The sequence below is a fragment of the Streptomyces sp. NPDC001204 genome (assembly GCF_053598035.1).
In genome coordinates this window covers 1-57671 of the sequence record NZ_JBSFJL010000029.1, presented here as the reverse complement: position 1 = coordinate 57671, position 57671 = coordinate 1, and the positions used below count along the sequence as shown (strand labels likewise).

The 57671-nt window shown below is 69.4% G+C and carries 46 protein-coding genes and 4 pseudogenes (1 of these 50 running past the window's edge); 30 read left to right on the top strand and 20 right to left on the bottom strand.

Annotation, left to right across the window (positions count from 1 at the left end; genetic code table 11):
• From ACWC91_RS31130 to ACWC91_RS31100, 7 genes are all read left to right on the top strand, one after another.
• Nucleotides 1–449 carry the end of an ABC transporter substrate-binding protein gene (locus ACWC91_RS31130; protein WP_376504638.1) on the top strand. It extends 739 nt beyond the left edge of the window, so only the last 449 of its 1188 coding nucleotides appear in the window; its start codon lies off the left edge, out of view; the stop codon is at nucleotides 447–449.
• Between the two features lie 57 nt (nucleotides 450–506).
• On the top strand, nucleotides 507–1391 hold the full coding sequence (locus ACWC91_RS31125) for a branched-chain amino acid ABC transporter permease (protein WP_225080091.1): 885 nt from the start codon (nucleotides 507–509) through the stop codon (nucleotides 1389–1391).
• A gap of 9 nt (nucleotides 1392–1400) precedes the next feature.
• Nucleotides 1401–2522 (top strand): branched-chain amino acid ABC transporter permease, encoded by a 1122-nt coding sequence (locus tag ACWC91_RS31120; RefSeq protein ID WP_450641202.1) that lies wholly within the window; start codon nucleotides 1401–1403, stop codon nucleotides 2520–2522.
• Entirely contained in the window at nucleotides 2519–3265 is a 747-nt protein-coding gene (locus ACWC91_RS31115) for an ABC transporter ATP-binding protein (protein ID WP_225080089.1), read from the top strand. The genes ACWC91_RS31120 and ACWC91_RS31115 overlap by 4 nt, the downstream gene beginning before the upstream one ends.
• Complete coding sequence (locus ACWC91_RS31110) at nucleotides 3249–3953, top strand: ABC transporter ATP-binding protein (RefSeq protein ID WP_225080088.1); 705 nt, start codon at nucleotides 3249–3251, stop codon at nucleotides 3951–3953. Before ACWC91_RS31115 ends, ACWC91_RS31110 begins: the two co-directional genes overlap by 17 nt.
• Nucleotides 3954–5195, top strand: a complete 1242-nt coding sequence (locus ACWC91_RS31105; protein WP_376504632.1) for an amidohydrolase family protein — start codon at nucleotides 3954–3956, stop codon at nucleotides 5193–5195.
• Nucleotides 5196–5293: 98 nt separating this feature from the next.
• Nucleotides 5294–5986 carry a FadR/GntR family transcriptional regulator gene (locus tag ACWC91_RS31100; RefSeq protein WP_225080916.1) on the top strand — a complete coding sequence of 231 codons (693 nt, stop codon included), beginning with the start codon at nucleotides 5294–5296 and terminating at the stop codon, nucleotides 5984–5986.
• Between the two features lie 113 nt (nucleotides 5987–6099).
• Here ACWC91_RS31100 and ACWC91_RS31095 read toward each other — a convergent pair whose 3' ends face one another.
• The gene (locus tag ACWC91_RS31095) at nucleotides 6100–6834 is read right to left on the bottom strand and encodes a gamma-glutamyl-gamma-aminobutyrate hydrolase family protein (RefSeq protein ID WP_376504630.1); all 735 of its coding nucleotides are present in this window, start codon (nucleotides 6832–6834) and stop codon (nucleotides 6100–6102) included.
• Between the two features lie 135 nt (nucleotides 6835–6969).
• The gene (locus tag ACWC91_RS31090) at nucleotides 6970–7713 is read right to left on the bottom strand and encodes a FadR/GntR family transcriptional regulator (RefSeq protein WP_225080918.1); all 744 of its coding nucleotides are present in this window, start codon (nucleotides 7711–7713) and stop codon (nucleotides 6970–6972) included.
• Nucleotides 7714–7788: 75 nt separating this feature from the next.
• On the opposite strand from ACWC91_RS31090, the gene ACWC91_RS31085 reads away from it, so the two are divergent.
• From ACWC91_RS31085 to ACWC91_RS31075, 3 genes are read left to right on the top strand one after another with little or no spacing between them, the layout of a single operon-like run.
• A complete protein-coding gene (locus tag ACWC91_RS31085; RefSeq protein ID WP_376504628.1) occupies nucleotides 7789–9153 on the top strand; it encodes a glutamine synthetase family protein in 1365 nt (454 codons plus the stop codon).
• An 8-nt stretch (nucleotides 9154–9161) separates the two neighbouring features.
• The gene (locus ACWC91_RS31080) at nucleotides 9162–10589 is read left to right on the top strand and encodes an aldehyde dehydrogenase family protein (RefSeq protein WP_450641206.1); all 1428 of its coding nucleotides are present in this window, start codon (nucleotides 9162–9164) and stop codon (nucleotides 10587–10589) included.
• A gap of 6 nt (nucleotides 10590–10595) precedes the next feature.
• Complete coding sequence (locus tag ACWC91_RS31075) at nucleotides 10596–11381, top strand: 3-oxoacyl-ACP reductase (protein ID WP_450641207.1); 786 nt, start codon at nucleotides 10596–10598, stop codon at nucleotides 11379–11381.
• A gap of 83 nt (nucleotides 11382–11464) precedes the next feature.
• Here the strand turns inward: ACWC91_RS31075 and ACWC91_RS31070 are convergent, their stop codons facing one another.
• From ACWC91_RS31070 to ACWC91_RS31055, 4 genes are all read right to left on the bottom strand, one after another.
• Nucleotides 11465–11986 (bottom strand): SMI1/KNR4 family protein, encoded by a 522-nt coding sequence (locus tag ACWC91_RS31070; RefSeq protein WP_450641209.1) that lies wholly within the window; start codon nucleotides 11984–11986, stop codon nucleotides 11465–11467.
• Nucleotides 11987–12094: 108 nt separating this feature from the next.
• Nucleotides 12095–15310 (bottom strand): alpha-L-rhamnosidase, encoded by a 3216-nt coding sequence (locus tag ACWC91_RS31065; protein ID WP_450641210.1) that lies wholly within the window; start codon nucleotides 15308–15310, stop codon nucleotides 12095–12097.
• 204 nt (nucleotides 15311–15514) lie between these two features.
• Nucleotides 15515–15637, bottom strand: a complete 123-nt coding sequence (locus ACWC91_RS31060) for a hypothetical protein (RefSeq protein WP_263638885.1) — start codon at nucleotides 15635–15637, stop codon at nucleotides 15515–15517.
• Nucleotides 15638–15815: 178 nt separating this feature from the next.
• On the bottom strand, nucleotides 15816–17069 hold the full coding sequence (locus ACWC91_RS31055; protein ID WP_450641212.1) for a cytochrome P450 family protein: 1254 nt from the start codon (nucleotides 17067–17069) through the stop codon (nucleotides 15816–15818).
• A gap of 380 nt (nucleotides 17070–17449) precedes the next feature.
• Here ACWC91_RS31055 and ACWC91_RS31050 point away from each other — a divergent pair.
• The 3 genes and pseudogenes from ACWC91_RS31050 (at nucleotide 17450) to ACWC91_RS31040 (ending at nucleotide 21496) form a co-directional block, all read left to right on the top strand.
• Nucleotides 17450–18063 (top strand): annotated as a pseudogene (locus tag ACWC91_RS31050) (isochorismatase family protein).
• 278 nt (nucleotides 18064–18341) lie between these two features.
• A complete protein-coding gene (locus tag ACWC91_RS31045; protein ID WP_450641214.1) occupies nucleotides 18342–19178 on the top strand; it encodes a TIGR02452 family protein in 837 nt (278 codons plus the stop codon).
• 458 nt (nucleotides 19179–19636) lie between these two features.
• A complete protein-coding gene (locus ACWC91_RS31040) occupies nucleotides 19637–21496 on the top strand; it encodes a CocE/NonD family hydrolase (protein ID WP_450641215.1) in 1860 nt (619 codons plus the stop codon).
• Nucleotides 21497–21765: 269 nt separating this feature from the next.
• On the opposite strand, the gene ACWC91_RS31035 is transcribed toward ACWC91_RS31040, so the two are convergent.
• Nucleotides 21766–23067, bottom strand: a complete 1302-nt coding sequence (locus tag ACWC91_RS31035; protein ID WP_450641238.1) for an MFS transporter — start codon at nucleotides 23065–23067, stop codon at nucleotides 21766–21768.
• Nucleotides 23068–23435: 368 nt separating this feature from the next.
• Between ACWC91_RS31035 and ACWC91_RS31030 the strand changes: the two genes are divergently transcribed.
• Entirely contained in the window at nucleotides 23436–23978 is a 543-nt protein-coding gene (locus tag ACWC91_RS31030; protein WP_225080926.1) for a DUF4262 domain-containing protein, read from the top strand.
• Between the two features lie 1384 nt (nucleotides 23979–25362).
• Complete coding sequence (locus tag ACWC91_RS31025; protein ID WP_450641219.1) at nucleotides 25363–25911, top strand: carbonic anhydrase; 549 nt, start codon at nucleotides 25363–25365, stop codon at nucleotides 25909–25911.
• Nucleotides 25912–26160: 249 nt separating this feature from the next.
• Here ACWC91_RS31025 and ACWC91_RS31020 read toward each other — a convergent pair whose 3' ends face one another.
• Nucleotides 26161–26928, bottom strand: a complete 768-nt coding sequence (locus ACWC91_RS31020) for a DUF2182 domain-containing protein (protein ID WP_450641220.1) — start codon at nucleotides 26926–26928, stop codon at nucleotides 26161–26163.
• The gene (locus tag ACWC91_RS31015; protein ID WP_225080930.1) at nucleotides 26925–27539 is read right to left on the bottom strand and encodes a DUF1326 domain-containing protein; all 615 of its coding nucleotides are present in this window, start codon (nucleotides 27537–27539) and stop codon (nucleotides 26925–26927) included. The genes ACWC91_RS31020 and ACWC91_RS31015 overlap by 4 nt, the downstream gene beginning before the upstream one ends.
• 467 nt (nucleotides 27540–28006) lie before the next feature.
• Here ACWC91_RS31015 and ACWC91_RS31010 point away from each other — a divergent pair, with 467 nt between their 5' ends.
• Complete coding sequence (locus ACWC91_RS31010) at nucleotides 28007–28294, top strand: BBE domain-containing protein (RefSeq protein ID WP_450641221.1); 288 nt, start codon at nucleotides 28007–28009, stop codon at nucleotides 28292–28294.
• Between the two features lie 222 nt (nucleotides 28295–28516).
• Here ACWC91_RS31010 and ACWC91_RS31005 read toward each other — a convergent pair whose 3' ends face one another.
• Nucleotides 28517–29059: a GNAT family N-acetyltransferase gene (locus tag ACWC91_RS31005; RefSeq protein WP_450641222.1), complete on the bottom strand. Its 543-nt coding sequence runs from the start codon at nucleotides 29057–29059 to the stop codon at nucleotides 28517–28519.
• Nucleotides 29060–29343: 284 nt separating this feature from the next.
• Here ACWC91_RS31005 and ACWC91_RS31000 point away from each other — a divergent pair, with 284 nt between their 5' ends.
• Nucleotides 29344–30258, top strand: coding sequence for a GNAT family N-acetyltransferase (locus tag ACWC91_RS31000; RefSeq protein WP_450641223.1), 915 nt, complete (start codon nucleotides 29344–29346; stop codon nucleotides 30256–30258).
• A 197-nt stretch (nucleotides 30259–30455) separates the two neighbouring features.
• Nucleotides 30456–30539 (top strand): 50S ribosomal protein bL37, encoded by an 84-nt coding sequence (locus ACWC91_RS30995; protein ID WP_372496954.1) that lies wholly within the window; start codon nucleotides 30456–30458, stop codon nucleotides 30537–30539.
• 15 nt (nucleotides 30540–30554) lie between these two features.
• Here the strand turns inward: ACWC91_RS30995 and ACWC91_RS30990 are convergent, their stop codons facing one another.
• From ACWC91_RS30990 to ACWC91_RS30965, 6 genes are all read right to left on the bottom strand, one after another.
• Nucleotides 30555–32459 carry a DUF2264 domain-containing protein gene (locus ACWC91_RS30990; RefSeq protein WP_450641225.1) on the bottom strand — a complete coding sequence of 635 codons (1905 nt, stop codon included), beginning with the start codon at nucleotides 32457–32459 and terminating at the stop codon, nucleotides 30555–30557.
• Nucleotides 32460–32520: 61 nt separating this feature from the next.
• Complete coding sequence (locus tag ACWC91_RS30985) at nucleotides 32521–34917, bottom strand: polysaccharide lyase 8 family protein (RefSeq protein ID WP_225079871.1); 2397 nt, start codon at nucleotides 34915–34917, stop codon at nucleotides 32521–32523.
• A gap of 21 nt (nucleotides 34918–34938) precedes the next feature.
• Entirely contained in the window at nucleotides 34939–36267 is a 1329-nt protein-coding gene (locus ACWC91_RS30980) for a M60 family metallopeptidase (RefSeq protein WP_225079872.1), read from the bottom strand.
• 226 nt (nucleotides 36268–36493) lie between these two features.
• Nucleotides 36494–37897, bottom strand: coding sequence for a M60 family metallopeptidase (locus ACWC91_RS30975; protein ID WP_225079873.1), 1404 nt, complete (start codon nucleotides 37895–37897; stop codon nucleotides 36494–36496).
• A 175-nt stretch (nucleotides 37898–38072) separates the two neighbouring features.
• The gene (locus ACWC91_RS30970) at nucleotides 38073–39233 is read right to left on the bottom strand and encodes a LacI family DNA-binding transcriptional regulator (RefSeq protein ID WP_225079931.1); all 1161 of its coding nucleotides are present in this window, start codon (nucleotides 39231–39233) and stop codon (nucleotides 38073–38075) included.
• A gap of 71 nt (nucleotides 39234–39304) precedes the next feature.
• Entirely contained in the window at nucleotides 39305–40375 is a 1071-nt protein-coding gene (locus ACWC91_RS30965; RefSeq protein WP_450641227.1) for a hydroxyacid dehydrogenase, read from the bottom strand.
• A 258-nt stretch (nucleotides 40376–40633) separates the two neighbouring features.
• On the opposite strand from ACWC91_RS30965, the gene ACWC91_RS30960 reads away from it, so the two are divergent.
• The 6 genes from ACWC91_RS30960 to ACWC91_RS30935 all read left to right on the top strand — a co-directional run bounded on the left by ACWC91_RS30960 (nucleotide 40634) and on the right by ACWC91_RS30935 (nucleotide 49396).
• Complete coding sequence (locus tag ACWC91_RS30960; protein WP_376503126.1) at nucleotides 40634–41593, top strand: ABC transporter permease; 960 nt, start codon at nucleotides 40634–40636, stop codon at nucleotides 41591–41593.
• A 91-nt stretch (nucleotides 41594–41684) separates the two neighbouring features.
• Nucleotides 41685–42545 (top strand): carbohydrate ABC transporter permease, encoded by an 861-nt coding sequence (locus ACWC91_RS30955; RefSeq protein WP_376503237.1) that lies wholly within the window; start codon nucleotides 41685–41687, stop codon nucleotides 42543–42545.
• A gap of 71 nt (nucleotides 42546–42616) precedes the next feature.
• On the top strand, nucleotides 42617–44290 hold the full coding sequence (locus tag ACWC91_RS30950; RefSeq protein WP_450641229.1) for an extracellular solute-binding protein: 1674 nt from the start codon (nucleotides 42617–42619) through the stop codon (nucleotides 44288–44290).
• Nucleotides 44287–45744, top strand: coding sequence for a M1 family metallopeptidase (locus ACWC91_RS30945; protein ID WP_225079876.1), 1458 nt, complete (start codon nucleotides 44287–44289; stop codon nucleotides 45742–45744). The genes ACWC91_RS30950 and ACWC91_RS30945 overlap by 4 nt, the downstream gene beginning before the upstream one ends.
• 106 nt (nucleotides 45745–45850) lie before the next feature.
• Nucleotides 45851–48073, top strand: a complete 2223-nt coding sequence (locus tag ACWC91_RS30940) for a galactose-binding domain-containing protein (protein WP_450641230.1) — start codon at nucleotides 45851–45853, stop codon at nucleotides 48071–48073.
• A 114-nt stretch (nucleotides 48074–48187) separates the two neighbouring features.
• The gene (locus ACWC91_RS30935) at nucleotides 48188–49396 is read left to right on the top strand and encodes a Gfo/Idh/MocA family protein (protein ID WP_450641231.1); all 1209 of its coding nucleotides are present in this window, start codon (nucleotides 48188–48190) and stop codon (nucleotides 49394–49396) included.
• A gap of 76 nt (nucleotides 49397–49472) precedes the next feature.
• Here ACWC91_RS30935 and ACWC91_RS30930 read toward each other — a convergent pair.
• Nucleotides 49473–49865, bottom strand: a pseudogene (locus ACWC91_RS30930) (kinase); the annotation flags it as partial.
• 134 nt (nucleotides 49866–49999) lie between these two features.
• On the bottom strand, nucleotides 50000–50683 hold the full coding sequence (locus ACWC91_RS30925; protein ID WP_450641232.1) for a class I SAM-dependent methyltransferase: 684 nt from the start codon (nucleotides 50681–50683) through the stop codon (nucleotides 50000–50002).
• A 287-nt stretch (nucleotides 50684–50970) separates the two neighbouring features.
• Here ACWC91_RS30925 and ACWC91_RS30920 point away from each other — a divergent pair.
• The 6 genes and pseudogenes from ACWC91_RS30920 to ACWC91_RS30895 form a co-directional block, all read left to right on the top strand.
• Nucleotides 50971–51211: pseudogene (locus tag ACWC91_RS30920) on the top strand (class I SAM-dependent methyltransferase); the annotation flags it as partial.
• Nucleotides 51212–51486: 275 nt separating this feature from the next.
• Nucleotides 51487–51837: a hypothetical protein gene (locus ACWC91_RS30915; protein WP_450641233.1), complete on the top strand. Its 351-nt coding sequence runs from the start codon at nucleotides 51487–51489 to the stop codon at nucleotides 51835–51837.
• Nucleotides 51834–52445 carry a toxin gene (locus ACWC91_RS30910; protein WP_225079882.1) on the top strand — a complete coding sequence of 204 codons (612 nt, stop codon included), beginning with the start codon at nucleotides 51834–51836 and terminating at the stop codon, nucleotides 52443–52445. Before ACWC91_RS30915 ends, ACWC91_RS30910 begins: the two co-directional genes overlap by 4 nt.
• Complete coding sequence (locus ACWC91_RS30905; protein ID WP_450641234.1) at nucleotides 52445–53632, top strand: MAB_1171c family putative transporter; 1188 nt, start codon at nucleotides 52445–52447, stop codon at nucleotides 53630–53632. Before ACWC91_RS30910 ends, ACWC91_RS30905 begins: the two co-directional genes overlap by 1 nt.
• A complete protein-coding gene (locus ACWC91_RS30900) occupies nucleotides 53625–55022 on the top strand; it encodes an NAD(P)/FAD-dependent oxidoreductase (RefSeq protein WP_450641236.1) in 1398 nt (465 codons plus the stop codon). The genes ACWC91_RS30905 and ACWC91_RS30900 overlap by 8 nt, the downstream gene beginning before the upstream one ends.
• A gap of 568 nt (nucleotides 55023–55590) precedes the next feature.
• On the top strand, nucleotides 55591–56022 hold the full coding sequence (locus ACWC91_RS30895) for a VOC family protein (RefSeq protein WP_225079885.1): 432 nt from the start codon (nucleotides 55591–55593) through the stop codon (nucleotides 56020–56022).
• 69 nt (nucleotides 56023–56091) lie between these two features.
• On the opposite strand, the pseudogene ACWC91_RS30890 reads toward ACWC91_RS30895, so the two are convergent.
• Both ACWC91_RS30890 and ACWC91_RS30885 read right to left on the bottom strand, forming a co-directional pair.
• Nucleotides 56092–56858: pseudogene (locus tag ACWC91_RS30890) on the bottom strand (transposase).
• 184 nt (nucleotides 56859–57042) lie between these two features.
• Nucleotides 57043–57186, bottom strand: a complete 144-nt coding sequence (locus ACWC91_RS30885) for a hypothetical protein (protein WP_376503134.1) — start codon at nucleotides 57184–57186, stop codon at nucleotides 57043–57045.
• Between the last annotated feature and the right edge of the window lie 485 nt (nucleotides 57187–57671).

The following is a 57671-nucleotide window of genomic DNA, read 5'->3' as shown; positions in this document are numbered from 1 at the left end:
TGGTCAAGCAGCTCCGCGACGCGGGCATCGACTCGCCGTTGATCTCGAGCAACGGAATGGACGGAGACTTCTGGTTCAAGAACTCCATGCCGAACCTGTCCGGTGTCTACACGGTGGACTGGGCCTCGGTCTGGGGCGATGACCCGGCTCCTGGTGTCAACAAGCTCGTCAAGGACCTGGCCAAGGCGCAGGGCAGCCAACCGCAGAACCAGTTCGGTGTCACGGGCTACATCGCGGTGAAGGCCATCGTGGCGGCCATGCAGAAGGCCGGCTCCACCGACGGCGACAAGGTGGCCGCGGCGCTCAACTCGTTCAAGCGCGAGGACGTGGGCATTCCCCTCACCTTCGACAAGGACTTCCACATGGACCGAACGCGGGAGTACCGCATCCTGCAGGTCGTGAACGGGCGTCCGAAGTTCGTGACCACAGTCAAAACCGCGGGCAACTAGGAACGCATTCGCGTGGGCCGGGCGCCAACCCGGCCCACGCGGAAGGACGGAGAAGTTGTGACCCAGACACTCCAGTACGTTGTGGACACATTGAGCCTCGGCAGCCTCTACGCCCTGTACTCGTTGGGTATCGCCGTTGTCTTCGGCATCGCCAGGCTCATCAACTTTGCGCACGGCGAACTCATCATGATCGCCGGCTTCACCCTGCTGCTGCTCGACGGCTGGCCTCTGCCTCTGCGGCTGGCCGCGGCGTGTGTGGCCGCGTTGATCGCAGCCGTCCTGATGGAGCGGCTGGCGTTTCGGCCCGTCCGAGGTGCCAAGGACGACACGTTGCTGATCACGTCGTTCGCGGTGAGCTTCTTCTTGCAGAACCTGTTCATCGTCATGTTCGGGGCGCTGCCCCAGGGCACTCTGCTACTTCCCGCTCTCGGTTCCTCGTTCAATGTCTTCGGGGTCTCCATCGGCAAGCTCGACGCCGCCACGATCATGGTCACCTTCCTCAGCCTCGCCGCTTTGACGCTGTTCCTGACCCGGTCGTCGCTGGGGATCCAGATGCGTGCGTCGGCCGAGAACTTCCGGATGGCCCGCTGCCTGGGTGTTCCCGCCAACCGGGTCATCGCCACCGCGTTCGCGATCAGTGGTCTGCTGGCTGCGTTCGGCGCGGTCATGATGGTCACCCGCACCGGTCTGACTTCGCCGGTCATGGGTGTGACACCCGTGTTCGCGGCCTTCGTCGCGAACATCATCGGTGGTCTCGGGCGGTTGAGCGGGGCTGTGCTCGGTTCGTACCTCCTGGCCGGCCTGACGGTCGCCTTCCAGGCCCTCCTGCCGGTGGGCCCCCGTTCCTACCGCGACGCATTCGTGTTCGGCGCCCTGCTTCTCGTGCTGGTAGCACGGCCGAACGGACTGTTGCGGGCAGTCGCGACGGAGCAGCGAGTCTAAGGAGCGCAGATGAGCAACCCGACCAGTATCAAGCGCCGGCCACTTGTCCCACTCACGACGCTGGTGGCCCTGTGCGCCATCGTGACCATCGCCGTCTACGGCTCGGTCGCCCTTGGCAACGACTCGCTCAATCGAGCAGTCGCGCTCGGCATGGTGAGCCTGATCGCCGTTGTCGGTCTGCACGTCTTCATCGGGAATTCCGGCGTGGCCTCGTTCGGGCACGCCGCTTTCCTCGCCATCGGGGCCTATGTGACGGCGGCCGTCAGGGTTCCGGCGGCCACCAAACAGGCGATGCTTCCCGACCTGCCGGGCCCCCGGACGACACCGTTTCTGGCCGTCCTGCTGGGAGGACTCGCCGCGGCGGTCGTCGCGTTCACCGTGGGTCTGGTGCTGATGCGGCTCAACGGCCTCGCAGCGGGTCTGTCCACCTTCGCCCTGCTCTCGATCGTGTACGTCATCGCGTCGAACACCCGCAAGGTCACCGGTGGCGTCAGCGGTGTCTTCGGCGTCCCACAGACAACCAACTCGCTCACCGTCCTGCCCTGGGTTCTGTTCGCCATCCTGGTGGCCTGGGCATTCGCCCAGACCCGGTTGTGCCTGCGGCTGAGGGCTTCCAGAGAGGACGAGGTCGCCGCCAGGTCGATCGGCATCGAGGTGCTCTGGGAAAGGCTGGGCGCCTTCACCTTGAGCGCCTTCCTCACCGGGATCTCCGGCTCGCTGATGGCCATGTACCTGGGGTCGTTCAACCCGGACGCGTTCTACCTCTCGATCACGCTGATCATGCTGGCCATGCTCGTCGTCGGCGGCGTGACATCCCTGTCGGGCGCAGTCCTCGGAGCGATCTTCGTCTCCGCGCTGCGCGAGTTGCTTCGCATGGTCGAACGAGGCGTCGAAGTCGGAGGGGTGGCGATACCGCGGTTCGAGGGGCTGCAGCAGCTCGGCACCGCCGTGGTCCTTCTCCTGGTGCTCCTGCTGAGGCCCCGAGGCCTGACCGAAGGACGGGAGATCCTGCACATGGGTACGAGTTCCCTCTGGCGTCCGGTCCGAGGCCTTGTCCGGCGCCGCGACGACGCAACGAGCCGGCATGCCGACGAGACCAGGAGCAACAGCGACGCGGAGGCAAAGGCATGAACGCCACGGTTCGCACGGAAGCGGTCAGCGTGCACTTCGCCGGAGTCAAGGCGCTCCAGGACGTCGACCTCGAGCTCGCCCAGGGCGAAATCCTCGGTCTGATCGGGCCCAACGGGGCGGGGAAGACCACGTTGGTCAACGTGCTCTCCGGCTACCAGAATCCCACTACAGGGCGGGTCTGGCTCAACAGCACCGACCTCACCCGCCGTCGTCCCGCACGCCGCGCCAAGGAAGGCCTGGTCCGGACCTTCCAGAACGTGCGGCTCTTTCCCGAACTGTCCGTTCTGGACAACATCCTGCTCGGGGCCCTCGGCACCGGACGGAGGACGGCCGACGGACTGCGCCTGGCCACCTCTCTCCTCGAGTCCGCTCACCTGACGAACTGGGCGCGCACGGAGGCCCGCGCCCTGCCGTACGGCGCGGCAAGGCGGCTCGGCATCGCCCGGGCCCTCGCGACACGACCACGGTTCGTCCTCCTGGACGAACCGGCCGCCGGCCTCAACGACAGCGAGAGTGCGGACCTCGTCGAGCTCCTCAAGACGATGCCCGCGGAATTCGGAGTCGGGCTCCTTCTGATCGAGCACGACATGCATGTCGTCATGTCCGTCAGTCAGCGAATCCACGTGCTCGACTTCGGCAGGACCCTTGCTGTGGGGACCCCCGAAGAGATCAAGCTCAACCCCGAGGTACAGCGTGCGTACTTCGGACGCCCCGTGGAGGTGCCACATGCTCAGGGTGAATGACCTGACGGTCCGATACGGTGCGGTCACCGCCGTCGACCGCGTGTCGCTCGAGGTTCCCGAGGGCAAGGTCATCGCCCTCGTCGGAGTCAATGGCGCCGGCAAGTCATCGACGCTGGCGGCGATTTCCGGACTGGTGAAGGCGGAGAGCGGCAGCGTCGAACTCGACGGAGAACAGCTGTCGCGGCTGTCGCCCGAGACCGTCGTACGCAGAGGGATCGCACTGGTTCCCGAGGGCCGCGAGATCTTCGCGAGCCTCACGGTCGAGGAGAACCTCCATCTGGGCACACTGGGACGAGGCGACCGTGGCAGCGCCAAGGAAGCCACCGAGGAGGTACTGGAGCAGTTCCCGGTGCTCCGAAAATACCTCAAGTCCTCGGCGGGGAAGCTCTCCGGAGGCGAGCAGCAGCAACTCGCCATCGCGCGGGCCCTGCTGTCCAACCCCCGCGTGCTGCTCCTCGACGAGCCGTCGCTCGGTCTCGCTCCCCAAGTGGTCGACCTGGTCTTCGACGTCATCGACGGGCTTCGTGACCGAGGCGTGACCGTGCTGCTCGTGGAACAGAACGCGACGCGAGCCATCGAACTCGCCGACTTCACCTACGTGCTCAGGCTCGGCAGGATCGCCGACCAGGGCAGCCGTGACGCAATCCTGAGCCGGACCGACCTGATCTCGCTTTACCTGGGAGGCTGAATGAACTCCGTCGTGGTGAAGAACGCCCGTTTCGCCAACCAGCCGGGTCAGCACGACATCGAAATCGAGGCAGGCCGCATCCACCGCATCACGCCGGCCGGGGAAGGCGGCAGCGCCACCGATGAACTCGACGCGCAGGGCGGTTTGGTGACGCCGTCCTTCGTCGACGCGCACTTTCATCCGGACAAGGCCCTGACGTTCCCCCGGGTGGGACCCATGGGGCAGGGTTCCCCAGTCGACTCCCTGGCCGTCGGGGCACGCATAAAGGCAGCCTTCACCGTCGACGACGTCACCGATCGGGCCAGGCGGGCCATGGAGGCCGCCGTCACGAGCGGGGTCGGAGCGATTCGCGCACAGGTGGACGTCGACTCCGCCATCGGACTGGCGGGCCTCCAGGGCATCCTCAAGGTCAAGGCGGAGCTCCACGACGTGGTCGACCTCCAGATCGTCGCCTTCCCCCAAGAGGGAGTCGTCCGCGATCCTGGTGCCCTTGACCTGCTGCGGGAGGCGCTCACCATGGGGGCGGACGTCCTGGGAGGCGGTCCCGACAACGAGGGCGACCCGGCCTTCCACCGTGCCCATCTGGACCAGTTGTTCGAGCTCGCGGCGGAGTTCGACGTCGACCTCGACCTGCATGCCGACATGGACGAGGACCCCAGCAGGCGCGCGCTGGAACTGATCGCGGAACGCACCCTCGCCCATGGTTGGCAGGGCCGAGTGAACGCCGTGCACTGCTGTGCGCTCGCGGCGTACCCGGACGACCTCGCCCACCGTGTCATCGAGCAGGTCGCCCAGGCGGGCATTCAGATCTGCATTTGCCCGATCGGCAACCTACAGCTCGTCGGGGGAGACGTCACACCGCGCGGTCGAGGAAGCTCGCGTCCCAAGGAACTGCTGGCCGCCGGCGTGAACGTGGCCGCCGGAACCGACAACCTGCACGACATGTGGTTCCGCTTCGGGAACCTCGACCCAGTGGAGACGAGCCGGATCACGTGCCTGGCCGCTGGTCTGCGCACCGACCAAGAAGTGCTCGAAGGCTTCGCCATGGTGACCGACCGAGCGGCGGCCTACCTCGGCCTCGGCGGCTACGGCATCGCTCCAGGCAATGACGCGGATCTCGTGATGTTCAGTGCGGACAACCTCAGCGACGTCATGCGAGGCGTCCCCGGTACGCGCACCACCCTCAAGAGGGGCCGAGTGGTCGCCCACCGGGAGACCACCGCCAGGATGGTCCGAAGCTGAGTCCAAGAGGCAAGCGACAGTTGGCTAGCCTGGCGCACACGTGAATTCAACGGACTTCTCACACAGAGGAAAGGTTGACCATGCAGAGGGCTTCTCGGATGTCACTCGTCGACATTGTGGTCAACGAACTCCATGCGGAGATCAAGGCGGGTCGCTGGAAGGTCGGCGACCGGATCCCGCCGGAGTCGGAGCTGGTCAACCTGCTGGGCGTGAGCCGTGTGTCCGTTCGGGCAGGTGTGCAGTCACTCGTGCATGCCGGCCTCCTGGCCACCCGCCAAGGAGACGGGACCTTCGTCGTCGCCACAGACGTGACCGACGTGGCACTGCGCCGGCGGTTGGAGAAGGCCAGGCAGGAGCACGTTCTGCAGGTTCGGTACGCGCTCGATGTCGCTGCCGCTCGGCTCGCGGCGCTCAACCGTACCGAGCGTGATCTGCGCGGTATGACGGCCGACCTCGAGGCGCGCGTGGAAGCCTTCGCCACGCGCGATGTCGAGGCATTCGTCGCTGCCGATGTCGCCTTTCATCTGAAAGTGGCCGTGGCGACACACAACCCGGTCCTTTCGGACCTGTACGGCAGCCTGGTGGGCACGCTGGCCGAAGCCATGCGTCGGGGCTCATGCCTCGAGACAGAGGAAGCCGCGGGCGGCGAGGTGCTGCACAGGGAACTGTTCACGGCGATCCGCGACCGAGAGGTCGACAAGGCCGTTGACACCGCGTTCGGCCTCGTCGATGCCAGCATTTGGGAGGTCGAGACCGGGAGCGAGCACGGGAGAGGGAAACAGGAGAGCTGAACCCGGCAGCACTGTTCCGCCGGAGAGTTCATCGAGCTGCCGTCGACGACGGAGGTGAAGGCCGCGGCCGTCAGTGGGGCACACCGGCCCACGGGCCCCGGCGCGCGACCTGCTCACGCTGACGCGCGGGGGCCCGGCGCCCGGACTCGGCCCCCTGACGCCGCGCGCACCAGCGCGGCCATCACCCGTACGTCCTCGCCCATCTCCGGGTGCCACTGCACGCCCAGCACGAAACGGTCGCCGGGCAGTTCCACCGCCTCCACCGTGCCGTCCGTCGCATGGGCCGAGGTGCGCAGGCCCTCGCCCAGGCGGTCCACCGCCTGGTGGTGGTACGTCGGGACGCACATCTTCTCCGGTACCACGGCCGCGTACCGCGTGCCCGCCACCGGGGTCACCGGGTGGGAGCCGAAGACGCCGACGTCCTCGGTGTGGCCGTCGATGTGCTGGACGAGGGTGCCGCCGAGCGCGACGTTCAGCAACTGCATGCCCCGGCAGATGCCGAGCAGAGGCATGTCCGAGTCCAATGCCGCACGGATCAGGGCGAGTTCCCAGGCGTCACGCTCCCGCGCGGGCGGCCCGGTGCGCGGCTCGCGCTCGGCGCCGTAGCGCTCCGGCTCGACGTCCGGGCCGCCCGCGACGACCAGCCCGTCGAGGCGGGCGACCACCGACGCTGCGTGGGACGGATCGTCCGGCGGCAGCATGGCCGCGAGCCCGCCCGCGGCCTGCACCAGCCGCGGGTAGACGGCGGGCAGCAGCGCCGCGGGCAGCTCCCAGACCCCCCAGGACGCCCGGGACTCCAGATAGGTGCTGACGCCGATGAGCGGCTTGCCCACTGTGTGCTCCTTCATGGTCCTCAGTCGCGGTTCAACTCGGCTTGCGCCGCCGCGAGCGCCACACAGCGCTCCATGGAACGGATTCATACCTTTGTGCCGACGGTGGCGGGAAATCAAGACCCGTGCGTGACGTCGCCGTGAACCGTCCGCTCACGTCAGGAAGCCGCGCAGCAACGCGGCCGTGCCCGCGCAGTGCTCGCGCGTCATCTCCCGGGCGCCGTCGACGTCTCCGTCCAGCACGGCCTCGACCAGGGCGATGTGCTGGCGCTGCGAGTGCTCCAGGTTCCGCACCAGCAGCGGTATGCAGTCCAGCAGGTCGTTCACGGTCGCGCGCACGGCCGCGTACTGCGCGGTGAGCGTCGGCGATCCGGACAGCTCGGCGAGTGTGAGGTGCAGCAGCGTGTCGAGCCGGCGGTACTCGGTGAGCGGCGCGTCGTGCGTGCGGGCGAGCGCGTCCCGCAGCCGCTCCGCCTGCTCGTCGGTGAGCCCGTGCGCCGCGCACAGCCCGGCCGCGCCCACTTCCAGCACCTCCCGGAACCGCAGGACGTCCTCGACGTCGACCTCCTCGATGCGGCGGCGCAGCTCGTCCTCGCCGGGGGCGGCCGCCTTCGGCAGGACGAACGTTCCGCCGTAGCGGCCGCGGCGCGACTCCACCAGGCCCTGGTCCTGGAGGACCTTCAGCACCTCGCGCAGCGTCACCCGGCTGATGCCGAGCCGGTCCGCCAGCTCCCGCTCCGACGGCAGCCGCTCGCCGCCGGGCACCAGACCCAGCCGTACGACCTGGAGTATCTGTTCAAGAGCCTCCTCGAAACCGTTCCCCGCCCGCACCGGCCGCAGCACCGGAGTCAGCGGGTCGTCCGTGAAGGCACCCTCGCCCGCGTCCGTCTGCGACATCCGACCGCACCCCTTCCCAAGCAATGGTTCTCGGCAATACCTTATAGGTCTCGGCTGACCGAAGGAGGCTTTCCCGTGGCAGACCGCACACCCCCGCTCAGCGTCGAGGAGCTTCGCGCCCTCGTCGCGAGCGGCGAGATTGATACTGTTGTCCTCGCCTTCCCCGATATGCAAGGGCGGCTCCAGGGCAAGCGGTTCGCCGCACGCTTCTTCCTCGACGAAGTCCTCCGGCACGGCACGGAGTGCTGCAACTACCTCCTCGCCGTCGACGCGGAGATGAACACCGTCGAAGGCTACGAGATGTCCTCCTGGGACCGCGGCTACGGCGACTTCGCCATGCTCCCCGACCTCGCCACCCTGCGCCGGGTGCCCTGGAACCGAGCCACCGCGATGCTTATGGCCGACCTCGCCTGGGAGGACGGATCACCGGTCGTGGCCGCGCCCCGCCAGATCCTGCGCCGCCAGCTCGAACGGCTCGCCGACCTCGGCTACACGGCCAACGTCGGCACGGAGCTCGAGTTCATCGTCTTCAAGGACTCGTACGAACAGGCCTGGGACGCCGGCTACCGGGGCCTCACCCCGGTCAATCAGTACAACGTCGACTACTCGGTCCTCGGCACCGGCCGCATCGAGCCGCTGCTGCGCCGCATCTGCAACGAGATGAGCGCGGCGGGCCTGACCGTGGAATCCGCGAAGGGCGAGTGCAATCCCGGCCAGCACGAGATCGTGTTCCGCTACGACGAAGCCCTGGTCACCTGCGACCAGCACGCCGTCTACAAGACCGGCGCCAAGGAGATCGCCGCACAGGAGGGCTACGCCCTCACCTTCATGGCGAAGTACAACGAGCGCGAGGGAAACTCCTGCCACATCCACCTCTCCCTCGCCGACGCGGACGGCAACAGCCTCATGGCCGGGGACGGACCCGGCGGAATGTCCCCCGTGATGCGGCACTTCCTCGCCGGGCAACTGGCCGCGCTGCGGGACTTCTCCCTCCTCTACGCACCCAACATCAACTCCTACAAGCGCTTCCAGCCCGGCTCCTTCGCGCCGACCGCCGTCGCCTGGGGCTACGACAACCGCACCTGCGCGCTGCGTGTCGTCGGCCATGGCCGGTCGCTGCGCTTCGAGAACCGGCTGCCCGGCGGCGACGTCAACCCGCATCTCGCGGTCGCCGGCCTGATCGCCGCCGGTCTCCACGGTATCGAGCAGCGGCTGGAGCTGCCCGACGAATGTCCGGGCAACGCCTACACCGCCCACTACGAACACGTCCCCAGCACCCTGCGCGAGGCCGCCGAGCTCTGGGAGAACAGCCCGATCGCCAAGGCCGCCTTCGGTGACGAAGTCGTCGCGCACTACCGCAACATGGCCCGCGTCGAACTCGACGCCTTCGACGCCGCGGTCACCGACTGGGAACTCCGCCGCTCCTTCGAACGCATGTGAGGCCCTTCTTGTCGTACGAGCACGAGGACCACGAGGACAGAGACACGTACGTGCACGAGCACCAGGTACTGAACCCGGCGACGGAAGAAGTCATCGCGACCGTCCCCGCCGCCACTCCCGAGGATGTCGACGCGGCCGTCGCCCGCGCGGCTGTGGCCCAGACCCGCTGGGCCGCCCTCGCGCCTGCCGACCGGGCCAGGCTGCTGCGCCGCTTCGCCGCCTCCGTCGACGAACACCTCGAAGAACTCGCACAGTTGGAGGTGCGCGAGGCAGGGCATGTCATCGGCAACGCGCGCTGGGAGGCGGGCAACGCCCGCGATCTGCTCGACTTCGCCGCCGGGGGAGTGGAACGCCTGTCCGGGCGCCAGATCCCCGTCCCCGGCGGACTCGACATCACGATCCTCGAACCCCTCGGGGTCGTCGGTGTCATCGCGCCGTGGAACTTCCCGATGCCGATCGCCGCGTGGGGGACCGCACCCGCACTCGCGGCCGGCAACGCCGTCCTCCTCAAACCCGCTGAGACGACCCCGCTGACCGCTCGCCGGCTCGCCGAACTCGCCCTGGAGTCAGGCCTTCCGGAACACCTCTTCCAGGTGCTGCCCGGCGCGGGCGACGTGGCGGGCAACGCACTCGTCGAGCACCCCGGCGTCGCCAAGATCGTGTTCACCGGATCCACCCGCGTGGGCAAGGCGATCATGGCCAAGTGCGCCGCCCGCGTGAAGCGTGTGACCCTCGAACTCGGCGGAAAGAGCCCCAACATCGTCTTCGCCGACGCCGACATCGAGGCCGCGGCCGCCGCCGCGCCCATGTCGTTCCTCGACAACGCGGGGCAGGACTGCTGCGCCCGCACCCGCATCCTCGTCCAGCGCTCGGTCTACGACCGCTTCCTGGACCTGCTCACACCCGCCATCGAGTCCGTCGTCGTCGGCGACCCGAGCGACGAGCGCACCCAGATGGGCCCGCTGATCTCGAAGGTCCAGCTGGAGCGCGTACGGTCGTATGTCACCGACGACCTGAAGGCGATCCGCGGCAGCGCGCCCGAAGGGCCCGGCTTCTGGTTCCCGCCGACCCTCGTCACCGACGTCGACCCGGGCGCGCCCATCGCCGCCGAAGAGGTCTTCGGCCCGGTCGCCGTCGTCCTGCCCTTCGAGGACGAGGCCGACGCGGTACGGCTCGCCAACGCGACCGAGTACGGCCTGTCCGGATCGATCTGGACACGGGACGTGGGCCGTGCGCTGCGCGTGTCCGGTGCCGTCGCGGCCGGCAACCTCTCCGTCAACTCCCACTCCAGCGTTCGCTACTGGACCCCCTTCGGCGGCTACAAGCAGTCGGGGCTCGGCCGCGAACTCGGCCCGGACGCGCTCGCCGCTTTCACCGAGACCAAGAACGTCTTCATCAGCGACGTTTCGACCAACACGAACAGCACGGAGGGCTGAGCACTCATGACCGACACCAGCAACGTCTGCCGCCGCCTCGTCGGCCGTACCGCCGTCATCACCGGTGCGGGCAGCGGCATCGGCCTCGCCACCGCGCGCCGCCTCGCCTCCGAGGGCGCGAACGTCGTCTGCGGCGACATCGACGAAACCGCGGGCAAGGCGGTCGCCGAGGAGGTCGGAGGCACCTTCGTGAAGGTGGACGTGACCGACGCCGAGCAGGTCGAGGCGCTGTTCAGGACCGCGTTCGACACCTACGGCTCCGTCGACATCGCCTTCAACAACGCGGGCATCTCGCCGCCGGACGACGACTCGATCCTGGAGACCGGCCTGGATGCCTGGAGGAGGGTCCAAGAGGTCAACCTGACCTCGGTGTACCTGTGCTGCAAGGCCGCCATCCCCTATATGCAGCGTCAGGGCCGCGGTTCCATCATCAACACCGCGTCGTTCGTGGCCATCATGGGCGCCGCCACCTCGCAGATCTCCTACACCGCGTCCAAGGGCGGCGTGCTCGCCATGTCGCGCGAGCTGGGCGTGCAGTTCGCCCGCGAGGGGATCCGCGTGAACGCGCTCTGCCCGGGGCCCGTCAACACCCCGCTTCTCCAGGAGCTGTTCGCGAAGGACCCGGACCGGGCGGCGCGACGCCTCGTGCACATCCCGGTCGGGCGGTTCGCGGAGGCCGACGAGATCGCGGCCGCGGTCGCGTTCCTCGCGAGCGACGACTCGTCCTTCGTCAACGCCACCGACTTCCTCGTCGACGGCGGGATCTCGGGCGCCTACGTCACGCCGCTGTAGTCCCCTTCGGCTTCCGGCCACCACGCCGACGGCCGGGCGTCGCAAGGCGCCCGGCCGTGGGTTGAAGCGAAGGCTTGATCATTTCAGGGCAGGAATTCCCAGAACGGGCGGTCAGGCGCGAAGTTGCGAGAACACAACGTCACGTCCCTGCCTCTGAGATAATCCAGCAACCACTCACTGAACGTCATCTCGTAGAGAGTCCAGGCCGGACTGTCGAACTCCTGGACCACGACGCGCCAGGGCGACGAGGGCTCATCGGGAACGCGAAGGAATACCGCTTCCCCCGTCGTGGCCGTCGCCACCGGCATCAATTCCCCGGGGTTCGCCCCTGCCGGACTGGGCAGGAACTCCGCCATGTCCTCCTCGCGCCACAGCTCGAGATCCCCCCTGATCATATCTCCCAGCCTGTGCAGAAGATGACCGGCGGGATGCTTCAGATACAACTGCCCGTTGATCTCGATCGAACCGTAGGCGTTCACGATCTCACGGAAGTCCGCGGGAAATTCGATACCGAATTCCTGCTCCAGTTTGGTCCATGGCGCCGGATCCGACCAGTTGAACCGTGGTTCACCCAACAGGGCTTGGATCTCTGGAAGCGTTGCCACCACTGGGGCCCCTTCTGGCACGTCGAACCAATACCGGTCTCGGAGTTGATCACAGTACGACGGAATCTGCTGGGAGCTTGTTCGTATTCGGTGAGGGCGGTCTCGATGTCAGACGGTGAAGTGGTGCGTGCCGGAGCCGACCTGATAGACCGTGCAGCCGTCCTTCTGACGCAGGAACGTCCCGTGAGTGTGGGTGACCGCCTCCGGAGCGGACGCGGGGATCCACACCTCGGCAGTAGTGTTGGGCGGCACCGCGCAGGTCAGGGTGAAGCGGCCGGCCTGCCGCCGCCATCGTGTGGAGACGGGCCCGTAGAGCGAGGTGAACGTGGCGCGGGAGGAGGTGACGGCTCCGCCCGGACGGGGGCGGATGACGATCTCGCGGTAGCCGGGCCGGCCCGCCGAGATGCCGGCGATGTTCGCGTACATCCACTCTCCCACCGAGCCGTAGGCGTAGTGGTTGAAGGAATTCATTCCTGGGTCCTGAAAACTGCCGTCGGGCCGTATGGAGTCCCAGCGTTCCCACATCGTCGTGGAGCCCCTGTCGATCTGGTAGCCCCAACTGGGGAACGAGCGCTGCTGCAACAGGCGATAGGCGACGTCGGTGTGGCCTGTGTCGGTCAGGACGGGCAGCAGCCGGGGCGTGCCGAGGAAACCTGTCGAGAGGTGCCAGTCCTTGGCCTCGATCAGGGCGACGAGCCGGTCGGCCGCGGCCTTCCGCAACGCGTCCGGCATCAGGTCCATCGACAGTGCGAGGACATAAGCCGTCTGTGTATCGCCCTTGACCCTGCCGTCGGAGGTGACGTAGGCCTTCCGGAACGCCTCTCGTACTCGTCCGAAGAGGTCGAGGTACGAGGCAGGGTCCTTGCCGAGCTCCGTGGCCATCCGAGCCGCGAGGTCGGCGCTGTGCGCGAAGTACGCCGTGGCGATGACGTCCTTGGGGGTCTCGTCGTCGACGTTCAGCCAGTCGCCGTATCCCTCAGCCGGGCGCAGGAGCCGGTCGCTGTGCTTCTCCAGGTACCTCAGCCAGGCCTGGACGGACGGCCAGGCGTCGGTCAGGACCTGGCGGTCGCCGTATGCCTGGTAGAGGGACCAGGGGACGGTGACGCCCGCGTCGCCCCAGCCGGCGGTGCCGCCGCCGAGTCCGCCGACGTCCGGTGCCACGTTCGTGAACGCGCCCTCCGCGGTCTGGGCGTCCCGGAGGTCGACGAGCCACTTGGAGAGGAAGCAGGCCGACTCCATCGTGTAGGCGGCGGTGGGCGCGAAGACGTTGATGTCTCCCGTCCATCCCAGGCGCTCGTCCCGCGCGGGAGTGTCCGTCGGAACGGAGAGGAAATTGCCGCGCAGCCCCCACGTGATGTTGCGGTGCAGTTGGTTGAGCATCGGAACGTCGGTCTCGAAGTCGAGTGTGAACGGTGCTGACGTATGCATGACACGCCCGGTGACGGCCCTCGGCGAGGGCGTGCCGGGGAATCCGGTCACCTCGACATAGCGAAAACCGTGAATGGTGAAGCGGGGCTCGTAGCTCTCCACCCCGTGGCCCTTGAGGGTGTACGTGTCGGTCGCCGACGCGCTTCGCAGGTTCGCCGTGTAGACGGTGCCGTCGGGGTTGAGTACCTCGGCGTGTCTGAGCCGGACGGTCGTTCCCGCGGCGCCCGACACGCGCAGGCGTACCGAGCCGACCATGTTCTGGCCCAGGTCGAACACGAAGACACCGGGCTTGGGTTCGGTCACCTTCTTCGGTGTCAGTTCCTCGGCCACGCGTACCGGACCGGCCTCCTGCGCGACGATCAGGCCGGGGCCGATGTCGCCGTCGCCGCGCACGCCGAACCAGCTCCCGTCGTCGAATCCGGGTGAGGTCCAACCGGGGGTCTCCTTGCGCGCGTCGTACGTCTCGCCACCATGGAGGTCGGCGGCGACGATCGCCCCGGAGGCGGCCCGCCAGTCGGGGCCCGATGTGATGCGCTCGCTCGTCCCGTCCGCGTACTCCACCTCCAACTGCGCCAGCAGCGAAGGATGTTCGCCGTACTGGTGAGGACCGAACATGCCGACGTCGCCCGCGTACCAGCCGGGTGCGAGATATACCCCGATGGCGTTGGCGCCGGGCCGCAGGAGCGTGGTGACGTCGTACGTCTGGTAGTGGACGCGGGTGCGGTAGTCGGTCCAGCCGGGAGCGAGATGATCACGGCCCACACGGCTGCCGTTGAGGTGGGCCTCGTAGAGACCGAGCGCCGTGGCGTACAGCCGCGCGCGGGACACCTTCCGGCTCCGGAGCCGGAACGCGTGGCGCACCTGGGTGACGGCGTACGTCACCGGGACGACCCTTCCCCAGGGCCCGCCACCCCACGGGGCCGCCACCCTCGCCGCCGGCCAGTCGCCGTCGTCGAAACCGAGCCCGCGCCAGTCGGCCGGAGGCTCCTGATCCGTGGCCTTCCAGGACGCGTCGGTGACCGTCCTCTGTTCGCCGTAGGCGGTACGGACCGTGAGAACGGCGATGACTCCCGCCGGGCCCGGGGACGCGTTGGTGGCGGAGACGGCAATAACGTTGTCGCCGGTGCGCACCCGGTCCAGTACGTCGATCACGGCCGGGCGGCGCCAGCCGTCGTTGTCGGTCTCCAGGTCGGTGCGGGCCACCTCGACTCCGTTCACGGAGACGGTGTACACGTTGTCCGCGCTGATGACGAGCGTCGCCGCGCTGATCCCGTCGGGCAGCTCCGCGGTGCCGCGGAACCAACGGGTGACCGCCGGAACACTGCTCGCCGGATCACCCTCGGGGAACCAGATCCAGGAACTGCCCTCCAGGGACGGCACGTCCGTGAGGCTCGCCGGAGCCGAAATCCAGTCGGCCGTCCACTCCCCGGGATCCATGAGGCCGGTCTCCCACCACGAGGGCTCGCTCCAGCCGGAGGCCCGGCCGTCGGCGTCCCACACGCGTACGGACCAGAAGTAGCGTGTCCGGGGCTGAAGCCCAGGGCCCCCGTACGGCACGAGGACGGACTCGCCGGACGCGACCTTCCCGCTGTCCCAGACGTCCGGACGGGACAGGCCCCTTGCGCTGGTGGCGACCCGGATCTGATAGGCGCTCTGCCGCACACCCGGCTTGTCAGCAGCCAACGGCCAGCTCAGCCGGGGGCGTTGCGCATCGAGACCGAGGGGGTGCTGGACGTACTCCACGGTCGGGGCCGTGACGCGCAGGCCGTCGTGCCCTGCGTGCGCCCGCGCCTGGACAGGTTCGGACGCCGGCACGGCAGCCGCGGGTACCGAGTCCAAGGTCGCCGCCGCGACTGTGGCGGCCGCTCCCGCCAGAACACTCCTCCTACTGATCACTACGACTCCTCGTCCAGGAATGGATGAATCGATTCAGTGTCGTTGAGTGTGGGTAACGTAAGGGCGGGCGAGGTGAAGGTCAATCGTTGTGCAGGTACTTTCGCAAGCACCCTATGATGCGCTGCCACTCCGGGCGAGGCCGGCACGTGAAGTGGGCGCGCGGTGATTGAACGGTTTCAATCAGGACCCCGAAACCGGCTCAGGTCACCCGATCCGCCAAGAGAGCAGGCGCTCAGTGATGTCGTACGAGTTCACGCTCAGGGCGCGGATGTCGGCGATCAGCTCACGCCAGACCTCGAACTTCGTGTCCACCTGCTCCCCGTGCATTTGCCGTGGCCGTAGGGCTCGTTCCGAGCCGGGAGTGGGCGGAGAAGGACGCACTCCTCAAGAATGACAGCCGCCAGGACGACCTTCTTTGAAATCGGGCTGGTGGCCGCAGTGGCCGCCAGGTCCTTGACCGGGGAGGGAGGGACACGCTCGGCCGGGCAGGCAAGCCTGGTCCGGATTACGCCGCAGTGGCCGGGCCCGTGCCGTCGGGCGTGAAACCGGGCCTGAACGTGACAGGCAGGCGTTCGGGGCCGCGCAAACCGCCTGAGCTCCACCGCAGCTCGCCCGGCGGCACGGCCAAGGCGAGACCGGGGAGGCGGCGCAGGGCACTCCCGATGGCGACCTGACCCTCCAGCCGGGCCAGCTGGGCACCCAGGCAGTAGTGGATTCCGTGCCCGAACGCGAGGTGAGCGTTGTCCCGACGCGTGATGTCCAGACGATCGGGTTCCGCGAACCGCGCCGGATCCCGGTCGGCGATGGCGGAGGCCACCAGCACGGTGGCGCCGCGCGGGATCCTCACGCCCGCGATCTCGACGTCCTCCCGCGCGAAGCGGGCGATGCCGGGGTTTACCGGTCCGTCATAGCGAAGGAACTCCTCGATCGCGTCCGGCAGCAGCGCCGGCTCGTCCCGCAGCAGCTGAAGCTGGTCGGGATGGGCGAGCAGCGCGGCGATGCCGCCGCTGATCAGGTTGACCGTGGTGATGTATCCGGCCACCAGCAGCAGGAACGCCATGGCGATCAGCTCGTCCTCGTCCAGCCGCTTCTCCTTGTCCCGAGCGATGATCAAAGCGCTGAGCAGGTCGTCTCCGGCGTTGGCTCGCTTGGTTTCCAGGAGCTTGATCAGGTACGCGCGCATGTTCTGCCATGCGCCGTCGGCCACGGCCGGCTCCGGTGGCTCGGGGCCCCGGAGGATCATGTCGTCGGTCCACCGCTGAAATTCGTACCGGTCCGTCGTGGGCACCCCGAGCAGCTCGCTGATCACGGCGACCGGGAGCGGCAGCGCGAGGTCGGCGACGAGATCCGCGCAGCCGGCCCGGACGATCGCGTCGAGCAGTCCGTCGGTGATGGTCTGGACACGGGGCCGCAGCTCGGCCACCCGGCGGGCGGTGAACGCCTTCGAGACCAGGCGACGCAGGCGGGCGTGGTCGGGCGGGTCCGCCCGGAGCATGGTGCTCAGCATGGACTCACGCTCCGTCGCGGGCAGCTGTCGGAGGAGCCGGGGGTCCGAAGCGTCGCGAACGTCGCTGCTCAGGCGCGGGTCGCGCAGCGCGGCGAGCCCGTCCTCATAGCGCGTGACCAGCCAGGCCTCCAGGCCACCGACGATGACCGCGCGCCGCACCGGGCCCTCCTCGCGCAGCTGCCGGTAGAACGGGAACGGGTTTGCCGCGAAGGCCGGATCGGCATAGGGAAGCAGGAGCGGCTGCTCGCTCATCGTCGTCTCCCGAAGTACGTCGAAGTGCTGCTTCACAGAACGTCTGGGTTCGCCGCGGACTGCGCGGCGGATTCAGCAGACCTTCAGTGCATATGTCCCAGTATGGCGACTCTGTGATTCGCGCTGAAAGGGCCTGATGGGGTGGACCACGTGCTGTGTGATGGGCAGCGGCCCGCCGGAATTGGCTTCGCCCCGCTACTGGCCCGGCCCGGAGTGGCGGTCACGGCCCTGGCCCCGAACCGCTGACTTGTACGGCCGCAGTGGTACGCGACTGGTTCACCGTCACCGCCGGCCAACCGAACCGGTGCCGTGGAGCGGCTGGCAGACGCCGCGACATCTATCCGGGGTCACGCCCAGAGGCGGACCGCTACCGTGGGCCCATGCCCCCCGCCTCAGCGCTCCTCGTCATCGACATGCAGAACGCCCAGGATTCCATCGCGTAGCGGGCCGCCGAGACCGTCGCCGCCATCGCCGGGCTCCGCGATCGCGCCAGAGCTGCGCGCGTACCGATCGTTACGGTCCAGCACCAAGGCCCCGCGATGGAGGCCGGGAACGAGGGCTGGCGCATCGTGCCCGAACTCGCGCCCGCCGCCGACGAGGCGGTCGTCCACAAGACCAGTCGGACGGCTTCCTGGACACCGATCTCGACAAGACTCTGAAAGCGCTGGGTGTGACCGAGGTCGTCGTCACCGGGTTCGCGACCGAGATCTGCGTGGACACCACGGCGCGGCAGGCGCTGAGTCACGGGTACGACCTGGTACTGGTCGCCGACGGGCACACTACGTCCGACCGGACCGGCGCTGGCGAGTACATCTCACCGAAGCAGGCGATCGCGCACCACGACGAGATCTACCGGCACATCGACTTTCCCGGGCGGAGCATTCGTGTACTACCCATGTCCGAAGTGGACTTCGCTGCGGCCGGCGACGGCTGCCCGGACATGGGATCCGTCATACGCGCAGTCGTCCACCTCCAGCAGACGCGCCCCGCGTAGTTCGGCGATGGGGGCTCGCGCATGCGCGGCCAGACCCCGGCTTCGGCCCAGTCTCGAAACCGGTGCCGAGTGCGCGTGCGCGGCACGTCTCCGCGCGAACCCGGTACGGCGCGAGACGACGACCCGCAGCCCTTCACCCATCCGAACGGCATGCGCGACGGGTACGCTGGACATACGGTGCAGGCCGTCGAGGCCGGCAGGAATGGGTTCGCGTCCCGGCGGCCGCGCGTGGAAACGCGGTCGACGGACGCCTCGCGTGTCCACTACCGTCCGTGGCTGTGAGCAGCAGACTCCGTGAGGTCGCGGCGCGCAACGCCCGCATCGCCGAAGAAGGTTCCTACCAGTTGGAGGACGGTCGCAGGGTCGACGTTCGTGAGACGCTCGCCGCGGCCCGTTCGGGGACCGTCAGCTACGCCCCCGCCGCCTTGCGGCAGCTCGCCGCCGAACGGTTTCCGCTGACGCATCGCACCACCTTCACGGTCACGGCGGAGAGCAGCCTGCAGGCGGTACGCCGACTGCATCTGGCCGGGTCCGGACACGTCGCGGTCCTCAACTTCGCCTCCGCCCGCAACCCCGGCGGCGGTTACCTCGGTGGCGCACGTGCGCAGGAGGAGGACCTGTGCCGCACCTCTCTGCTGTATCCGTGCCTGCTTGAGGCTCCCGACTACTACGAGGCACACCGGGCGTCCACGGACCTGCTCTACAGCCACCGCGTGATCTGGTCGCCCGCGGTCCCCGTGCACCGGGGCGACCGCGGTGAGTTGCTGACCGAGCCCTACCCCGTGTCGTTCTTGACCTGCCCGGCACCCAACGCCGGGCAGGTACTGCGGCGCGACCCGGGCGCGGGCGAGGGGATCGCCCGGGCGCTGAGCGAGCGCGCCGGGCTGGTACTCGCGGTCGCCGCCCACCACCGGGTGAGCGAGTTGGTGCTGGGTGCGTGGGGCTGCGGCGTGTTCCGCAACGACCCGGAACAGGTCGCCGACGCCTTCCACGCGCACCTGGCGGCCGACACGGGCGCGTACCGGGACGTGTTCGCGAAGGTCGTGTTCGCGGTGTGGGACCGCACGCCGCAGTCGCCGAACCGGGCCGCCTTCGCCGCCCGGTTCGGCGTATAGCCGGCTGCCGCGGGCGCTTTGCCCGCGGCAGCACAGGCCGGTCCCGCGTCCGCTGCTGCGAGTGCCGTGCCGGGCAAGCGCCGGTCGTGCTGCGGGGGAGGGCACGCCGGACGGCCGAACGCCGGTGGGACACCGACCACATGCGACAACCCCGCCCGCACGACCCTGCCCTCTGGCACGCCCGGGCTCCGCCGCATTACGCGCTCCCGTGAGCCGCCGTGCCCCGCCCGGTCGGGACATCTGCGGCACACCAGCAACACGTCGCTCATGCGGCCCTGTTGACGCGTGTCAATGATGATCATAGGCTCCGTCGCCGTCGGCTCCGGCGCGCACCCGGAATCAGGATTCCGTCCGTCTGCGCGCGGTCTCCCCTCGTCGACCCGTCAACGGCGGGTCCGGGGTCGATGCTCGACAGCACCACCTGCACCGCCCCGTACCGACAACTCCGGGAGGAGCAAGTGAGAAGACGTCGTGCGGCCGCCTGGGCCGCCTCAGCAGCCATCACCACCCTCGCATTGACCGGCACACTCGCCGGACCCGCCACCGCGGCACCCGACACCACATCCGGGTCCGCCACCGCAGAGCAGGCCCGATCGGAGGTGGCCACCGCGACCGACCCCGTCACGCACGAGGAGAACGACCGTGTCCCGGAGGGCTCACTCTGGACGCAGCACTACTTCCCTTCCTCGGACGGCAGCGGGGTCGAACTGCACGCCGACGTGCTGCGCCCGGCAGGCCTGCCGGCGGACGCGAAGACGCCGGTGATCCTGTCGGTGGGCCCGTACTTCTCCCACGCGGGGGAGAGTGCTCCCGCGGGGTGGGACCGGGTCGGGCCATCGGGACGCTTTCAGGATTTCATCGACGGCGCGCGGCTCATGGAGCGTGGGTACACCTTCGTGATGGTGGACCTGCGCGGCTTCGGTGGCAGCACCGGGTGCCTGGACTTTCTCGGCCCGGGGGAGCAGGCCGACATCAAGGCGGCCGTCGAGTGGGCAGCGAGCCGGCCGTGGTCGACTGGCAAGGTCGGCATGTACGGCAAGTCGTACGACGCCAACACCGGGTTGGCGGCCAATACCCTCAAGCTCAAGCCCCTGCGGGCGATCGTCTCCCAAGAACCGACGTGGAACAGGTACAACTACCTGTACAGCAACGGGGTGCCGCGGTCCAACGTGACCAGCACTCCGCGGGGTTACTACTCGATCGCGACGATGGCGCCGCTGGCCGACGACAGCGACCACTACAAGGCGAACGCGGGGTACGAGAAGAACCACCCCGAGTGCGAGAGTGACAACCTCACCAACACCCAGAATCCCGACCCGAAGTCGCCGTTCTGGCGGGCCCGCGATTTCGCCTCCCGCGCCGCCGGATCCCAGACGCCGCTGTTCGTCACGTCGGGCTTCATCGAGGACAACACCAAGCCCGAGGAGATGCAGAAGTACCTGGCCAACCATCAGGGCCCGCAACGCGGTTGGCTCGGCCAGTGGGAACACGTCCGTGGTAACGAGACCAATGCCAAGGGCCAGCTCAAGATGGGACGGGCGGGCTGGTTCGACGAGGTGATGCGGTTCTACGACCAGTACCTCCGCGGCATCGAACCGTCGGTGACCGACCCGGCGTTCTCCCTCGAGGACAGCCTCGGCCACTGGCGCGCCCAGCCGACCTGGCCGGTGACCCACGACTCGTACAAGGTGCGGCTGGCGCCCGGGCGGTACGTCGACGACGGCGGCAAGGCGCAGAAGGCCGCCCTGTCGACGACGGCGCCGGAGTCTCAGGGCTCGGACATCGAGGACGCGACGGAGGCCGGCTCGCTGACGACTGAGCAGACGAGTGCGCCCAGCGCCGACGCACCCGCCAACAGTTACTGGACCTGGTCCACGCCCGCCGCTGAGCAGGTGCGGATCACGGGCAGCCCGCAGATCACGCTGAAGACCAGGGGCCAGGGCAACGTCTGGGCCCGGCTGTGGGACGTCGCTCCGGACGGCAAGGCGACGATGTTCAACGAGAACGTCGCACTGCTGGAGAGCAGCGGATCGACCTCCTTCGCCCTGAAGGCGACGGACTGGACCTTCGAGCAGGGGCACCGGCTGGGGGTCCAGCTCGGAACCATCACCTCAAACGGCTGGCGGAGCGTTCCCTCGGGGGAGACGATCACGGTCTCCGACGCGCGGCTCTCCCTCGAGGTGCAGGACCCGCGGTTCGACTCGCCGACCCAGGGTGACCGCTCGCCGTACCTGGACACGTACGTGAGGGCGAACACCACCACGCTGAACAACGTCGGCACCCCCACCTTCCCGCTGGGCATCTCAAAGAACGGATGACCCAGCGGCTGCCCGGCACCCGTCTGTGCGGGTGCCGGGCAGAGTGTGGGCTCGGCCGGCGGCCCAGTCCTGGGGCGAACGCTTCGGAGGGAGCCCGCTCTCCCGCATACAGCCGCTCGGTTGCGTGCCCCGGCCCGCAACTCCATCGAGGCGCCCTTCCTTGACGACGACGAGGCGCGTCGTGTGCGTTGTCTCGCCGAGGTCGAGGTCGAGGTCGAGGTCGAGGCCACGACTTCGAGACGGTCGGGGCGGAGCAGCGCTCCGGCTCCTCAGTCGGTACCCGGGCCCGCTTCCATGGGGGCGAGTCCGCGAGGGCCCGCGGTGCCGAACGCCTGCCGGTCCGGCGCCGGTCCGGCGACCGGCACCTCGATTTCGACGACCGGCTGTTCCGGGGCACCCACCTGGGGCACCGCGCCGGACGCGGTGCCCGTCGTGGCCGCGACCACCGCGGCCGGGGCGCCGCCACGGCGCCGGACCGCACCGGGGACGATGGGCCGGCCGCCGGTGTGCAGGGCGACCGCTGTCAGTGGCAGCGCCAGCAGGAGCAGCCCGGTGCCCAGCACCAGGCCCATCGCCGGGTAGCCGGCGCTCGCGGACAGCAGGCTTCCTACGAGCGGGCCGCACGCGGTGCCCAGGGAGGACGCGGATCCGGCCAGCACCGCCCAGCGGCCGCGCGGGTCGAGTGAGGCCGCCAGTCCGATGAGGTAGGAAAGGACGATCGGGTAGACGGTGTTCCAGGCGATCTCGCCGGTCGCGAACGACGGCAGGTCGTCCGCCGAGGCGCTGACCGCGATGCAGCAGGCGATCAGTGCGGTGCCCGCTCCGATCGGCAGTGCCCGCCCGAGCCGCGCGCCGAGCGCGCTCGCGCCGATGACGCCGAGCAGCCCGGTGCCCAGGGCCGTGGCGAAGACCGCGCCGACGGTGACCTCGCTCAGTCCTGCCTGATCCAGGCCGATGCGGCCGCTCACACCCCACAGCGAGTTCTGCGCCATGGACCAGAAAAGCATCGAGCCCGCGAGGACGAGTCCCGCGCGGCGGTAGGGGAGCGGGCCACGCGGCGCCGCCGTGTGACCGGGCGCCACGGCACCGGCGAGTCGGCCCGTAGCGGGCCACACCAGCAGCGCGGTCAGCGCGATCGCAGCGAACGGCAGCCCGTGTCCGGACCCGAGGTGAGGGATCGTCAGATACGCGGCGCCGGCGAGCGCGGAGACGCTCAGCAGCCCGAAGGTCGAGGTGCGGTGAGGGTCGCGCTGGGCCGCGATGCCCGACGCGGCGACTGTCGTCGCCGTGCCCGAGCCGCAGCCGCCCGCAATCGCCCCCGCGACCACCACCGGCACACTGTCCGACAGGGCCGCACAGCCGTAGCCGAGCGCCGCGAGCAGCAGCCCGGAGCGGGCCAGACGCCGTGGCCCGAACCGCTCGACGCGTGCCGCGAGCGTGAAGCCCGCCGTGGCCGAACTCAGCAGCAGCGCACTGCCGACGAGCCCCGCCTGCGCGGGCCCGAGGCCCAGCCGGTCACCGAGGCGGCCGACGACGGTGGGCAGCAAATAGGGCGCGAGGTAGCCCGCCATGAAAAGGGCGACGAGGGGCCAGGAGGAACCGCGCGAGAGCGCGGGCGCGGGGGAGGACACGGGCGTTCCCAGGGCATGCGAAAGCGACAGGGGGAGGGTGGAGAAAGAAGGGGGATGGGCGACCGTCGACGGACAGGAACGCGAGGCAATTTGTATCAAGCGAGGGCATGCTCAAAAAAGGCAGGACTGTGTGATCTGTGCCACATTGCGTTTGGTGTCGAGAGTCCTGGGCAAAGGTGACGCCCTATCTGATCCGGTGGGGCGTGTTCATGCAGGTCAGCAACGCTTCAGAGGCGGAGTGGGCAAGGCGCGGTGGTGGGGGGCGGGCCCGGCGTCAGCCGTGATCGCAGGGGTCGTAACCTGCTCGGGTGGACGACTCCTCTTGCTTCTGCCTCCTGTGCGCCCCTCCTCCGGATGGCCCGGCCTGGGAGGAACGTGATGGCCGCATCGCCGCAAGCGTTTCCGAGTTCGGCTGGCACGTGATGGGTGTCGGCGCCGGGGGCGATGCGCCGGCGGACTGGGCCTACTCGATCGGCTTGTGGCACACCCTGCGCAGCCCTGAGGTCTGCATCTTCGGCCTGCGGGTCGAGACGATGATGCCCATCCTCAACGTTGCGGGCGGAGAGATCCGTAACGGTCACCTGCTGGAAGCCGACCAGGTGCGTGACGACATCCTGAACGGCTACCCGGTGACCGTCCGGCCGGTCCACCCGAGTTGGTACGGGGACTTCTTCGGTGCCGGGATCGACTACTACCAGGCCCCTCCGCTTCCGGTCATGCAGCTGTTCTGGCCTGACAAGGAAGGCCGCTTCCCCTGGGACGAGCAGGCCGAAGACTACTGCCGCGCGAGCCAGCCCCTTCTGTGGATCTCAAAGGAGGAGACCAGCGGACCGTGGGCCGATCTCGACTGAGGCCGCCCCTCGGTCCTGGGCGGCGTGGCCTGGTGATGAGCCCGGCTTCAGAGGTAGCAGCTTGACGTGCCCTTCATCGTCTTATTCTGGCAACGCCTCCCAGCCGCCGTCGGCCATCCGCACTTGCCCTGCTTCCACTTGTCCACCGCTTGCCCTGCGTGGCCTGAGCACGGCCCGCCATCCCAACCACACGCAGCACAGGCCCAAAGCCACGGTGAGCACGTCCATGCCCCTGTCGAACGCCTCTGTCACGGTCCCTATCCCCCTCGCCTTCCTCTCTGACCTCCGGCAGACCCCACAACGCCAGGCCCCCGGCTCATCATGATGACCGCCCGGACACGGCCTCTCACCTGACGGGCACGGCAGACGGTCTGCGCGACTGCTTTCCGGTATCCGGCAATGTGGGCGCCCTGACGTCATTTCTCATGAACATCCAGGGGTGTCAAGATCGCCAACTGCTACCCAACCGCCTGATAAACGCAGCTGCTCGAAGTGAACGAAGGCCAGCAGACGTCCGCTCTCGTCCGCCGCTGTTCGTCGGCGTTGTCACGCGGTCAGACACTTAGGGAACAACTCAACTGTGGCGCGCCGGCCTACTCGTACATGGCCGCCGCGTGCAGGGCGCGTGCCCCTCCCTGCTGCTGATGTGATCGGGAGAAGTGGTCATGCGCGGCACCCTACTTGGCGCGCCAACAGCCGCGGCGGAACGCGCTTACGACTGACGCGACTCGCGTCGGTCGGTGGCTGCCTCCCCAGTGCCGACCCGTTGTGGAGGGGGCCGGCCCATTTATGCCTGCCGAGCCCTGAGGGTAGGTGACACCCGCTCCAGGAGTTCGACCTCATGGACGGTCTCTCAGCGCGCGGTGGGCACCACGATGTCCGCCGTCTCCACGGGCTGTGCTCGGTCACTCGGCGATGAGGCCCCGGCCCCGAGGGCGTGTGCCGCCTGGCGGACGAGCTGAACGGGGCTCTGCGAGACGTACTCCGCGTAGCGATCAGCCGCGGTCACGTCCCGACGGCGAGCGAGCCTCACCGCTCCTGAAGGGACGGTCGGCAACGACGGCTGTCGGCTCTGTGGGCCGTCTGCGGGAAAGCGGTCCTCGCCTGCGTGTGCCTGCGGTCCGGCTTCCTCGCCGCGCTGAACAATCGCCTGGGCATGGCTTATTCACGCGTCTCGGCGGATTGAGGGGAACGACCGATGGTCGCAGCGGAACACCCGAATCGCAGGGCTCTGCTCGCTGGTGGACTCGCAGTCTCCACGGCCGCGCTTGCGGGGTGCTCGTCGACGAGTGCCACCCCACTGGCGACCGGTGCTTTGCCGGAAGCGGGCCCGACAACGCCCGCCGCAGCATTCACGAGGCTGATGGATGGCAACAAGCGGTGGGTGAGCGGAGACCTTCGACACCCCGACCGGGATCCGAACCGGCGCCAGTTCGTTGCCCAGGCGCAGAAGCCGTTCGGGGCGATCCTCGCCTGTATCGACTCCCGGGTGCCGCCGGAACTTCTCTTCGACACCGGGCTGGGTGACCTGTACGTGATGCGCACCGGAGGAGAGGCGGTCGAGCCGGTGGTCACGGGTTCTGTGGAGTACGGGCCCATGACGAGTGGCACTCCGCTCATCGTGGTCCTTGGGCATCAGCGGTGCGGAGCCGTCGAGGCGGCGTACAAGTCCCTCCACGGCGGCGAGCCGCTGCCGGGCAACCTCGATGCGATCGCCAAGGCTCTGCGTCCGGCGTACGAACAGGCAGGCAAGGAAGGCGGTGCCGACCCGGTCGAGACCATGGCCCGCGCGCAGGCCAAGCTGACCGCAGCCGACCTGCGCTCCAACCAGGACCTGGCCCCACTCGTAAGAAAGGGCAGTCTTGCCGTGGTCGGCGCGTACTACTCCCTCGACACCGGGAAGGTAGAAGTCCTGGCGGGTGCGCCTTCCTGACCGGTCGACTGAGCGAGGCGTGTATGTGCGAGGCCGTTGATGATCAGCCCGATCGAGACGGTTTGATCGCGCAGGCCTGCTCCTTCTTGCCCTGGGTATTGTCGGGGATCTTGGTGACCTGCGTGGGAACGATGCCGGTGCCGATGGCTGTGGACTTCGTTCCTGGTGGTCCCCGTGGTTCCCCGCACGATCTGGCACGGGTCTGGTACCTCTTGCGACTGTATGGCGCGTGCGGCTGCACGGCGCGCGTCACAAGTGACGGAGGCCCATCTCGGTCATGCCGCCTCCTGTGAGGTTGGGGGCCAGCAGGGGCACCCAGAAGACGGTGATCGCGAGCGCGAGCGAGGCGAGGCCGACGACCCGGGCGACAAGACGACCCCGCGCCAAGCGTTTCTCTGCGGTGACGATGGCGGCCAGGCCCACCATGGCCCAGAGATTCATCACACCGAACGCCATGAGCAGCAGCATCAAGGACCAGCAGCATCCCAGGCAGAACGCGCCGTGGTGCGCTCCGGCACGTAGATGGCGTGCGGGGCCGCGGTACGACGCGTAGCGCAGCAACAGGCCGATCGGTGAGCGGCACTTGGTGAGGCAGAAATCCTTGAGGGCGGTGAGCTGATAGACACCGTTGACGGCGAAAACGGCGGCGGCTGCCGCCGTGCCTGTCGTGGGATGTGTGGTTGCGGCGTGCGTCGCCACGACGGCTAAGGCGTATCCCGGCAGTCCTGCGGCGGCCCAGACCAGCACGTAGCCGGCGGTGAACGCGATCATGCGCGGCGCCCGGTGCATGGGGACCGTCCGCGTGTACAACGAGGCGACGGGTGCCGTGGCCGGCAGCATCATCGCGGTCATCATGATCGTCCACATGCCCATGAAGGCGGGCAGATTCCCTGCCATGGTCCGGAAGCCCATGTCCCCCCAGCGCAGCACCGCCCATGCCCAGGCCGCGGCCGCCGTGAGCAGCACCGGCCCGGAGTAGCGCGCGCTGTGCCGGACTGTGATCGTTGTCCTGATCACGCCGACCATGAGAAGGGCGCCGAGTGTGCGTTGCGGCCGGTGAAGTCCCAGGAACGGCCGTGTACGCCATTGCCGATGGCCCGCGTCGATCGGGCGATCGTCAACGTGCTGTTCGCCGGGTGGAACATGCCGGTCAGCCCCATCACAGGACCGTCCTCGCCGAACTGCGGGGCCACCTGGTCCTCGATCTCGATGTCGATGGCGTCCGCCACCTGCACCGTGTGGCGGCGACCGTCGTCGTGGAAGTCGATGGAAACGCGTTCGACGCCGAGGACCTCGCCGATGAGGGGGACGAGCGCCGCCATCGGTCCGCCCACCTGCCCGGAGAAGACCTTGCCCAGCGCGTTCGCCTGGCTGTCGTCGGCCGAAGCGTCGACGTACAGCGCGACCTGCCAGCCGCCGTCGGCCATCACACGGGGTGCGTCGGCGAAGACGACGACGCTGTGGTCCGACACGTCCACGCCGTCGATCTCACCCCGTGCGACGTGGAACGCGAGAGTCACCTGGCAGCGCTCGTTGTCCGCGGGCGCGGTCATACCTGAGGTGGTGCACGGACACACGGAGTCGCAGTTGCAGCTCTCAAGGTATGTACCGTTCAGATTCCAAGCCATCTCTACTCCTGCGGGGGGCTGGGTCACGCGCGTGCCGGCGATGCGAAGCGGGGCTCAGCCGGCAGAGCGATAGGCCTGGTGAGGGCGCCGACCTTGAGTGGCGCCTCGACCTCATGAGGGAACACGGGGCTCTGGACGCGTGCAGCGTGCCCGCTTGGCCACACGATCGACACCAGGAAAGCTCCTTGGCTCGAACGGCCGCCCGAATACTTCCCAGGCTAGTCCCGCACTCGCACCAGCACACCACGACCGTCACGCCTGCCTCACAGCCTACGGAGACCGAGGGGTGGACTGGCCGATACATCCCCCGGCTTGGTCCGCAGCGGCGACCCTCGCCGTGGTCGACGGCCACTTAATGGCTTCGCTCTGCCCGCGGGTCGCCTGCTGGAGATCAGCAATGCGCTGAACGACGACGAACGGCAAGCTCACCAGGCATTCGTCTGAAGCCCCGAGCTCGGGAAGCTCCGGTGATCCAAGGCCGGTTGCCGTGCGGACCCGCAGAGCCCTCGACACGCAACCAGCCGGGCATCTGCGACCCGCTCACCCCCCAGGCCCAGGCCTGGATCGCCGAATTCAGCCAGGCACTGCGTCCCTACGTGGACGGCGCCTACGTCAACGTGCCGGACGTCGGCATGCAGGACTGGGAGACCGCCTACTGGCGATCCAACTTCGGCCGACTGCGAAAGATCAAAGCGAAGTACGACCCGCACAACGTCTTCCAGTACGACCAGAGCATCCCACCCGCGTCCCACTGACCGAGTACGGCCTGCTCCGCTGTCAACCCTCGGGTCCATTTCCTGGGAGAGATGCGTGTTCCACACCAAGACGTCTGGACCAGTGACCGTGACATGCGGCGGGTGCGTCGGTCGCCGCCCCTCATTTCGGAACAGATCGCATTGAGGGTTGTTGATCCGGTCGCCGACGGTCACGGGCATGGGGTGGACGTGCGATCGGGTGCTCGTGCTGGAGGCTGAGGATCAGGAGCGGTTCAGACCCCACGTCTGCAGGGCGAAGGGCCGCCCTTTCTCCTCACCCTTGATCAGCGGCACGTCGAGCAGTCTGAAGCCCGCCTTGGTGGCCACGGCGACGCTCGCGGCGTTCTCGGCCTCCAGCTCCAGGATCACCTGCCCCGCGCTCAACTGCTCGAAGGCGTACGCGGCCATCACCCGCACCGCACGCGCCGCCAGCCCCTGGCCACGGTGCGCGGGGCCGACGGCGTAGCCGAGCTCCGTGCCCTCGGGCGCACGCCGCAGCATCACCTCGCCGAGCGGTGCGCCGCCGTCGACGGTGATGGCCAGCAGGATGGTCGTGCCTTCCGCCCGCAGCTGCCGGGCCCGGTCCAGGCGGACGCGGGCGGCCGCTTCGTCGAAGGGGGACACGATCGGTGTCCAGTAAGCGATGTCGGGGTGGTCGAACAGCTCCGGCATCGCGGCCAGGTCCGCCTCCGTCCAGTCGCGGAGGACGAGACCCTCCCCCGAGAGCTCGATCCGCTCGGGAAACGACGACGTGGCGCTGCTCATGGTGGGGGACCTCCCTGGCCTGTTCAGGACAAGGCAGGATAACTGGGCACAGGCAGAAGAGGCTCACCGGTATTCTCCAGGGACCAGCTGCGTTCGACAGATGCCGTGGACCTCACGCACCAGCTCGAGGAACGCCGGCAAGAACTCGACTCGGCTCGCGTCGCCAACCGTGGGCTGATCACCTGCCTGAGCACGACTCCACGCCCGCACGAAGCGACCTGGTGCCATATCGGGCAGCGTTCGCCCTCTTGTGTGAAAATCCGGCGCACGGCTACCCTCCGCCGGTGCCCTCCCTAGTCCCGTCCCTGCCGCCCGGCTATCGTTCGCGGCCCTCGACCACCGATGACGTCCCGGCGATTCACGCGCTCGTCACGGCCTGCGAACGTGAGGCGTACGGGCGGGGGCAGAGCGACGCCGGGGCCATAGCCGCCGATCTCACGCGGCCGGGTCTGGTGCCGGATTCGGACACCGTCCTCGTCCTCGACCAGGCCGGACGACTCGCCGCCCGCGCCTGGGTAGACCGGCGATCCGAGGTGGACGTGCATCCGGAGCACCGAGGCCGGGGCCTGGGCGCCGCACTCCTCGGCTGGACGCTGGCGCGGGCACGGCAGGCCGGCGCCGCCCGCGTCGTGCAGACCGTGCCGGACGAGGACACGGGCGCCGTGACGCTACTGCGCGCGCACGGGTACGAGCCGCTGGTGACGGCCTGGCTGCTGGAGTTCGCCATGCCGGCCGAGCCCGCGGTGCCCGAGCCCCCGGCGGGCATCACGGTGCGGCCCTTCCACACCGGCGACGGGCCCGCCACGCACGTCCTCGTCCAGGACGCGTTCGACGAGTGGCAGGAGCGGCGGCAGTCGTACGAGGAGTGGGCCGCCCACACCGTGGAGCGGCCCACGTTCGCCCCTCAGCGGTCGGCCCTGACCTTCGCCGGTGATCACCTGGTGGGCGCCGCCCTGGCGCTGGACCTGCCGGGCACGAACGAGGGCTACCTCGAACAGGTCGCCGTACGCCGTGACCAGCGCGGCCGCGGCATAGCCCGACTCCTGCTGCGCCATGCCTTCCGCGCCTTCCACCGCGCGGGCCGTTGCTCCTGCACCTTGTGGACCCACTCGGACACCGGTGCACTCGACCTCTACCTACGGGTCGGCATGACAGTTCGGCACAGCTCCACGGTTTTCCGCAAGGACCTGGGCGCATAGGACCGCTCCGCAGACTGCTGTGGGCTCGGTACTGCCGGAACGCCGCTCGGTTCTTCCTGGGCGCGGATGGACGGGTGCGTGGGCGATGGGGAAGTTCACCGAGCGGGCACTGAGCGCTGCGCCCGTGGCACCGCTGATGCGGACACTCCGGGCCGAATCTAGACTGAGCGAGGCATGGAATGTCCTGGATTAGGGAGATGTGCACCGTGGCCAAACGAGGGAACAAGCGACGCGGCCGTAAGAAGAAGAAGGCCAATCACGGCAAGCGTCCCAACGCCTGAGCCGACCTGACCCTGTCAAACCGTTACCGCCTCGCCGTCCGGGAACGTGACCGTCACCCGCCCCTCGTCCTCGCGCGTGCACGTGATCGACTCGCGCAGGGCCCAGGGGTGCACGACGTCGCGGGTGAGCACCACCAAGGTGACGTGGACACTCTCCCCGCCCGGATGGCGCACGGCTCGCAGGTACGGCGTCGCCGAGTGCGGGCCGTAGGCGTTCGCCTCGACCTCGTGCGCGACGTCCGTCTCCTCGTCCCATCCGTACAGCGCGGCCACGGCGCTGGTCAGCCCCGACTCCGTACGGGTCAGCGCCCAGCCGGGCCCCTGCTCCGAGTGCGGGCGCACCACGTCGGCGACCGCGTACCCGCCCTCGCGCACCGCCACGCCCTCAGGTGCCCGCACTCGGTGCACGCGCAGCTCCCACGGTCCGTGCAGTACGCTCGTCGACTCGATCGGGAACTCGTCCTCCGAGCCCGGGAGTTGCACGTCGTGACGGGACGACGCGCGGCGCCCCTGGCAGCTGAGGGGGTGGATGCGGCGGCGGCGCGACGGGGTGCCGTCGGCGGTGAGCAGCGCGATGTGGTTGTCGACCGCGCGGGCCCAGGCGTGCGGTGCGGACTCCGGGGCGGTGGCCGTGGAGTAGGCGAACTTGGCGTAGTGCGGGTCGTCGCTCGCCGGGCCGTCCGGCGGGTTGTGGTCGCTGCCGTGGTTGACCAGGCGGACGACACCGTCGTGCGGGGTGCCGTGCAGTAGCCAGCCGGGCGCGGGCAGCGCCGTGTACTGCGTGGACTGCTCGACGGGCAGCGGGAGTTCCCGGTCCGTCCACACCGGGTGGTCGGCGGGAAGCAGCAGACCGAGGAACCCCTTGCTCGCCCAGTAGGGCGACGCGGGCCCCGAGTACGGCTGTGTCGCGGGCAGGAACGTGCCGTACCAGCCCAGCGGCAGCAGCCCCCGCTCGTCCGGTACCCCGCGCTCGGCGAAGTGCCGGGCCGCGCCGGAGGCGAGGCGCCGGGTCAGGCCGGGCGCGAGCGGGGTGCAGTCGGCGAGAGCGCCCAGCCACACCGGAGCCGTGGCCGCGATGCGGTACGTCAGCGACCGGCCCTGGTGCACCGGCGCGCCGTCCGCGCCGAAGAACTGCGGGTACGTGGTGAGGAACCGGGCCAGCCGCTCCCGGTAGACGGCGCCGCGCCCGCCGTCCCCGTCCGGCCCCGCCATGCGGGCCCACAGCAGCGGGTACAGGTGCATGGCCCAGCCGATGTAGTAGTCGAAGTTGCGGCCGTCGCCGTCCGTGTACCAGCCGTCGCCGACGTACCAGTCCTCGATCCGGTCGAGGCCTGCATCGATGTCGCCCTGGTTGTACGGTGCGCCGACCGAGGCGAGGAACTGCTCCGACACCACTTGGAACAGGCGCCAGTTGTTGTCCCAGGTCTTCGCGCCGACGAACCCGGAGAACCAGTCGACGACCCGCTCCTGGACACGGGTGTCGAGCCGGTCCCAGATCCAGGGGCGGGTCTCGTGCAGACCGAGCGCGATGGAGGCGGCCTCGACCATCTGCTGGGAGCAGTCGGTGAGTTCGGGCCAGGCCTCGGCGCTGTCACGGTCCGTGCCCGTTGTCAGACCCTGTGTGTACCTTTCGATCAGGTGGGAAACGGCTGCGGAATCCGTTCCGTCGCTGCCGCCCGCGCCCGCGATCCGGAAGGAGGCCAGCAGAAATGTCCGAGCGAACCCTTCGAGCCCGTCCGAGACGACCCCGGACCAACTGGCCCGCCCCGGCAGCCGGTACTGGGCGAGACCCGGTGTGGCGTAGGGCAGCAGGGCCGACAGCTGCCGGTCGGCCAGGGCCTCCCAGTGTGCCCGGGTCCAGCCGGTCAGGGGGGAGCGGACGCGGTCGGTGGGCGGCAGGGGGAAGTGCGGGGCGGGCATGGCGGTTCGCTGGCTCCTTCGTCGGGCGGCGGGCGGTACGGATGGGTCGGCGGCGACGGGCTCAGCGCAGCCGGGCGGTGTGCGTGTGCCCTCGTGAGCCGCCCACGCGGACGGTGAGCACGGGCTGTCGGCCCGGCGTGACGGACACCGTGTCGTCGGCACTGACCACCCTGTTCACCGGGAAGGGGAGCCGGACGGTCAGGGTCGTCGTCGTACGGCCCGGATCCGCCACCGCCACCGATATGGCCTCGCCGCGCCGGCACACCAGGACGGTGCCGGGGCCGTCCGCGCTCAGCCCGTCGACCGAGCCCGCCGCCCAGAAGTGTGCCGCGAGCAGGCCGAGACGAGGTGAGGCGACCGCCTGGACGGTGGCGTCGTTGGCGAGTACGCGCGCCGGGAGGGAGCGGGACCAGGCCAGGGTCGCGGCGGCGGTCGCGCCCGGCAGCAGGACGTAGGCGTAGGAGGCGGACGTGGGGGAGGGGCCGTGGTCGAACCAGAGGGTGGCGTAGCGGCGGCTGACCGGGGTGGTGCTGCCGGCGGTGTCCGCGCCGGTGTTGAGGGCACTCCACGTGCCGGTCCGCTCCTCGCGCAGGGCGCGCAGCGGCCCGCCGGAGGGGAAGACGTAGCCGCCCGTGCCCTCCAGGTGGGCCCAGCGTGCGTCGTCCAGTTCGGCCGACCACCCCTGCTCCGTGGGCTGCCGATGTCCGTCGACGGTGAGCAGCGGCGCCCCTTCGGCGTGCAGGTTCCGGTTCTCCACCACCGTCTCGATCGTCCTGCCGTCGCTCGCCGTTATCCCGGCGCCGAGCGCGAGGACCGCGTTGTCCAGGAAGAACCACGCCTTCTTGGCCCGCAGCGTCGCCCCGTCCGCGATCAGCTCCATCGCGGCGGCACCGAACCGGGCGTCGAGCACGGCGCCGCCCGAGACCGCGTTCTTCGGGCGGACGGTGCCGGTCCCGCCGCCGGTCCCGAGATCGGCCCGCGCGCGGGTGTCCACCGTCGTGCCCGGCAGCCGGTACGGGTCGACGGTCGGCCAGAAGGAGTCACCGAAGGCGTCCAGGTCGTCGCCGTCGTACAGGTACGTCATGCCGTCGCCGGTGTACCAGCCGTGCAGGTTCTCACCGTTGCCCATCTCATAGGCGGCGATGCGCTTCGACGACAGCGACAGCGCGCACGCCCAGGACGGCCGCCGATGTACGACGCGGTCCATGTCTGCGAGGACGTAGTGCCCGGTGAGGCGGTCCGCGGGCCGCACCGCCGGATCGTCGAGGAGGGCCTTCGCGCGGGCCAGGGCAGGGATTCCGACGAGTTCCTTGTACGGCGTCCTCGTGTTGCGCAGGATCCAGCCCTTGGCCGCCGCGAGCCAGCGGTCCGCGTACGCCTGCGGTGCCCCGTCGGCGAGTTGGAGGATGTGTGAGACCGCGGACGCCCCGTCGTTGTGGTCGCGGGCCGACTCGCGGGAGATGGCACGGCCGCGCACCGCGTCCATCATCAGACCGTCGAACAGGAAGGGCTCGAAACTCCGCTCGACAGCCTCGTACAGCACCTCGACCGAGGGGTCGGTGACGGCCCAGTCGGAGCCGGCGAGCAGCGCGATCAGCTGGGCGGCGCCGCCCAGCAGGACGCTGCCGTACGTGCCCGTGTACGCGACGTCGGAGTGCTGCACGAACGAGCCGTCCCGGTAGAACCCATCACCCGAAGTGACGTACTGGAACAGGCTGTTCTTCCCGTTGTCGCGGACGTCGGACAGGGCGTCGCGGGCCAGGACGAGCGCGGCGGGGTCGCGTGCGAGCAGTCCGCGCAGAGCGAGGATGACGGCCTTGTCGGAGCGGTTGGCGCCGGTCTCGGCGAGAGTCGGGGAGTTGGTGCGGCGATCCGCGTCGGGGACGAACCTGGCCACGGTCTTCACATAGGCATCGCGGTCCTCCGCGGGGAGATCGGCGCGCAGCAGCACGCAGACGTCCATCAGCGCGCGCGGCGCGCCGATCTCCCAGAACCACCAGTTGCCGGTCTCGGAACGGGAGGCGTTGTAGCCGACGGTGTTCAGGAAGCGCAGCGCGTCGAGGATCCCGTCGCGCACGGCCGCCTGTCCGGTGAGCGAGGTGCCGGGGGTGGCCCACGCGGTCGCGATCGTGCGCAGCCGCGGATAGCTCTGGCCGAACATGCCGGGATCGGAGGCCGGGGACAGATCGGCCCACAGAGCCTTGCGGCCCGCGGAGGTGTCGATCTGCCGCCACCAGGCGGAGGCCTGTGTGTCCAGGGCGGTGAGCGCGGCGGCGAAGTCCGGGTCCTTGGGGTCGAAGGCGCCGCCGGTCAGCTGCTGTGCGGCGCGGGCGAGCAGGGGCTCGTACGGGTCGTCGGCGGAGCCGGTGGCGGCGCTCGCGCCGCCCGGGCGGGCGACGAGGGTGGCGACGGCACCCGCTCCGGCGAGCGCGAGGGTCTGGCGTCTGCTCAGGTCCATGATGGGTCTTGTCCCTTTGGGTCAGTCGGTCAGGGTGGCCGGGTCGGTCGTCGGCTTCGGCAGATGGAGCGCGGCCAGTTCGGCCCGTCCCTCGGCGTCGATGGGGAACGCCCAGGTGGTGATGAAGAAGTCGGTGAGGTCGCGCTCCGCGACACGGCTCGCGTACGTGGCCAGCGCCCGGTACCGCTTGGCCGTCTCGGTGTAGTCCGACTGGGGGTTCTCCTCGCGCACCAGCTTGTGCATCCTGGGCCAGAAGTCGTCACCGAAGGCCAGTTCCAACTGCCGGAGCGGCACGAGCTGCTCGTAGGCGCCGAAGGACTTCTCGTACGTCAGCCCCGCCGTGCCGAACTTGGCCCGGGCGGACTGGAAGTAGTTGAGGCCCGTCTTCGGGTCGACGGTCAGCAGGTTGGAGGGCTGGCCGAGGGCGCGCTGCACGGCCAGCGAGTAGATGTTCACCGTGACCTCGGTCAGCCCCGACGGCTTGTACGCCATCTGCTGGTGCAGATGGCCGAGTTCGTGGTACAGCCCCCAGCCGCGGGTGCGCAGCCCCTCCACCGTGGTGGCCCGGTCGAGATAGGCGCGCGGGAATCCGTTGTAGCCGTGCGTCGCGTACGCGCCGACGCCGGACGGCACCACCGACACCTCGGTGAAGTGGTAGCCGCCGGCCTTGGGCCGGTGCACCGGCTTCGAGCCGTCCAGGCCGCTGATGTCGGACTCGGCCTCGATGATCTGCTCCAGAAGGCGCAGCAGCGCGGAGTGGTCCTCGTCCCGGTACAGCAGCGCGCCGTCCCGGGTGAGCGTCACGATGGAACGCGGCCCGTGCAGCTCGACGACCGGGACATCGGTGTACGTGTCCAACTGGCCCTGGTAGTCGGCCTCGGTGGTGCGCCCGAGCGTGAAGACCGGCATGGGTACGGAGCCGCTCTTGAACCGGACCGCGGCGCGCTGCCCGAGGCCCTCCAGGGTGAAGTAGACGGGTCCGCCGTACGGGTCGGTCACGGTGTTCGCGCCGGGCTTCAGCTGATGGCTGCGCGGCTCGGTGACGGTGCCGTAGTAGTCCCACTGCCCGATCCAGAGGGTCGGCACCACGCCGTCGTAGGGCAGCACGTCGAAGCGGAGGGCGGTGGCCGGCGGGACGTAGCGGCCGGTCGTCTGGAACTCGGAGCCGCGCAGGGCCTGGCCGAGGCGGAGCCGTTCCGCCTCGGCGGAGGGGCGGGCGACGAGCGGCACCGTGAGGTCGCCGGCGGCCTGAGCGGTGCCGGCGCCGAGGCCGCCGACGGCGAGCGCGGCGCCCGTGGCCGCCGCGGTGGCGAGGACGGTACGGCGGGACGGGGATGCGGGGGTGCGCATGAGGCGTCGTCTCCTTTGGGCGGTCCGTACGGTGAGAGGGGAGCTGCGGCCGAGCGAGCGGGGTCGGCCGAGGAAGAGTGCTGTCGTGTGCGTGCGGCGGCGCGAGCCGCCGGTGCCGGCGGGGCGCGGGTCTCGCCCGGCCGTCACCGTGTCGTCGGCGGACTTCACCGCCCTGACCGGCCGGGGCAGCCGGAGGGCCGGCGGCTAGACGGTGTTGCTCGCGTCGTCAGTCCGTGAGCGTGCTCGGGTCCGTGTCCGGCTTCGGGAGGTTCAGGGCGGCGATCTCCTCGACGCCCTGCGCGTCGATCGGCATCGCCCACTTGTCGACGAAGAACTCCGTCAGATCGCGGCCCGCCGTGCGCGAGGCGTAGGTGGCAAGGGCGCGGTACTGGCGCGCTTCGACCTCCGGCGGGTGGTCGTAGTCCTCCACCGGGGCGTCGTGCTGGTGTTCCGCGCGTACCAGCCGGTGCAGGCGGGGCCAGAAGTCGTCACCGAAGGCGAGTTCCAGCTGCCGCAGGGGCACGAGCTGTTCGTAGGCGCCGAAGTCGTCGACGTAGGAGAGACCGGGGGTGCCGAGCTTGGCCCGGGCGGACTGGAACCAGTTGAGGCCCGTCTTCGCGTCGACCGTGAGGAGGTTCGAGGGGCGGTCCAGGGTGCGCTGTGCCGCCAGCGAGTAGATGTTCACCGTGACTTCGGTGAGGCTGCCGGCCTGGTAGGCGGCCTGCTGGTTGAGGTGACCCAGTTCGTGGTACAGGCCCCAGCCGCGGGTGGTGAGGCCGTCGACCGTGCACAGCCGGTCCATGTAGGCGCGGGGGAAGCCGTTGAAACCGTGCCACGCGTACGCGGTGACGCCCTTGGGGACGACGCTGACCTCGATGAAGTGGTAGCGGCCCGCCTTGGGCCGGTCGAGGGGCCGGCCGCTGTCGAGGCCGCCGATCCGGTCGTGCGAGTCGATGACGGTGTCGAACAGCGACATCAGGGCGGCGTGGTCCTCGCCGCGGTACAGCAGCGCACCCTCGCGGGTCAGCGTCAGGATGGCCCGGTCCGTGACGAGTTCGACCCAGGGGACGTCGGTGATGGTGTCGAGCTGCCGCTGGAACTCGGCCTCGCTCGTCCGGCCGAGCTCGAATACCGCCATCCGCTCGGCGCCGGAGACGAAGGTGACGGCGGCACGCTGACTGTGACCGGCGAAACTCAGGTACATCGGACCGCCGTAGAAGTCCGCGACCTCGTTCAGGCCCGGCCGGAGCCGGAACGTCCGCGGCGCCTTCAGGTCGGTGTTCGTCTGGTAGTCGTCGAAGGTGCCGATGTGCAGAACCGGGAGCACCCCGTGGGCCGACCGCACCCGGACGGTGACGGGCGTGCCCGGTGCCGCGTAGCGCCCGGTGGGGATGAAGTCGCAGGCCCGCAGCGACCGGTCGAGCCGCAGCCGTTCCGTCTCGGCGTCCGGGAGCGCCTTGACGAACAGCGTGTCACCGCTCGCGGCACCGGGCGACGCGGCGGAGGCGGTCGCGGTTCCGGTGCCGAGGGCGACGGCCGCACCGGCACCTGCCAGTGCGGCGAGCACGGTGCGACGGCCGGGGCCGGACGGCTCGGCGGGGACATGGAGAGGCTTGCGGGCATGGCGCATCCAGGGACTCCCATGGAGACGAACGGCGTCGGAGCGATGGGCGGGACGAGCGGTGGGGCTGCGCGCCAGCATGTAAGCGTTTGCTGCCCAACCGCAAGAGGGTTCGTCGAGTTTCTGTTCGTTACTATGCGGATCAAGCCTCTTGCGAGCAGAATCAAGCACGCCGCGCCCTGCGTCAGCTCCGGCGCGGCTTGCCGTTCCCCGAGGGCGTGTTCATCGGCGCGGCCACCGACTCCCGCACGACGATGTGCGTGCCGAGGCGCAGCGTGCCGGTCGTCGGGGCGCGCCAGTCGTCCTCGTCGCCGCCGTTGAGCGCGACCCGCACCGCCTGCCGGCCCATCTCCTCCAGCGGGATCCGCACGGTCGTCAGCCGGGGCCGCAGCTCCTGGGCCACCGGAATGTCGTCGTACCCGACCAGCGACACGTCCTGCGGGATGCGTACCCCGGCCTCTTCCAGAGCCTGCGCCGCACCCGCCGCCACGATGTCGTTCGCGGCGAAAACAGCGGTGAACTGGGGTCCTCCGCACAGCAGTTCGGCCATGCGCCGGTACCCGAAGGCGCGGCTGAAGGCACCGGGCTGTTCCAGCTCCGGATCCCGCGCGATGCCGCGCAACTCGAGTGCGCGCCGGTGCCCCGCGAGCCGGTCCCGCGCCGTGGAGAGGCCGGGCGGCCCGCCCAGGTAGAGGATCCGCTCATGGCCCTGCCGGATCAGGTGGTCGGTGATCGCGAAGGCGCCGCCCTCGTTGTCGTACTCGACCCCGACCGTCGGTACGTCGTCGCCGAGCGAGGGCCGCCCGCACAGCACGAGCTTCGAACCGCCCGCGTCCAGCTCCCGGGCCCGGCGCGCCAGTTCGGCCTTGTAGGCGCGGTCCTCGACGCTGCCGCCGACCAGCACCACGGCGTCCGCTCGCCGCTCGTGCATCAACTCGATGAAGGCGAGCTCGCGCTTCGGGTCGCCCTGGGTGCAGCACACCAGGCAGAGCCGGTCGCCGTCGGTGGCCTCGCGTTCGACGCCACGCGCGATGTACGCGTAGAACGGATCGATCAGCTCGCTGACGATGATGCCGACCGTGCGGCCGGAGGCGCCGGCCAGCGCTCGGGCATGAGCGTTGACCACATAACCGAGTTCGCGCATGGCCGCCTCGACACGCTCGCGTGTGGCGGCGGAGACCGGATAGTTGCGGTTCATCACGCGGGAGACGGTCGCCGTGGACACCCCGGCGCGCTTCGCGACGTCGACGACCGTCGCGCGGCGCTGCCCGCTCCGGTCACCCTGTCGTTCGCCGTGCCCATCCGGCCCGGGTGCCGTGGAACTCTGCTGGGACATCCGGCCCACCCTCTGATGGTCGTGCTGGTCTGCCTGCGGTCGGTCCGCCCCAGAGCCTATGGCGTGCGGCGGTGGTTTGGTCATGCGATCCGCTCCAGGTCCTCCAGGAGTACGGCGTGGCCCAGCGGTACCCCGCGCGCGTACCGGGCCAGCTCGTCGACGGCGAGCGCGCCGAGCCTGCCCACCTCGTTGCCCTGGGCGCCCGCCATGTGCGGGGTGATGAAGACGTTGGGCAGGTTCCACAGTGGGTGTCCCGCGGGCAGCGGTTCCGGGTCCGTGACGTCGAGCACGGCGTCGATACGGCCGCTGACCAGGTGTTCCGTGAGGGCTTCCGTGTCCACGAGCGGACCGCGGGCGGTGTTCACCAGGAGTGTGCCCGGGCGCATCAGGCCGAGTCGGCGGGCGTCGAGCAGGTGGTGCGTCTCCGCGGTGTCCGGCGCGTGCAGGGTCACCACGTCGCTGGTCGCCACCAGGGTGTCCAGGTCGGTGCGGGTGGCGCCGAGCAGCTCTGCCTCGGCGTCGCCGACGTAGGGGTCGTACAGGAGCACCTCGGCGTCGAGGGTGCGCAGCAGTTCCGCGACGCGACGGCCGATGCGCGAGGCGCCGACCACACCGACGGTGATGCCGCGGGTGCCGAGCCAGTGGTGGCGTTCCAGATCGGCTTCGGTGCGGTGGGTGCGCCGGCTGCGGAAGAGATGGGCGAGCGGGAAGGCCCGCTTGGCGCCCAGGATGATCGCGGCGAGTGTGAACTCGGCGACCGGCACGGCGTTGGCCGCTGCCGCCGAGGAGACAGCGATGCCGCGCTCGTAGGCCTCCCGGCTCAGGAACGTCTTCACGGTGCCGGCCGCGTGGATCACCGCGCGCAGCCGGGGCGCCCGGTCGAGCGCGGCCCTGTCGACGGGTGGGCAGCCCCAGCCGGTGAGCAGGACCTCGCACTCGGCGAGGGCCGCCTGCGCCTGCGGGCTGGTGAACTCCCGTACGACACGCGGAGGACGTATGTCCGCGGTCTCCTCCAGGCGCGCCCGCACGGCGGGCGGGAAGACGTCGTCCACGACCGAGGGGTCCATCGCGAGGACCGTACGGGGCCGCCGCGGGGGCGGTGTGGCGTCGGTGGCCTTGGTTTCGACCGGCGCCTCGTCAGTGGTACGCACCCTGCCTCCGGACAGTAAACGTGTTCTATGGCGGTACCGAACGCTAGGGAGCACGTTGCTCGACCGTCAAGGTCACAAAGAACGTATGGCGGTCAAGTTGCCCTGGTACAGCCGGAAATGATGGTCTGAAGTGGCTGATTCACAGCGTCTCTTCGCTCGGTCAAATCTCCGGATCTATTGACGATGGGGTTAACCGCTTACTAACTTGCCGCCGCAGAAACTCAGTTCCTGCGCCAACCGGCCGAACAGGACCGTTCCATGACTGTCTCCGCACCACCGAACGCCGTCGACCGCGTTCCCCGCAAGACCCTTTGGCAGCGTCTCAAGCGCGACAGAGTGATGCTGCTGCTGTGCCTGCCCGGCTTCCTGTACTTCGTGGTGTTCCACTACGTGCCGTTGTTGGGCTACATGGTGGCCTTCCAGGACTACCAGCCCTACCTGGGCTACATGCACAGCGCCTGGACCGGCTTCACCAACTTCACGACGGCCTTCGCCGACCCCGACTTCTGGTCGGCGACCGGCAACACACTGGAGATCGCGCTCGTCCAGCTCGTCCTGTTCTTCCCCGTGCCGATCGCGCTCGCACTGCTGCTCAACAGCATCGTCAGCGACAAGCTGCGCCGATTCGTGCAGAGCGTCGTCTACCTGCCCCACTTCATCGGCTGGGTCATCATCGTCTCGATCTTCCAGCAGATCCTGGGCGGCGCCGGCGTCGTGCCCGACCTGCTCGCATCCCTCGGTCTGCCCCGCTACGACATGACGACCGACCCGAACGCCTTCCCCTGGCTGCTCGCGCTCCAGGTCATGTGGAAGGACGCCGGCTGGGGCACCATCATCATCCTCGCCGCACTGCTCTCCATCGACCGCGGCCTGTACGAGGCGGCGGCCATGGACGGCGCGGCCAGGTGGCGCCGCTTCTGGCACGTCACCCTGCCCGGTCTGTCACCGGTGCTCGTCCTGCTGCTGATCCTCAACCTCGGCAACATCCTCACCGTCGGCTTCGAGCAGATCCTGCTCCAGCGCGACGCCGTCGGCCCCGATGCCGGTGAAGTCCTCGACACGTACGTCTACTTCCACGGCATCAAGGACAACCAGTGGGGCACGGCGGCCGCCGTGGGCCTGGTGAAGGCGGTGATCGGCACCGTCCTCGTCATCGGCGCCAACAAGTTCGCCCACCGGCTCGGACATGAAGGGGTGTACCGCGGTGCTGACCGTTGAGACGTCCGCTGTGAAGACGCGCCGCGGAAGCGCCACCCGCCCCGCGCCCGCGGCGGGAGAACTGCGCCCGTCCGGCGTCCGGCCCCCGTGGATGGAGGAACCCACCCGGCTCGGCCTCGTGCTCAAGGGTCTCGCCCTCGTGATCGTCGTGAGTCTGGTGGCGTACCCGCTGATCGGTGTGATCGGCACGAGCTTCGCCTCGCAGACCGACATCATCAAGTCCAACGGGCTCGTCCTGTGGCCCGACCACCCCAGCCTCGACGCCTATCGCACCGCGTTCACCGGCGGGCGCGTCACCCGCGCCCTGTTCGTGAGCATCGGCGTCACCGCCGTCGGTACCGCCTGCAGCCTCCTCGCCACCATCGGCATGGCGTACGGGCTGTCGCGGCGCGGCATCGTCGGCGGCCGGTTCATCCTCATGACCTCCCTGTTCACGATGCTCTTCAACGCGGGCGTCATCCCCAACTTCCTCCTGGTGAAGGAGCTGGGCCTGTACAACACCTTCGCCGCGCTCGTCCTGCCCACCATGGTCAGCGCCTTCAACCTCGTCGTGATGCGGGCCTTCTTCATGAACCTGCCGGAGGAGCTGTACGACGCCGCGAAGGTGGACGGCGCGGGCGACTTCCGGACCCTGATCCGGGTCGTACTGCCGCTGTCCAAGGCGGTCATCGCCGTCGTCGGCCTGTTCTACGCCGTCGCGTACTGGAACGCCTACTTCAACGCCCTGCTCTACCTCGGCGACAACGACAAGTGGCCGCTGCCCATGGTCCTGCGCACTTTCATCCTCCAGGGTCAGAGCCTCGACACCGCGGCAGCCGGCGAGGTGGTCGCCCCGCAGCAGGCCGTGCAGATGGCCGTCCTCGTCATCGCCGTCGTACCGATCCTGCTCGTCTACCCCTTCCTCCAGCGGTTCTTCACCAAGGGCGTCCTCACCGGCGCCGTCAAGGGCTGACCCGCGCTCCGATCTGCCGCACCCGCACCCCCCAACTCTCCCCGTATCCCCTCGTATTGAGGAGTCCCCCCATGTCCGGCACCACATCCGTCAACCGACGCACCCTGCTCCGCTGGGGTGCGGGCGCCGGTCTCGCCGTCGCCGCGGCGCCGCTGCTCGCCGCGTGCGGCGACGGCGGCACCGCCGCCAAGGCCGAGGCCAAGAACGCCAAGCTGCTGCCGACCACCACCGTGCGCAACATCGGCATCAAGGCCGACCTGCCCGGCACCGCGGCGGGCGTCCCGAACGCCTTCCTGAAGTACCCGCGCGAACTGGCCCGTGCCACCGAAGGCACCCCCCTCAAGGGCGCCAAGAAGATCACCGCGGTAACCGAGACGTTCGCGCCGCTGCCGCCCGGCCGGGGCAAGAACGCCGCCTGGCGGGAGATCGAGAAACTGCTCGGCACCCAGGTCGACTTCACGGCCGTGCCCGCGGACGACTACCCGGCGAAGTTCTCGACGATGGTCGCCGGTGACCAGTTGCCCGACATCTTCATGTACCCGGAGACGGGAGGTGTCGACAACATGGGCTCGTTCCTCGCCGCCAAGTGCGCCGAGCTGGGCCCCCACCTCTCCGGTGACAAGGTCAAGGACTACCCCAACCTCGCGGCCATCCCCCAGTACGCCTGGCGTGACGCCATCAAGGGCGGCAAGCTCTACGGCGTCCCGATCGCCCGCTCGGGCAGCGCCGGCGCCGGCTTCTACCGGGCCGACCTGTTCAAGCAGGCGGGCGTCACCAGCCTCGACCAGATCGACAGCATCGAGCGGCTCGTCGAGCTCGCCAAGGACCTCACGGACGCCAGGAACAAGCAGTACTTCTTCTCCGGCGGCGCCACCACCCTGCTCGCCATGTCGGCCGGGGCTCAGCACTTCTGGAAGTTCGACCGCGAGTCCGGCAAGTGGACGTACCAGCTGGAGGACGACAAGTACCGGTACGCGGTCGAGACCGCCGCCAAGCTCTACAAGGCGGGCTGCTACTACCCGGGCACCGTGCAGATGTCCGGAGCCCAGAAGGCCCAGTACACGGACCTTTTCAAGAACGGCAAGGCCGCGTACGTCTTCGACGGCATGCCGGCGTACCTGACCACCGCCACCGGCTACGTCGACGCCATGGCGGCCATCGACAAGTCGTTCGACGTACGGCCCATGGTCCCGGTCGGCAAGGACGCGGTGACCTGGACCGACAACGTCTCGCTTCAGAACTGCTACATCCGGAAGGCGAGCGAGGAGCGGGTCAAGGAACTGCTGCGGCTCGCCGACTTCGCCGCCTCGCCCTTCGGGTCGCTCGAATACACGCTCGTCAACTACGGCGTCGAGAACGTCGACTACCGGCGGGACGAGAACGGCACGCCCGTCCTCACCAAGCAGGGCACCCAGGACGTGACCGTGCCGTGGGGCAAGCTCGCCTCCGGGACACCCGCGTTCTTCAGCGCCACGCACCCGGAGGCCGCCCGCTACGTGCACGAGGCGTACTCCGTACTGATCCCGAAGCTCATCGAGGACCCGACCCTGAGCTACTCCTCGCCGACCTGGGACTCCAAGGGGCTCGGCAGCCTCTACACCATCCACCTCGACGGTCTGAAGGACCTGGTCACCGGGCGCAAGCCGTTGTCCGCGTACGACTCGATCGTCAAGCAGTGGCGCAATGCCGGAGGCGACAAGTGCCGCGCCGAGTTCGAGCAGGCCTCGCAGAAGGGGAAGAAGTGACCACCAGCCGACGCGCGTTCCTCACCAAGGCGGCGGTCGCCGCCGCGATCACCGTACCGGTCCTGGGCTCGCCCGCCGGCGCCGCGGGGTTCGACCCGCGCCCCGGCTCCGACGGGGTCGGCGACCCGCTGTTCCCGACCCTCGGCAACGGCGGCTACCAGGTCGTCCACTACGACCTGACCTTCGACTTCACACCGGTGACGTACGACTTCACGGCCGTGGTGAAGCTGAACGCGCGGGCCACGCAGGACCTTTCGGCGTTCAACCTGGACACCGACGGCCACACCATCGACTCGATCACGGTCAACGGCCGCGCCGCGACCCAGGCACTGTCCCTGGGCCAGTCCGGCCAGGAGCTGACGATCACCCCGGAGGCGCCGCTCCACAAGGGCGCCCCGTTCGACGTCACCGTCGCCTACCGCGGCAACGGCAAGGCGCCGCGGGCAGGACTGACCGGCTGGAGGTTCGGCTCGGACGGCGGCTTCGCCTCCGCCGTGCAGTCGTCACGGGCCGACACCTTCCTGCCGTGCAACGACACACCGTCCGACAAGGCCACCTGGACCTTCCACATCTCCGCGCCCGAGGGCTATGTCGCTGCCGCCAACGGCGAGTTGACCGGCAAGGACAAGCGAGCCGACGGCTCGACCGTCTGGCACTTCGCGCTGCGCGAGCGCATGCCGACGGAACTGCTCGGCATCGCGGTCGTCAACGGCACGTACCTGTACGGCACTTCACACACCGGGCTGCCGCTGCGGCACATCGTCCCGCAGGGCCAGGAGGACAAGTACGCCCCGATCGTCGCGCGCACTCCCGACCATCTCGCCTGGTTGGAAGCGAAGTTCGGCCGCTACCCGTTCTCCGTGTACGGCATCCACATCTACGACGGATACACCGATGCCCTCGAGAACACCACGCTCACCCTGATGGGCACCAACTGGTTCAAGCCCAGCGCCGACGGCGACCCGACGTACGAGAACACCATGGTGCACGAGCTGACCCACCAGTGGTTCGGCGACAGCGTCACGCCGAACGACTGGCAGCAGGCCTGGCTCAACGAGGGCCCCGCCGTGTACTACGCCGCGCTCTACAGCGAGGAGCGCGGCTGGTCCGTCATGGCCGACAAGATGAAGGCGACGTACGCCAAGCTCGACGCGATCCGCGCGACCGACGGGCCGCCCGGACTGCCCAAGGCCCTGGGCGGCACCAACATCTACGACGGCGGCGCACTGGTGCTCTACGCACTCCAACTCCACGTGGGGCAAAAGAAGTTCGATCGAATCATGGGTCTGTGGCCGCGCCGCTTCAAGGACCGCACGGTCACCAGCGAGGACTTCATCGCCCACGCCGTCACCATGGCGGGCGACCGCTCGCTGGACCCGTTCCTGCGGGACTGGCTGTTCGGCGCGAAGAACCCGCCGATGCCGGGCCACCCGGACTGGACTGCCACGGCTTGACCAGGGGCGGCCGGACCACGGTCGGCCGCACACATCAGCCATTGAGCCGCAACCCCATTCCCCGGCCCGCCCCGAGCGGCGGGCCGTTCGAGCGGAAGGTCATCGCATGAGACCGCGCACCCGCACAACTCGCACCGCCGGAGCCGCGCTCCTCGTCGGCGCGGCGCTGCTCCTCAGCCCGCTGCCCACCGCCGAGGCGGCCCCGGCCCCCAAGGTCCTGTACGCCGCGCCGCACGGCTCCGGGTCCCACTGCACCCTCGGGCATCCCTGCTCCCTGGAGGGTGCGCGGGACGCCGCCCGAGCCGTCACCGGACGGGACGTGCGCGTTGAACTCGTCGACGGAACATACGAGTTGAGCGAGCCGCTGAAGCTCGGCGCGGAGGACTCCGGAGTCACCTGGGCCGCGGCCCGCGGCGCGCGGCCCGTGCTCTCCGGCGGCCGGGCTCTGACCGGCTGGACCGTGAACAGTGACGGAACCTGGACCGCCAAGGTGCCCGAGGGCATCACGCCGCGCCAGCTGTTCGTCGACGGACAACGGGCCGTTCGCGCCCGGGGCGGGCCCTGCGCCGCCGCCGTGTGCGACGCCACCAAGACCGGCATGACCGGCGCCGAGAAGACCGGCATCGCCGAATGGACCCGGCCCACCGACGCCGAGGCCGTCATCAGCGTCCGCTGGCGCAACTACCACTGCCGGATCGCCGCCGTCACCGGCGACGTCATGACCTTCGCCCAGCCCTGTTGGACCAACTCGGCCTCCGGGACCGACCGCACCGGGCCCGCCTGGGACACGACGACCGTCGACTCGTCCCGCTACTCCAAGGTCGCCTTCTTCGAAAATGCCCGCGAACTCCTCGACGAGCCGGGTGAGTTCGTCTGGGACTCGGCCGCACGCACCGTCACGTACCTGCCCCGCGAGGGCGAGAACCCGCGCCGCTCCAAGGCCGTCACCCCGGCCGCGGAAGGGCTGCTCGTGGTCGACGGCGCTCACGACGTCCGCGTCACCGGTATCGGCTTCACCTACGCCGCCTACCAGCAGCCGAACACGGACGAGGGCTACGCGGGCACGCAGGCCGGCCTGACCCTGACCGGTGCCACCGGCCCCGTCGACCACGCAGGCCGCTACTACACCAAGCCTGCCGCCGCCCTCACCGTCCGCGGTGGCCGCCACGTGGTGGTCGACGACAGCACCTTCGCCCACCTCGGTGGCGCGGGCGCGATCTTCGAACAGGGCACCCAGGACTCCACGCTCACCCGCTCCCGCTTCACCGACCTCTCCTCCGGCGCCGCGTACATCGGCGACACGGAGCCCATGCCGGCCCCCGAACTCGTAGGAGCCCGCAACACGGTCTCGTACAACATCATTCGCCACACGGGCGTGGAGTACACGGACGCCGTCGGCATCTGGGCGGGCTACGAGGCCGGAACCGTCATCGACCACAACACCCTCGACGACCTGCCGTACTCCGGCATCTCCGTCGGCTGGGGCTGGGACCAGCCTGAGGCCCGGCAGTCCGTGCTCCGCGACAACCGCATCACGAACAACCGGATCACCGACGTCATGCGGGTCGAGCACGAGCAGCACGACGGCGCCGCCATCTACACCCAGGGCGCCCAGCCCGGCACCGTGATCTCCGGCAACTACATCAACCGCAGCGCCTACGGGAACACCGAACGCGACGGCAACGGCATCTACCTCGACGAACAGTCCAGCCACATCGCCGTCACCAAGAACGTCATCACGCGCATCGGCTACAAGTGGGTCTCCAACTGGGCCGACTACGGCATCGACAACCACGCCACCGGCAACTGGACCGACACCGATGCCCCGGCCCTCGCCGGTACCGGCTCGACCATGGCCGGCAACCACACGAAGCTGGACCGGCTCCCGGCCGAGGCCGTCAAGGTCGCCGAAGCCGCCGGCGCGGACGGCCGCGGCAGCGTCGAACAGCTCCGTCCCGACCTGGCCCGCACCGGCACCGTGAGCCAGTCCTCCACGGACGGCACGGCCACGGCGGCCAACGCCATCGACGGCGACACCTCCACCGACACCCGCACCCTCTCCGAGGCGGGCGCCTGGTGGCAGGTGGACCTCGGCGCCCCCCACCACGTCGGACAGGTCGAAGTCTGGAACGACACCTCCATGACGACCGCCGACTTCGACGTGCAGCTCGCCGCCTCGGCCGACTTCTCCGACGCCACCACCGCGCACGTCACCGGCAAGGCACTGCGCCCCACCCTCCTCGACACCGACACCGAGGCCCGCTACGTCCGCATCCGGCTCACCGGCACCGGGCGGGTGGCCCTCGCCCACGTCCTGGTGCACCCGTAGCCCGGAGCACCGGAGGGCGCGCCGCGAACCAGTCAGTTGGTTCGCGGCCGCCCCGTGCTTCTCCATGCTTCCGCGGGCCGCACCAACACCATGTAAAGGAAAGGCGGTTATGCCATGACCGACGCCCCCCGCGACCTGCGCCTCGGCGTCATCGGTTACGGACTGCGCGGCTCCATCGCGCGCACCGCGCACCGGCCGGGTGCCGGCTCCCGGGTCACCGCCCTCGCGGACCACGACGCCGCCGCGCGGGCAAAGGCGGCCCTGGCGTTCCCCGGCGCGGTGATGTCCAACGACCACAAGAAGGTGATCGGGGACCCGGACGTCGACGCGATCCTCGTCCTCACCCCCGACCACACGCACGCCGACGTCGCCCGAGAGGCACTCGAGGCGGGCAAGCCGGTCTTCGTCGAGAAACCGCTCGACATCACGATCGAGCGCTGCGACGATCTTCTGCGCACCGCCTTCGAGACCGGAAGCCGCCTCTACGTCGGCCACAACATGCGTCACATGCCCGTCGTCCGGCTGATGCGCGACATCATCGCGCGCGGCGAGATCGGCGAGGTCAAGACCGTGTGGGTGCGGCACTTCGTCGGTTACGGCGGCGACTGGTACTTCAAGGACTGGCACGCCGAACGGCAGTACACCACCGGCCTGTTGCTGCAGAAGGCCGCCCACGACATCGACGTGCTGCACTGGCTCGCGAGCGGCTACACCCGGCAGGTCCAGGCCCTCGGAGACCTCATGGTCTACGGCGACAATCCCCACCGCCGCGCACCCGGCGAGCCCAAGCACGAGGACTGGTACACGAAGGACGGTCACTGGCCGCCGCACTCGCAGCGGGCTCTCAACCCCGTCATCGACGTCGAGGACGTGTCGCTCGTGAACATGCGCCTCGACAACGGGGTGCTCGCGGCCTATCAGCAGTGCCACTTCACGCCGGACTACTGGCGCAACTACACCGTCATCGGGGACGCGGGCCGGCTGGAGAACTTCGGAGACGGACCCGGAGGAGTGGTCAGGGTGTGGAACTCCCGCCGCTCCACCCACCGGGCCGAGGCCGACGCCGAGTACGCCGTCCCGGACGCCGTGGACAACGCCGGACACGGCGGCGCCGACCCGCTCCTGATCGACGAGTTCGTGCGGTTCGCGCGCGAGGGCGGCGTCACGGACACCTCGCCGGTCGCCGCGCGCATGGCCGTCGCGGCCGGCGTGCGGGCCACCGAATCGCTGCGCGCCGGCGGAACGCCCCGCGAGATCCCGGAGCTCGCCCCCGAGCTGATCGCGTACTTCGAGCGTGGGCAGACCCGTCCGACGCAGGCCTGAAGGAAAGGTGCGGCGACGCCAAGTGCGCGCTGGGTCCTTGTGGTCTTGGGCGGAGCCGGCCTGGTCGAGATGTCCTTCAGCGGTCGATGGCCGGCACCCGGTCCAGGCCGGTCTCGCGCATGATCCGCTCCACGGTCTCGCTGAGGGTGCTGCTGGAGTCGATGAGGGTCTCGATCCCGCTGGGCAGCAGATCCCGCTCGCGGTACCAATCACGCAGGTGCTGGTCGGTGACCTGGACCAGGTATGCCGCGTCCGGCTTCGTTGCATGCCGAACGAGCGTCTCCTGGAGCGGCACGTCCAGGTAGTAGCAGCGAGAGGTGCCCCGGTGGTCGCGAACGAGGTCCTCAAGCATCGCGCCGTAACGGTCGGCATACAGGATTCCCTCGACGACCGTGTGGAATCCGGCGTCCAGCGCGTAGCGAGCTGTCATGCCGATCAATCCGATGTTGGCTGCGCCGGGCCGGTCGCGTTACTGACGGCCGCCGACACCAGGGGCCATCCGAGACACACCCACCGAGATCGGCAGGCCGGTGTGCTCGTATGGCTTGCCGTGGGCCGGATCCAGCAGGTCGAAGGCGGCCTTCTGGTGGAAACCCCTGAGCGTCAGCGCCCGGTCTCGTCGCGGCGGCAGTACAGGTAGAGGTGGGGCTCGGGCCCGGCGCCGGGGTGGTCCGGGGTGAAGGCGGTGCTGTGCCGGGACAGCACCGTCAGCCCCGCCGCCCCCACCATGCCGGTGACGTCCTCCTCCGCGAAGCTCGTCGCGCGGACGGGCCGGCCCATGAAGACCACGTCGACGTCCTCCACGTCCGCGGGCACGGTGGCCAGCACCAGATGTCCGCCGGGCTTCAGGGCGAGGGACAGTCGCCGCGTCAGGGCCGACTGCTCGGCGCGGGTCATCTGCAGCAGCGAGAAGAACACGCACACGCCGTCGAACGAGTCCGCCTCGATGGGGAGATCACGGATGTCGCCGCACCGGAACTCGGCCTCGGGGACCTGACGGGCGGCGAGTTCGACCATGACGGGAGAGACGTCGACGCCCAGCACCGAGTGGCCTGCCGCGATGAGCGCGGCCGCGGTGGGCCGCCCGGTGCCGCTGCCCACGTCCAGTGTCCGCGCAGCAGGCGGCAGCCGTTCGATCAGCCACTCCAGCGCGGACAGGTGCGCGGGGGCATGCGCGAACGCCTTCTCGTAGGCGGCGCCCAGCGCGTCGAACAGCACGGCGGCAGACGGCCGTTGGTCCTGGTCTTCGTGCCTCACGTCGGTGTCCCTTCGCTCGCCGGCCTGCATCGTCGCACCCGGCCAATGCGTGCCACAACAGCAGCCCAGTGCGAGACCCGGCCGGGCCGGGCAGCGGAGAACGAGAGCCGTACCCAGCCACCGCCGGTTCCTCGCCCGCTGTCAGCCTCTCCAGGCACTCTGGGCGTCCCGGCGATCCCGGCACAGCGCAAGACCTGCCGCGAGCACGCGAACCGTCTCAACGTCCTTGCGAGTACAGCCGGGCCGTGATCAACGGCTTGGCGCTGACCGCGATACCAGTCCCAACTCCGCCCCACCGTCATATCGTCGACTGATGCGTGGTGCTGACGACGGGAGTCGGCGACATCCGCAGCCATCCATGGCTCAAGGCATCAATCGACGCCTTCGCTGACACCGTGAGCGAACTTGGGCCCGTCCGACGTCGGCTGCGGACCCGGAACGGTGACCGCCTACCTTGCCGAACGCGGACTCGACGTGTCCGGGGTCGATCTCTCTCCTCGCATGATCGAGAACGCGCGCCGTCTTCATCCGGAATGCCGCTTCAGCGTCGCCTCTGCTCCCCGCAGATGAGCAAAGCGGGCCAGGTCTGGTCGTCATGGCCAAGCAACAACCCGGCTGCTCTGCCAGGCAGCAGTCGGCGCGGGCGACCGCGACCGGAGCGGGCCTCGTCACGATCATGGCCGACTGGATCAATGGCCAGTTACAAGGCTCTCGCGTCAGCGGCCAACGATCGTTATCCGCACTGAAACGATCGTTTGTACGACAGGCGTCGTCCGCATAGGCTGCACGCCACACCACAACTGATGAGAACCGGGAGAGCATCGGTGAAGCCCATGTCATCCCTCCCCGAGCCACTTCAGCGATTAGACGCGCTCATCGAAAATCAGCAGCTGAACCGTGCGGAACTCCTCGACCCGCGCCTGGTGAAGTCCTTCGACCTCAGGGACGCGAAAGAAGCGTTCTTCACCGACGAGGCCCCCGACGCCCTCGACCGGGCATTTCTGCCGACCCTGGACAAGTACGAGCACCCTGGCCAGGACCCCGTCCAGGCCCTGCTGAAGAAGTACGGCGTCGTCGCCACAGACATGCGCCACCACGGAAGCCTGACCGCCGAGCAGCTCGAGACGCTTCTCGCCGGCATCATCAAGTCCGTGTTGCCCCCACAGGAGGACAACGGCCGATGAGTACCCGCGCCATGAAGTCTCTGCTCACCGCCCTCGGCAGGGAAGCATCCAAGGCCATTCAGCGGCCGGACGAACCGAGGGCCGTCATGAACGCGTTCTGCCAGGCCATGAGCGCGCGCACGGGCCGCCCCGTCCAACTGGCCTTCCGCGCGTTCCCCGCGGATCTGCCCGTCCCGGTCTCCGGCATGAGGATCGACTTCGGTGAGCGCTCCGTCGTCGTGGTCGAGCAGAACATGCACCCCGAGGCCCAGCTCGTCATCCTCGGGCACGAGCTGTGGCACGAGGAGAACGGCGACTGCGGCCACCACGTCGCCGGCATGAACGCAGCGGCCCGCTCCACCACCAGCGAGGCGCCCGAAGCCGTGCAGCGAGCGGTCGAGCAGATCCTCACCACGGAGGAAGTCCCACGGGATGCCCTCCTGACCGTCGCAGCCCGATCCGACTCGGCCGACAGTCACGAAGTGGACGCCGAGACCTTCGGCCTGCTCTTCGGCCGTGAGGTCCGCACATGGGTGACAGGCAGGTACGCGGAGAGCCCGGTCAGCGCGACCACCGTGGAGGGCCGCCTGAACCTGTCGCTGCTGAACCGGGGTGGACGCCTTCTCTGATGAGCCCTCACTTCCACGTCCCGTACCTCCTCCCCACCGTTCTGCTCGCCATCGCGCTCGCCTGCAAGGCGCCGACCTTCTTCCGGGCCTGGCGCGACCCCGACGTCAGGGCGACCACCCTGCTGCTGACCTGGGCCACGGCCGTGCTCGTCGTGATCACCCCGATCAACATTCACCGGCTCAACGTGCTGACCGGCGTCCCGAACATCGCGGCGCCGTGGGCGTACTCGTTCCTCACCGCGTTCAACGCGACCGGCCTGACCATGATCATTCGGTGGCGGGAAGCACCCTCCGAAGGCCGGCGGCGGCGGATGATCCGCATCTACTGGATCTACGCGGCCATCGGCGTCGCCCTCTGGGCGACGTTCCTCCTCGCCCACGCACCCGAACCCCGCATCTACGACCTCGACACCTATTACGCCGGCACGCCATGGATGCGCGAGCACATCCTGCTGTACCTGCTCGCGCACATGGTGTCGTCCCTGGTCGCCACCTACATGCTGTGGCGGTGGCTGCCCGAAGTGACCAACCGGTGGCTGAAGACCGGCGTGATCTTCCTACAGCTCGGGTTCGCCTCCGGGCTGCTCTTCGACGTCACCAAGCTGATCGCGGTGGGCGCCCGCTGGTTCGGCGTCGACCTCGACGTTCTCAGCACCGAGGCCGCGCCCCCCTTCGCGCTGGTCGAGGCCATCCTGGTCGCCCTCGGGTTCATCGCCCCGCAGGCCGGGCCTGTCCTGCAACGGTGGAGCCGGGACCAGCGTGACTACTGGCGGCTGCGGTCCCTGTGGCGCGTGGTCCGCGTCGTCAAACCCGCAGCGGTCGCCGCCCGGCTCCGCTTCTGGGCCCCGCTCGATCTGCGGCTGATGCAGCGCCGGCAGCGCATCCATGACGCGCTGCGCCTGCTCGCCCCCTACCTCGACCAGGTCCTCTACCGGCAGGTGTACGAGGCGGCCGCGGCCGCCCACGGCGCCGACGAGGCCCACGGGATCGCCGGGGCCGTCGCCATCCAGGCCGCGACCGACGCGTACCGCAACGAGACCCCCATCAGCAGCGGCCAACCCCAGCAGGCCGCAACCGACATCGCCGACCACATCGACGCCGTCTCCCGGGCCCTGTACCGCCCCCGCGTCATCGGCAGCATCCGCCAGCGGGTGACCAGCACAGAGAGCGTGACCGCACATGCCTGACATAGCTACCGGCAGAGCCACCGCCATCGTCATCGGCGCCAGCGCCGCGGGTTTATTCGCCGCCGCCGCACTCACCGAACACGCCGACGTCACCCTCCTCGAGCGGGACACCCTGCCCGACGGCCCCGAGCCCCGCCGCGGCGTTCCCCAAGCCCGGCATGCTCACCTGGTCTGGAGCGGCGGCGTACGCGCTTTCAACGACCTGGTCCCCGGCGTCGTGGACGCCGTCGTCGCCGAGGGCGGCCGCCTGGTCCACATCATGGGCGACATGGTCTCCCGAGCCCCCAACGAGGTGTGGTTCCGTCGTTTCACGTCGACGCACCACCGCAACCTCGTCAGCTCCCGCGACCTCCTCGACGCCGTGCTGCGCCGGCACGTCCTCGCCGACGAGCGGATCACCCTCCGTCAGGACACCACCGCTCTCGCCCTGGCGGGTGACGCCGACCGCGTCACCGGCGTCCAGGTCCGCACGGGCGACGACACGTCCGTCCTCACCGCCGACCTCGTCATCGACGCCTCCGGCCGCGGGTCCCGCGCTCCCCAGTGGCTCGAAGACCTCGGGCTGCCGCGCGTCACAGAGCGAGAAGTCAACGCCGGAGTCGCCTACGCCACCCGCATCTACCGCGCTCCGGGCACCACCGCCGACACGGACTTCCCCCTCGTCAACGTCCAGGCGAACCCGGCGAAGGCGCCCGGCCAGGGCGGAATCATCCTCCCTGTGGAGGGCGGCCGTTGGGTTGTCACGCTCTCCGGCACCCGCGGCGGTGAGCCCACCAGCGACCCGGATGCGTTCGTCGACTTCGCGCTCGGCCTGGGCGACCCCGTCATCGGGGAGCTGCTCAAGACCGCCGAGCCGCTCGGCGACGTCGCCACCACACGCAGCACCGCCAACCATCGCCGCTACTACGAGAAACTCGCCCGCTGGCCCGACGGGTTCACCGTCCTCGGCGACGCCATCGCCGGATACAACCCCGTCTACGGCCACGGCCTCACCGTCGCCGCTCAGGGCGCCCTCGCCGTCCGCGACGTCCTGAGCACCACCCCGGTCACGGCTCCTGGGCTCGCGCGCCGTCTCCAGCGCGTCGCGGCCCGGCCCGTCGCCGCCGCCTGGGACCTGGCTGTCGGCCAAGACGCGTTCTACCCCGGCGCCAGCGCCACCCCGCCCACCGCCGTGGAGCGCTACCTCGCCGCGTTCGTCGACCGGGCAGTGGCCACGGGCGCCCGCAACCCGCGCGCGCTCGGCGCCCTCCTGGACGTCATGAGCATGGAGAAACCGGCAACCCGGCTGTTCTCCCCGGACATGCTCGTCCCGATGTTGCTCGGACCGAAGCGGCCGTTCCTGTCCAAGCCGCCCCTCACCGACGACGAGCGGTCCGCCGCCAACCCCTGACCGAGATCAACTTCGCCCAATTGAGCAAGCCACTGGGCCTCGTACGAGTGACGTACGGGGCCCTCGCGTTCCTCGAGCCGGGTACGGTGACCCGCATCATCGTGATGTGCGACCAGAAGGGCGCCTGTTGCACGACGCGGCGCGTCCGCTTGTCCACAGGCAGCCATCCGCCCCAGATATTTCCCCACCCACAGCCGACCGAACGAGCTACCTGAGCATGCGTCACGGCAAGCAAGTTGTTCTCGGTGTCCGCAGAGTACGCCGCCTCGGCCACGGTGTCGTAGTCATTCGGCTGGGCCGGATCTGCGGATCAGGCGAGACTCTCGGGCGCGTCGGTCATGCGTTCTATTGTCGCAGCCTAAGGGTTGTCCCGTAACTGATCTTTGGCAGCACGAGAGTGGCTGGCCGGGATCGCATCCCAGATCCCCCCCTTTTTTTGGGGAGGCACCGGCCTCGGTTCACCCCTGGGACCGCACGACACAGCAGCGGACAGCAGGGGCCCTCCTCCCGACAACGTGCGGACCTACCCACTCAGAGAGATGAGCAGGACCCCTGTTATCGTGCGCGGATGTCAACGATCAAACAGTTCCAAGTGACCTTCGACTGCGCGGAACCTGCGCGCCTCGCCGCTTTCTGGTGCGAGGTGCTGGGGTACGTCGTACCTGCGGTCCCGGAGGGCTTTGCCACGTGGGAGGAGTACCACCGCTCGCTGCCGCCTGAGGATGAGATCTACTTCGCGTGCACTGATCCCTCCGGTGTGGGTCCACGCCTGCTCTTCCAGCGAGTTCCCGAAGGCAAGGTCGTCAAGAACCGGGTGCATCTCTGTGTGCGGGCCGGCGCCGGGCTCGTGGGTGACGAGCGCCTGGCCACACTCGAGGCCGAATGCGCACGGCTGATGGCTCTCGGCGCGAAACACGTGCTGACGCAGCGCGCCGATGGCGTCAACGAGTCGTGCATCACGATGCAGGACATCGAGGGCAACGAGTTCTGCCTCGCCTGAATCTCCTCCAAGACTGCGAGGTGGGGAGCTGTCTGCCGTGGACCTCTCAGGTCCCGCATGCGGCAGGAGCTATCCCGTGAGAGCAAGGTTGTGTAGGCGGGCGATGCCGAGCATGGCGTGGTGGACGCCGTCGCCGCGCAGGCGGCAGTCGCGGAGGATCTTCCACGTCTTCATGCGGGCGAAGCAGTGCTCGACGCGGGCGCGGACTTGCTTGTGCGATTTGTTGTGGGCCTGCTCCCAGTCGGGCAACTCCTCGCCCGGGCATCGGCGGTCCGGCGTCACCAGGCCGGTGCCCGGGTAGCCGCCGTCGGCGATCGTGGTGGTGTTGCCGACGGCGGCCTTGGCGCCGGACTCGGCCCAGGCCCGGCTGTCGTGCCGGTTGCCCGGCAGCGGTCGGCCAACCGCGACGACCAGGCGGCTGTCGGCGTCGATGACGACCTGGTGGTTGGTGGAGTAGCGGTAGTTCTTGGACCGTTCGGCCACCTTATGGTCGCGGGTGGGCACCAGAGTGCCGTCCACGATGAGCACGGCGTCCTTGGCGAACCGCTGGCGGGGCCAGAGCGCCAGGAGCGGTCCGAGGTGGTCGATGACCCGGTCGGCGGCGGACTTCGGCACCCCGAAAGCGGGACCAGTTGCCGCATCGTCAGGTTGGTCCGCCAGTACGCGGCGACCAAGAGGACCCGGTCCTCCAGCGACAGCTTCCACGGCCGGCCCCGACCAGGGGCGTCGACACCCTCGCGGCGCAGCTGCGTCGCCAACTGGCCGAAGGCACGCGGGCTCAACCCGGTGAACGGGACTATCCAGGACGACTCAGACGCCGTGATCACACCAGCCACAGCCTCCCGCGGCCAGATCTCCACCCATGCGACGCCCCGCTCGCCGTTGTCTACCCGCATGAGGACGACGAGGATATGCCCTCCTAGCTGACGGGCCACACGCTTGGGCTGCCCGCTTGTACGTAGTCGGCGTCTTCGGCCATGCCGAGGCCGCGGTTCATCCATCTGCTCCGGACCGCCCCGGTCAGCGACTCTGCCAGCTCGAGCGCCCCCAGCGGCTCGGATGCGATCCCGAGTTCGCAGCGTGCTCCTTCGGTCCGAGGAACTGCTCGATCTCTGCTCCACGACGCAGTGCGCCGACGACGAACGCTTCAACCAGATAACGCATGCCACCACCGTAAACGGGAGGTCTGACAGCAAAGTAGCCGACGATGCCGGCGTCGATCAGACTGCCCCGCGATCATCACGGTGTGACTCAAGTTGGATACGGGACGGCCTGTGCCGCCGGTGTAGATGTGGGCGCGTTCGAGGCGCACACAGCACTGCTGTCAGGGCACTTCGACCGTATCCTGCAGGGGTCCCGTTGGCGGCGCCACCGACAGCACCAGGCCGCCGCGCGAGCGAGGTGGTGGGGTGCGCTCCAGCCCGTACGCCCGTTCAGCTCACTCCAGGGTGTGGTGCGGGCCTGGCCGGGCCCGTCTTGCGGCCGTCCCGGTCGTGGAGGCGTTGCTTGCCTCCACGACCGGGATGACTGAGACGGGTTTCGTGCGGTTGCGGGCTGTGCTGCTGTTGGTGGTGTGTGCAGGGGGTGGGGGGCTTTGGTCAGACTGCCCGGCTGAGGTCTCTGTCGAATTCGTGGTGGCTGGGTGAGCC

What these genes read in the sequence shown, in the direction of transcription:
- ACWC91_RS31120 (WP_450641202.1), top strand. Translation starts at nt 1,401, where the DNA reads ATGAGCAACCCGACCAGTATCAAGCGCCGGCCACTTGTCCCACTCACG.
- ACWC91_RS31115 (WP_225080089.1), top strand. Translation starts at nt 2,519, where the DNA reads ATGAACGCCACGGTTCGCACGGAAGCGGTCAGCGTGCACTTCGCCGGA.
- ACWC91_RS31110 (WP_225080088.1), top strand. Translation starts at nt 3,249, where the DNA reads ATGCTCAGGGTGAATGACCTGACGGTCCGATACGGTGCGGTCACCGCC.
- ACWC91_RS31105 (WP_376504632.1), top strand. Translation starts at nt 3,954, where the DNA reads ATGAACTCCGTCGTGGTGAAGAACGCCCGTTTCGCCAACCAGCCGGGT.
- ACWC91_RS31100 (WP_225080916.1), top strand. Translation starts at nt 5,294, where the DNA reads ATGTCACTCGTCGACATTGTGGTCAACGAACTCCATGCGGAGATCAAG.
- ACWC91_RS31095 (WP_376504630.1), bottom strand. Translation starts at nt 6,834, where the DNA reads ATGAAGGAGCACACAGTGGGCAAGCCGCTCATCGGCGTCAGCACCTAT.
- ACWC91_RS31090 (WP_225080918.1), bottom strand. Translation starts at nt 7,713, where the DNA reads ATGTCGCAGACGGACGCGGGCGAGGGTGCCTTCACGGACGACCCGCTG.
- ACWC91_RS31075 (WP_450641207.1), top strand. Translation starts at nt 10,596, where the DNA reads ATGACCGACACCAGCAACGTCTGCCGCCGCCTCGTCGGCCGTACCGCC.
- ACWC91_RS31060 (WP_263638885.1), bottom strand. Translation starts at nt 15,637, where the DNA reads ATGCACGGGGAGCAGGTGGACACGAAGTTCGAGGTCTGGCGTGAGCTG.
- ACWC91_RS31055 (WP_450641212.1), bottom strand. Translation starts at nt 17,069, where the DNA reads ATGAGCGAGCAGCCGCTCCTGCTTCCCTATGCCGATCCGGCCTTCGCG.
- ACWC91_RS31035 (WP_450641238.1), bottom strand. Translation starts at nt 23,067, where the DNA reads ATGGCGGGCTACCTCGCGCCCTATTTGCTGCCCACCGTCGTCGGCCGC.
- ACWC91_RS31015 (WP_225080930.1), bottom strand. Translation starts at nt 27,539, where the DNA reads ATGGCTTGGAATCTGAACGGTACATACCTTGAGAGCTGCAACTGCGAC.
- ACWC91_RS31005 (WP_450641222.1), bottom strand. Translation starts at nt 29,059, where the DNA reads ATGAGCAGCGCCACGTCGTCGTTTCCCGAGCGGATCGAGCTCTCGGGG.
- ACWC91_RS30995 (WP_372496954.1), top strand. Translation starts at nt 30,456, where the DNA reads ATGTGCACCGTGGCCAAACGAGGGAACAAGCGACGCGGCCGTAAGAAG.
- ACWC91_RS30990 (WP_450641225.1), bottom strand. Translation starts at nt 32,459, where the DNA reads ATGCCCGCCCCGCACTTCCCCCTGCCGCCCACCGACCGCGTCCGCTCC.
- ACWC91_RS30985 (WP_225079871.1), bottom strand. Translation starts at nt 34,917, where the DNA reads ATGGACCTGAGCAGACGCCAGACCCTCGCGCTCGCCGGAGCGGGTGCC.
- ACWC91_RS30980 (WP_225079872.1), bottom strand. Translation starts at nt 36,267, where the DNA reads ATGCGCACCCCCGCATCCCCGTCCCGCCGTACCGTCCTCGCCACCGCG.
- ACWC91_RS30975 (WP_225079873.1), bottom strand. Translation starts at nt 37,897, where the DNA reads ATGCGCCATGCCCGCAAGCCTCTCCATGTCCCCGCCGAGCCGTCCGGC.
- ACWC91_RS30960 (WP_376503126.1), top strand. Translation starts at nt 40,634, where the DNA reads ATGACTGTCTCCGCACCACCGAACGCCGTCGACCGCGTTCCCCGCAAG.
- ACWC91_RS30955 (WP_376503237.1), top strand. Translation starts at nt 41,685, where the DNA reads ATGGAGGAACCCACCCGGCTCGGCCTCGTGCTCAAGGGTCTCGCCCTC.
- ACWC91_RS30950 (WP_450641229.1), top strand. Translation starts at nt 42,617, where the DNA reads ATGTCCGGCACCACATCCGTCAACCGACGCACCCTGCTCCGCTGGGGT.
- ACWC91_RS30940 (WP_450641230.1), top strand. Translation starts at nt 45,851, where the DNA reads ATGAGACCGCGCACCCGCACAACTCGCACCGCCGGAGCCGCGCTCCTC.
- ACWC91_RS30935 (WP_450641231.1), top strand. Translation starts at nt 48,188, where the DNA reads ATGACCGACGCCCCCCGCGACCTGCGCCTCGGCGTCATCGGTTACGGA.
- ACWC91_RS30925 (WP_450641232.1), bottom strand. Translation starts at nt 50,683, where the DNA reads ATGCAGGCCGGCGAGCGAAGGGACACCGACGTGAGGCACGAAGACCAG.
- ACWC91_RS30915 (WP_450641233.1), top strand. Translation starts at nt 51,487, where the DNA reads ATGTCATCCCTCCCCGAGCCACTTCAGCGATTAGACGCGCTCATCGAA.
- ACWC91_RS30910 (WP_225079882.1), top strand. Translation starts at nt 51,834, where the DNA reads ATGAGTACCCGCGCCATGAAGTCTCTGCTCACCGCCCTCGGCAGGGAA.
- ACWC91_RS30905 (WP_450641234.1), top strand. Translation starts at nt 52,445, where the DNA reads ATGAGCCCTCACTTCCACGTCCCGTACCTCCTCCCCACCGTTCTGCTC.
- ACWC91_RS30900 (WP_450641236.1), top strand. Translation starts at nt 53,625, where the DNA reads ATGCCTGACATAGCTACCGGCAGAGCCACCGCCATCGTCATCGGCGCC.
- ACWC91_RS30895 (WP_225079885.1), top strand. Translation starts at nt 55,591, where the DNA reads ATGTCAACGATCAAACAGTTCCAAGTGACCTTCGACTGCGCGGAACCT.
- ACWC91_RS30885 (WP_376503134.1), bottom strand. Translation starts at nt 57,186, where the DNA reads ATGCGTTATCTGGTTGAAGCGTTCGTCGTCGGCGCACTGCGTCGTGGA.